Origin of the sequence: Rhizobium freirei PRF 81 (assembly GCF_000359745.1) — a bacterium.
Taxonomy (GTDB): Bacteria; Pseudomonadota; Alphaproteobacteria; order Rhizobiales; family Rhizobiaceae; genus Rhizobium; species Rhizobium freirei.
This window is the reverse complement of sequence record NZ_AQHN01000089.1, coordinates 355001-411851: the sequence shown is the minus strand read 5'-3', so window position 1 is coordinate 411851 and position 56851 is coordinate 355001. Positions and strand designations below refer to the sequence as shown.

Genomic DNA, 56851 nt, shown 5'->3' with positions numbered 1-56851 from the left:
GCCATCCTGCTGCAGGCGGAAATCCTTGACCTCAAGGCCAATCCGAACCGCACGGCGGAAGGCACCGTCATCGAAGCCCAGCTCGATCGCGGTCGTGGCGCCGTCGCCACCGTCCTCGTTCAGAAGGGCACGCTGCGTCCCGGTCAGATCGTCGTTGCCGGCGATCAGTGGGGCCGTGTGCGCGCGCTGATCAACGACAAGGGCGAGCATGTGAAGGAAGCGACACCGGCGACGCCGGTCGAGGTTCTCGGTCTTTCGGGCACGCCGGCGGCAGGCGACAAGTTCGCCGTCGTCGAAAACGAGAGCCGCGCTCGCGAGATTTCCGAATATCGTCAGCGTCTGGCCCGCGACAAGGCCGCTGCCCGCCAGTCCGGCCAGCGCGGTTCGCTCGAACAGATGATGACCCAGCTGCAGACCGTCGGCGTGAAGGAATTCCCGCTGGTGGTCAAGGGCGACGTGCAGGGCTCGATCGAAGCCATTGCCGGCGCGCTCGACAAGCTCGGCACCGACGAAGTCCGCGCCCGCATCGTCCATTCGGGCGCAGGCGGCATCACAGAGTCGGATATTTCGCTTGCCGAAGCCTCGAACGCGGCCATCATCGGCTTCAACGTTCGCGCCAATGCCCAGGCACGTCAGTTCGCAGAGCGTGAAGGCATCGAAATCCGCTACTACAACATCATCTACGATCTGGTGGATGACGTGAAGGCAGCGATGTCGGGCCTGCTCTCTCCGGAGCGCCGCGAAACCTTCCTCGGCAACGCCGAAATCCTCGAGGTGTTCAACATCACGAAGGTCGGCAAGGTCGCGGGTTGCCGCGTTACCGAAGGCAAGGTCGAGCGCGGCGTCGGCGTCCGTCTGGTGCGCGACAACGTCGTTATCCACGAAGGCAAGCTCAAGACGCTCAAGCGCTTCAAGGACGAAGTCTCGGAAGTCAACATGGGTCAGGAATGCGGCATGGCCTTCGAAAACTACGAGGACATCCGTGCCGGCGACACGATCGAATGCTTCCGCGTCGAGCATATCACCCGCACGCTGTAAGCAGTCCTTCGATTTACCAGATATCGAAACCGCCGGCCAAGACCGGCGGTTTTTTATTGGATCCGACCGAGCGAGGATGAACCGAAGCTATGACCAATGGGTCTGAAGACCACGATTCAGTCATCGTTTCCTTCCAGCGCCAGCCCGACGAACATGTTGCGGTGATGCTGCGGGCGGGCCGACGCCTAGCAGGCCGCAGCCCGCAGAAAGCCCAGAACGAGGTCGGATGGTTCTTCATATCGGCGATTGCCGTCGGCGCGGGCCTGCCGGTTCTTTTCTATTTGCTAAGACGCTATGTCTACATCCCCGTCTTCGGACTATCGCCTTCCATCCACGAAGCCGACATTGCCATTATATGGCTTGTGCCTTCGCTGATGATCTATGCGCTCATTCTGGTTTACGCCCGATGGGCGATGCGGCGACGACTGGTAGTAATGCGTTCACGCATTCGCCCGAACGTCGCCATCACCGTGACCGCCAATACAGAAGGCGCCTCCTGGGCATCGACCAATACAACGATCTGGCTCGGCTGGAGCGAAGTCATCAATATTCGCCGCGTCGACCGGAGGATCGAGTTCGATCTCGAATCCTTTGTCACCTATATTCCTGCCTCCGCATTTTCCGATCAGAGGGAGCAGGATGCCGCATTCGCAAGGATTCTCGGCTTCTGGCGGGCTGCGAACCCTGTCCAGCCTTGACCTTTGCGCCGGATCGAGTCATTTGACCCCCTTTATCGCGTCCAAGGGACGCTGCTAACGGAACAACCATGACCAGACCAACTTCTTCCGCGCCTTCGCAGCGCATGCTTCGCGTCGGCGAGCAGGTGCGCTCAGCGATCACGCAGGTTCTGCAGCGCGGCGAAGTGCGCGACGACCTGATCGAGCGCACCGTGATTTCCATTTCCGAGGTACGCATGTCGCCGGATCTGAAAATCGCCACCGCCTTCGTGACGCCGCTCGGCGTTGCCGACCACGGCGCCGTCATCGAGGCGCTGAACCGCCATGCGAAATATATTCGCGGCCGTCTCGGCCCGCAGCTCCGGCAGATGAAATACATGCCGGAAGTGCGCTTCCGCGACGATACGAGCTTCGACAACTATCAGAAGATCGACGCATTGCTGCGCTCGCCCGAGGTCAGCCGCGACCTCGAAGACGACAACGACCAAGATCAATAACAGAGACAGAGAATGTCCAAGCCACGCAAGCCCAAGGGCCGCCCGATTTCGGGCTGGCTCATCCTCGACAAGCCGGTCGATTTCGGCTCGACCGAAGCCGTTTCCAAGATCAAGTGGCTGTTCAAGGCCCAGAAGGCCGGCCACGCCGGTACGCTCGATCCGCTCGCATCCGGCATGCTGCCGATCGCGCTCGGCGATGCCACCAAGACGGTTCCCTACGTCATGGACGGTCGCAAGATTTACGAATTCACCGTGACCTGGGGTGAAGAGCGCGCTTCCGACGACCTCGAAGGCGAAATCACCGCCACCTCGGACACGCGGCCGAGCGAAGAGGACATCCGCGCGCTGCTGCCGAAATATACCGGCGTCATCCAGCAGGTTCCGCCGCAGTTTTCCGCCATCAAGATATCAGGCGAGCGCGCCTACGATCTTGCCCGCGAGGGCGAGACGGTCGAGATCCCATCGCGCGAAGTCGAAATCTTCCGCCTGACGCTGCTCGCCTGCCCCGACGCCGATACGGCGCATTTCGAGGTGGAATGCGGCAAGGGCACCTATGTGCGGGCGCTTGCCCGCGATTTCGGCCGCGAACTCGGCTGCTACGGCCATATTTCCGGCTTGCGCCGCAGCTTTGTCGCCCCCTTCGCCGAAGAGACGATGGTGCCACTTGCCGATCTGGTGGCGCTGGAAGAGATCGAGGATGCCGACGAGCGGCTCGCCGCTCTCGACGCGCTGCTGATCGATACGGCCGAGGCTCTGTCTTCGCTGCCGCATCTCGTCATCAACGACGACCAGGCGCACCGCCTGAAGATGGGCAACCCCATTCTCGTGCGCGGCCGCGATGCGCCGATCGCCGAAACCGAGGCCTATGCAACGGCGCGCGGCAAGCTGATCGCAATCGGCGAGATCGGCCAGGGTGAATTCCGCCCCAAGCGCGTGTTCGTCTAGGCGTCACCGCCCCTGAAAAAGGGGGGAGGAATCGCAGCTCTTCCCTTTGCACCGCAAATGGTCTATAGGCAGCGCCAGCATCAGGCATGCCTGATTGCATTCGCGGCCAATGCTGGACGACATCCCGGCGTTTGGCGACTTTAATTTCCTCTCATAGAAAGGACCATCCGATGTCGATCACTGCTGAGCGCAAGGCTGCGCTGATCAAGGAATATGCGACCGCAGAAGGCGACACCGGTTCTCCGGAAGTCCAGGTTGCGATCCTGACCGAGCGCATCAACAACCTCACGGACCACTTCAAGGACCACAAGAAGGACAACCACTCCCGTCGTGGCCTTCTGACGATGGTTTCCAGCCGGCGCTCGCTTCTTGACTACCTCAAGAAGAAGGACGAAGGCCGTTATACCAAGCTGATCACCAGCCTCGGTATCCGCCGCTAATAGAATTTCCGGCGGGCGTTCACCTGGACGCCCGCCGGATGCTTATGAAGGGTATGAACCCTTGAGACCAGTTTCCCTCGCGCCTTATGCCGGTGCGAAGCGAAACCGAAGGCAGGCCGGATGGGCCGGTGCTGCCAACAACAACCGTTGACCTGTCATGGGGCAGGATTGCCGGATGCTTTCAGCCGAAGCTTTGCGCTTCGGCCCATCTTCGAAAGCCTCTCGTTGTCTTGCCCGTGATGCGTCACATTTCGTGCGGTTGAAGATGCGCCTTGCCGAAATCGTCGGCCACGGCGCCTTTTCCCGCACAGTGCAAGGACAAGATATGTTCGATATCCATACCGTCGAAATCGAGTGGGCAGGCCGCCCGCTGAAGCTCGAAACCGGCAAGATCGCCCGTCAGGCCGACGGCGCCGTCATTGCCACCTATGGCGAGACCGTGGTGCTTGCGACCGTCGTTTCGGCCAAGGCTCCGAAGCCCGGCCAGGATTTCTTCCCGCTTACCGTCAACTACCAGGAAAAGACCTATGCAGCCGGCAAGATCCCCGGCGGCTACTTCAAGCGCGAAGGACGTCCGAGCGAAAACGAAACTCTCGTTTCCCGCCTGATCGACCGCCCGATCCGCCCGCTCTTCCCGGAAGGCTACAAGAACGACACGCAGGTCGTCGTCACCGTCATCCAGCATGACCTCGAAAACAATCCCGACATCCTGTCGATGGTTGCCACTTCCGCAGCGCTCACGCTCTCCGGCGTTCCGTTCATGGGCCCGGTCGGCGGCGCTCGCGTCGGCTACATCAATGGTGAATACGTGCTCAACCCGCATCTCGACGAGATGGATGAATCGAGCCTCGACCTCGTCGTTGCCGGCACGCAGGACGCCGTTCTGATGGTTGAGTCGGAAGCCAAGGAATTGCCCGAGGACGTCATGCTCGGCGCCGTCATGTTCGGCCATCGCGGCTTCCAGCCGGTCATCGACGCGATCATCAAGCTCGCCGAAGTGGCCGCCAAGGAGCCGCGCGACTTCCAGCCGGAAGATTATTCCGAGCTTGAAAAGGAAATGCTTGGTCTTGCCGAAGCCGAACTGCGCGACGCCTACAAGATCACCCAGAAGGCTGACCGTTACGCCGCCGTCGACGCCGTCAAGGCGAAGGTGAAGGCACACTTCCTGCCGGCCGAAGGCGAAGCCAAGTATACGGCCGAAGAAGTCGGCGCCATCTTCAAGCACCTGCAGGCCAAGATCGTCCGCTGGAACATCCTCGACACCTCAAGCCGTATCGACGGCCGCGACCTGTCGACCGTTCGCCCGATCGTTTCGGAAGTCGGCCTTTTGCCGCGCACGCACGGCTCGGCTCTCTTCACCCGCGGTGAAACGCAGGCAATCGTCGTCGCCACGCTCGGCACCGGCGAAGACGAGCAGTATGTCGACAGCCTGACCGGCATGTACAAAGAAAACTTCATGCTGCACTACAACTTCCCGCCCTACTCGGTCGGCGAAACCGGTCGCATGGGTTCTCCGGGCCGCCGCGAAATCGGCCATGGCAAGCTCGCATGGCGCGCTATCCGCCCGATGCTGCCGACGGCTGAACAGTTCCCTTATACGCTGCGCGTCGTCTCCGAGATCACCGAGTCCAACGGCTCGTCCTCGATGGCAACGGTTTGCGGCACCTCGCTCGCTCTGATGGACGCCGGCGTTCCGCTGGCCAAGCCGGTTGCCGGCATCGCCATGGGTCTGATCCTGGAAGGCGACCGCTTCGCCGTTCTCTCCGACATCCTCGGTGACGAAGACCACCTCGGCGACATGGACTTCAAGGTCGCCGGCACTGCCGACGGCATCACCTCGCTGCAGATGGACATCAAGATCGCCGGCATCACCGAAGAGATCATGAAGGTCGCTCTCGGCCAGGCACAGGGCGGCCGCACCCACATCCTCGGCGAAATGTCCAAGGCAATTACCGAGAGCCGTGGCCAGCTCGGCGAATTCGCGCCGCGCATCGAAGTCATGAACATCCCGGTCGACAAGATCCGTGAAGTCATCGGCTCCGGCGGCAAGGTCATCCGCGAAATCGTCGAAAAGACCGGCGCCAAGATCAACATCGAAGACGACGGCACCGTCAAGATCGCCTCCTCCTCCGGCAAGGAAATCGAAGCGGCCCGCAAGTGGATCCACTCGATCGTCGCCGAGCCGGAAGTCGGCCAGATCTACGAAGGTACGGTTGTCAAGACCGCCGACTTCGGCGCCTTCGTCAACTTCTTCGGCGCCCGTGACGGCCTCGTCCACATCTCGCAGCTTGCTTCCGAGCGCGTTGCGAAGACGCAGGACGTCGTCAAGGAAGGCGACAAGGTCTGGGTCAAGCTGCTCGGCTTCGACGAACGCGGTAAGGTTCGCCTGTCCATGAAGGTCGTCGACCAGGCCACCGGCCAGGAAATCGCCGCCGACAAGAAGAAGGACGACGCGGCCGAATAAGCTGCGCCTTCATCCACGTTCCGGGGCGCGGGATATTTTCCGCGCCCTTTTTATATTGATGCCGACGGCCGCCCTTGCTGAAACTGCGTGCCCGACCCCTCACCCTAGCCCTCTCCCCGCACATGCGGGGAGAGGGGATCGCGATCGTGCTCGATAACTACCTCCTCACCAAGGGGCATGTCTTCCTGCTCCGTCGTCCCCTCTCCCCGTTCCAACGGGGAGAGGGCTAGGGTGAGGGGCAAGCACGAGATACGATAAGGCCACGGATATCCGACGATCCAAATCCACTTTCACGACGAGACCACACCCATGAGCCGCGACGCCCTGAAGACCCTGTTTCATCCCTTTGCCTCCGGCACTGTCGACGCGCCCGGCGAGGGCCAGCGGCTCCTGTTTCTCGGCGCCGAGGCCGGTTTCGCGCTGCCGGGCGACTTTGCCGCCGAGCTTTCCGCCGTCCAGGGCTTCCGTCCCTTCTATCGTCAGCTGCAGGCGCAGCGGATCAATGTGACGCCGGAGATCGAAGGCGAAGGCTATGACGGCGCGCTGGTGCTGTGCGGCAAGCACAAGGGCGAAAACGAGGGCTATATTGCGGAAGCGCTTTCGCGGGTGAAGGAAGGCGGCCTCATCGTCATCGCCGGCGGCAAGGAAGATGGTATTCAGCCGCTGCGCAAGCGCCTCGAAGGCTTCGGCCTCTCAATCGAGCATATGCCGAAGTATCACGGCGTCGCCTTGTGGTTTGCACGCCCCGCCGACATAAAGGCTCTGACCACGCAGCTGACGAAGCCGGCAACACGCGTCGAGGGTCGCTTTACCACGGCGCCCGGCATGTTCTCGCACGACCGGATCGACGACGGCTCGGAGCTACTGGCTTCGCGCCTGCCGACCGACTTTGCCGGCGATGCCGCCGATTTCGGTGCCGGCTGGGGCTATCTCTCCGTCGAACTTGCGACAAAGTCGCCCAGGATCGAGCGTATCGACCTCTACGAGGCCCATTACGGCGCTCTGGAGGCGGCCCGCGCCAATCTGCTGGCAAATTGCCCGAAGGTCGCCCAGCGCTTCTTCTGGCACGATCTGGCGAGCGAGCCGGTCAAGGACAAGTATGACCTGATCATCATGAACCCGCCCTTTCACGAGGGCCATGCCGCCGAGCCCTCGCTCGGCCAGTCGATGATCAAAACCGCTGCCTCGGCGCTGCGCAGCGGTGGTCGCCTGATGCTGGTCGCCAATCGCGGCCTGCCCTACGAGCCGGTGCTTTCGGAAAACTTCAGGGAGCATGGCGAAACTTGCCGCAATGCCCGCTTCAAGGTGCTCTGGGCAAAGAAGTAATCGATAAAGGCGGCCGGCCGGCCGCCTTTTTTATGCGCGAAACTCAGCCGGCCCGGCTCCGCGCCCTTGCGGCCCATTCTCGACTCAGCACGGCATAGACATATTCATCGCCCCAGACGCCGTTGAAGCGATCGTTTTCGATAAGGTGCGCCTCGCGGCGCAGGCCAAGCCGTTCCACGACACCGACGGAGCCGGCGTTCTTCGCATCCAACCGCGCAAAAACCCGGTGAAAGCCGAACCTTTCGAAGCCGAGAGTGATGAAGGCCTCAGCCGCCTCGGTCGCGTAGCCCTTGCCGGCATAGGCCGGATTGAAAATATAGCCAAGCTCGGCTTGCAAAGCAGCCTTGCTGGCAAGCTTCAGACTGACCTGGCCCAGAAGGGTATCATCCTCGCGGCGAATAACGGCGCAGCGGACAACGTCGCCGTTTTCCGACAAGCGCGTATTGAAGCTGGCGTCGAAACGCTCTCGCATTTCCTCTTCCGACGGCGGGTCGCTGTAGAGATAACGATAGATCTCCGGCAAAGAACGGTAAGCGCTATAGGCTTCGAAATCCTCCGGCACAAAGCGGCGGAGGATGAGACGTTCGGTCGATGTTAAAGGTTCTGCGTCGTTGGACGTCATCGGGAATCCTCTGAAAGGATATCCGGAAATTTGGTCCTCCCGGCCAAAGGCCGAGAGGACAAATCATATTAGCAACGTTTACTCGGTATCCGCGCTCGACAGCGTTTCGAGCGTCGGCATCGAGGTGATGTTGTAGCCGGCATCGACGAAGTGGATTTCGCCCGTCACGCCAGCCGCCAGATCCGACAGCAGGTAGAGCGAAGAGGAGCCGACCTGATCGATGGTCACGGTCTTGCGCAGCGGTGCATTGCGCTGGTTCCACGACAGGATGGCGCGGGCATCGGAAATGCCGGCGCCGGCCAGCGTGCGGATCGGGCCGGCGGACACGGCGTTGACACGAATGCCGCGCGGGCCGTAGTCGGCGGCGAGATAGCGAACGGACGCCTCGAGTGCCGCCTTGGCGACGCCCATGACGTTGTAGTTCGGGATCACGCGCGTCGAACCATTATAGGTCAGCGTCAGCATGCTGCCGCCTTCCGTCATCAGATCGGCGGCGCGCTTGGCGATCTCGGTGAAGGAGAAGCAGGAAATCACCATGGTGCGGGTGAAATTCTCCCGCGAGGTGTTGGCATAGAGCCCCTTCAGCTCGTTCTTGTCGGAAAAGCCGATGGCATGGACGATGAAGTCCAGCTTGCCCCAGCGCTCCCTGATCGCGTCGAAGACGGCATCGACGGAAGCCAGATCCTCGACGTCGCAGGGCAGAAGGAAATCCGAGCCGACTTCGGCTGCGAGCGGCTTGACGCGCTTGCCGAGCGCTTCGCCCTGAAACGTGAAAGCCAGCTCCGCGCCTTCGGCTGCCAGCGCCTTCGAAATACCCCAGGCAATCGAATGATTGTTTGCGACGCCCATGATGAGGCCGCGCTTACCCTGCATGATTCCCGTCATTGACTTATCCGTTGTAGCGCTGGAATACGAGCGTAGCGTTGGTGCCGCCGAAGCCGAAGGAATTCGACAGAGCGATATCGAACTTGGCGTTGTCGATGCGCTTGCGCACGACCGGCACGCCATCGAACTCCGGATCGAGTTCGGAGATATGGGCGCTTTCGCCGATGAAGCGCTCCTGCATCATCAGGATCGAGTAGATCGATTCCTGCACGCCTGCTGCACCGAGAGAATGGCCCGTCAGCGACTTGGTCGACTGGATCGGCGGGATCCTGTCGCCAAAGACTTCGCGGATCGCGCCGATTTCCTTGCTGTCGCCCACCGGCGTCGACGTGCCGTGGGTGTTGATGTAGTCGATATCGCCCTTCACGGTGGCGAGTGCCTGGCGCATGCAGCGCACCGCGCCTTCGCCCGACGGCGCGACCATATCGTAGCCGTCCGAAGTGGCGCCGTAGCCGACGATCTCGGCATAGATCTTGGCGCCGCGGGCCTTGGCATGCTCCAGCTCTTCCAGAACCAGCACGCCGGCGCCGCCGGCGATGACGAAGCCGTCACGATTGGCGTCATAGGCGCGCGAGGCGGTTTCCGGATGATTCTCGTTGAAGTTCGAGGACATGGCGCCCATGGCGTCGAAGAGGTTCGACATGGTCCAATCGAGATCCTCATGGCCGCCGGCGAACATGACGTCCTGCTTGCCCCACTGGATCATCTCTGCGGCATTGCCGATGCAGTGCGCCGAGGTCGAGCAGGCGGACGAGATCGAGTAGTTGACGCCGTGGATCTTGAACCAGGTCGCAAGCGTCGCCGACGCCGTCGACGACATCGACTTCGGCACGGCGAAGGGGCCGATGCGCTTCGGGCTGTTGTTCTTGCGGGTAATGTCGGCCGCCTCAATCAGCGTGCGGGTCGACGGGCCGCCGGAGCCCATGATGATGCCGGTACGCTCGTTGGTGATATCACCTTCTTCGAGGCCGCTATCGGCGATCGCCTGCTTCATGGCGACATGGTTCCAGGCGCCGCCCTGCGACAGGAAGCGCATGGCGCGGCGGTCCACCAGCTCGGTCGTATCGATCTTCGGCGAGCCCCAGACCTGGCATTTGAAGCCATGCTCGGCAAAATCGGGGGAGAAAGAAATGCCGGATTTGGCGTCGCGCAGCGAGGCGGTCACTTCTTGAGCGTCGTTCCCAATCGAAGAGACAATACCCAGACCCGTTACAACTACCCGTCTCATATCGATGACCTTTTCTAAAACGTCTGTCTTTTTGTAGGCGGCGGCGCCGCAGTTCAGGCGACCTTGTCCTTCGACAGGCCCACACGCAGGTCCGTCGCCTGATAGATGGTTTCACCGTCGGCCTTCAACCAGCCGTCGGCAGTGCCGAGGACCAGGCGGCCACGCATCACGCGCTTGAAGTCGATACCGTATTCGAGAAGCTTCGTGTCCGGACGGACCATGCCCTTGAACTTCACTTCGCCTGTCGAAAGCGCCATGCCGCGGCCGGGCTCGCCGAGCCAGCCGAGGAAGAAGCCGGTCAGCTGCCACATGCCGTCCAGGCCGAGGCAGCCCGGCATGATGGGGTTGCCCGCAAAATGGCAGGGGAAGTACCAGTCGTCGGGGCGCACATCGTATTCAGCGCGGATAAAGCCCTTGTCGAAGGCGCCGCCGGTCTCGGAAATTTCAGTAATGCGATGGACCATCAGCATCGGCGGCAGGGGAAGCTGCGCGTTGCCCGGGCCGAACAATTCGCCGCGGCCGCAAGCCAGAATTTCCTCGTAATTGAAGCTGGATTGTCTCGTCGTCATAAAATTCCGTTTCCCCCGCATGAATGCCGCTGGATGTGAAGCTTTAGTGCAAGATGGACAGAAAATGAAGCGCAAGCATTGGACTCTCATTTATCTGTTCGATCAACGGCACTAGCCATTATGTGGTGGTCGCATACAGGAACGCCAGAGCCGCTACCAGAGCCAAATGCGTCAAACGCCGGTTTTTTGCGGCTTTTGAGCACCTTCCGACCCCATTGAAACTATTGAAAGCAATCAAGGCAAAAGTTATATGGCTTAGTAAAGAATTATAGAGCTCAGGAATCCGGAGTCCCTGAATGGCGGAATATGCCGAAATCGCGATCGAAACCAGGCTGCGCAATGTCGGCCTGAGGCCGACCCGACAGCGGATCGCACTGGGGGACCTCCTCTTCGCCAAGGGCGACCGCCACCTGACCGTGGAAGAACTTCACGAAGAGGCCGTCGCCGCCGGCGTGCCGGTTTCGCTCGCAACCATCTACAACACGCTGCATCAGTTCACCGAAGCCGGCCTGATCCGCGTGCTGGCCGTCGAAAGCACGAAGACCTATTTCGACACCAACGTCTCCGATCACCATCACTTTTTCGTGGAAGGCCACAACGAGGTGCTGGATATCCCGGTCAGCAATCTGGCGATCGGCAACCTGCCGGAGCCGCCTCAAGGCATGGAAATCGCCCATGTCGACGTGGTGATCCGCCTGCGGCGCAAGCAGCGATAAGAGGCGGTAGGCACCGGAATTGTTTCCCAGCCGCCTGCTATTGCCTGCTGCCGCCATCTCACATCACATCATCCGGATGCCGGCCCGGCTTATGGTGATAGGTCGGAAAGGTCCAGCCGAACCAGAGCGCGCCGCCACGTACCGCGAAGGCGGCCGCCACGCCGAGCCCTGCCGATATATAGAGCGGCAGCATCGTCGTATTGGCGGCGGTGAAGACGCCAGCGCCGACGATGGCGGCCGTCACATAGATTTCCGGGCGTAACAGCACAGAAGGCTCATTCGCCAGAAGATCGCGCAGGATGCCGCCGAATGTCGCCGTCAGCGCGCCGGTAACGATGGCGACGGTCGGCGAGCCTGTCGCGGCCATGCCCTTGGCGGCCCCCATGACGCAATAGGCTGACAGCCCCACCGCATCGAGCCAGATCAGCAGGCGATAGCGCGATTCGAACAGATGCGCGGTGAAGAAGAACAGTACCCCGACAATGGCGCAGATGATGACGTAGGTCGGGTTGACCACCCAGAAGACCGGCACGCGGCCTAGGATAATATCCCGAAGCGTGCCGCCGCCAATGCCGGTGACCGCTGCGAAAAACAGAAAGCCGATCAAATCGAGCTGCTTGCGCGAGGCCGAAAGCGCGCCCGTGGCGGCGAAGAGAGCGACGCCGGCATAATCCAGAAACGAGAGAAGCGACATCGAGAACTCCACGGGCGCAGGCGGCGATTTTCCCGAAGTGAATCATGACCGCAAGGGCCGCGCAAGCAGGCACGCGTAAAGATGCCGAGCGGTTGCGGCGACCCACAAGGCCGCGACGGCGCTTGGAAAAGGAATCCCCCGTGAAATCCCTGCTGATCGTCATCCTCAACCTCGTCGCACTCGTGATCATGCCGACCGTGGCCATGGCGCAGCAATCGATCCTGCAGGACCCTGTGGCTTTCGAGAAAGAGCACTTCACCAAGAGCTGCGACGGGCAGGTGAGTTTCGGCGACAAGTTCGCGACCCAGCAGGACATCAACAACGACAAGCTGATGGATATCGTCATCAACGAGGGCGAGATCACCTGCAAGGGCGAAAAGCAGGCTTATTGCACGGACGAAGGCTGCCCCTACAACTTCTATGTCCAGGTCGCCGAAGGCGGGTATCTGCTCGTCGCCACGGCAAAGATCTACAGCTACGATTTCATCCTGCGCTTCGGCAACATGGTGCTGGTCATGAAGATGCATCCGCGCTTCTGCGACCGCAAGGATGGCGAGGCCTTTTGCGAAATCACCGTCAGGGTGCGCGGCACGAAATTCGTCACCATATCCCAGAAATAGGCCATACGGCGCGGACACGCAGTTATTACGGTCCGGACGCGTGGTTACGGTCCGGGATAAAACGCCGAGGTGCGCCCGACGGCATAGTAGCCCACCAGGCCGACCCATTCGCGCAGGCCGGTCGCCAAGAGCTGCGCATTGCGCGAAGGCTGGGTGAAATCGAAGCCGGGCGTTTCCTTGCCGGTGCTGCGATAATCGACCGGCCACGGCACCACATCGATGCCCTGCTTGCGGAAAATGCCCATCGAGCGCGGCATATGGAAGCCCGAGGTGATGAGCAGGCAATTCGAGAGCCCGTTCTGTGCCAGCAGCTCCTTCGTATTGACCGCATTCTCGAAGGTGGTGCGCGAGGTCTTGTCCTCGACCATGCGGCTCGTCGAAATCCCGAGGGCCGTGAAGAAGCGCTCGGAGATGACGGCATCGCCCTCATAGGTGCCGCCGATCGAACCATCGCCGCCTGAAATGACGATGCGTGCCTGCGGATATTTCTGCGCCAGCCGCAGCGCCTCGATGAGGCGATCGCCGGCCGAATCGAGCTCATAGCCGCCGCGCTCCGTCGTCACCTCATTCTGGGTGGCACCGCCGAGGACGATCATGCATTTGATATCCGCCGGGTCGGCTGCCGGCCGCGGAAAGCGATCTTCCAGCCCCTGGACGAGGTAGGCGCCCGCCGTCGTGTAGAGCGTGATGAACAGGACGACGGTGGAAAGGAGCGAGGTGGTGAGCATGGTGGCTCGCCAGCGCAGCAGCCCGCAGACGAAGGCCAGCAGACCAAGCAGGAATGCCAGCGACAGCGGCTGACCGAAAATCCAGACAAGTTTCGAAAAAACGAACACGGCACATCCTTACGCTTGTCGGTAGAAAACGATTCGCTTTCTCCCTAGCAGATTTTGTGCGCCGCAATGTGGCTATTTCGATCGTCGCGCCAGCGGAGCCGATGCCACGAAGTGCTGATTGAAGCGGCGCTGCAGCGGGCGGGGGATGAAAAGCGTCGACAGCGCCAGGACGAGCGCGACCATCGAAACCAGCCAGAGCGCATGTGCCCCAAAGGTGCGCGCGAGAAGCGCGCCGATGATGGCGCCTGATATCATGCCGCTCCAGGGCACGATCTGTACGGTCCAGGCAAAATTCCGCTCGCCCAGCAGGAAGCGGCCGATGCCGCGGCCGAATCGCGACAGCGCCCCGGTGACGTAGGTCAGCCCGATCGGCAGGCCTTCAATATGTTCGACCGTGGCATTGACCAGGCCCATGGCGAGCACCACGAGAAAGAATTGCACCAGAACCAGCGACGGCTCTGCAAAGCCGGCGGCCACAGCCAGAAGGATGCTGACGCAGGCAAGCACGACGAAAGCCCGCCGGTCGGCCGCATGGGCGATGACGATCCCAAGCGCATTGCCGGCAATGAATGTCAGAATGGCGGAAAACAGCACCACCGCATGACCGAAATCCCCCGTTCCAAGCGCAATCGCCGCCCGCGTCGTATTGCCGGTCATGAACGACACGAAATTGCCCGTCAGCATCAGACCGACGGCATCGGTCATGCCGGCGAGAAATGCAATCGAGGCGACGAGCACCAACCCCGTCACCGTACGGCGGGTCTTAATGAGGCGACGGCGGCGCTGTCTGGTCATGGGGCGAATCGGGGTGAGTTGCGGGAGATCGGAGGCTAGCATGAAGTTGGGGGGATGCGGAATGTTATGGCGTCGATTCGAAGCGACCCGCCGAGGCACGGCGCAATTACAATCTCTTCTTCGCAAAGGCACGTCCCGATCCGGATTTGAGATATTTTTCGAACTCGAGCGCCTGCGTCTCGTCCGAGAAGGCAATGTAGGTTTTGACCGACCATGGCGCATATTTCGATGTGTGAGGCACTTCTCTGGCATTGTGCTTTGCCAAACGAGCTTTCAGGTCTGCAGTCACACCAACGTAGTGACGGTCGGGAAAATCGCAGCTTTTAAGGATGTAGACGTACTTCATGCACAGCATGATAGCGGATGCCAGCAGCGGCACAACCAGTGCGCTATCGACCAATTGTCCGAAAGAACATCTTCAAATTTAATTCATCGAGCTTGCTTGGAGAAAGTCCGCTTTCGTTACTGCGTAACTTCAGCGCGACAGCCTTCGTCTGCTGGCTTGCCGAGCCGAAGCTCGGAGAGCGAAGGCTGGTGGAGCTAAGCGGGATCGAACCGCTGACCTCTTGCATGCCATGCAAGCGCTCTCCCAGCTGAGCTATAGCCCCATCAAGATGGTGCCGTTTGACCGGCCCTGGGTCCCTTCCGAGCGCTTCGCCCGTCGGGGTGGCGGCTTATTACTTCTGGTTTTTGCAGATAGCAAGCCGAAAAATTCGGCCCGGGAAATTTTTCTTTGTTACCGGGCCGATTGTCGTCAGATCAAACGTCGTCGTCGTCGCCGGTGACGCCGATGATGTCGCTCATATCGTCATCATCTTCGTCTTCGTCGGCTTCGAGGAAGGTGTCGTCGTCATCGTCGCCGATTTCGACATCGTCGTCGCCGATATCCGGAATATCGTCGCCGGCTGCAGCCTCATCGGCGTCCTCGAGCGAAACCAGTTCGACTTCCGTGTTTTCGGTATCGACTTCGGCGACTTCCTCTTCTTCCGGAACTTCCTTCGCTGCGGAGGTTTCCTCGAAGAAGGACAAGGGCCAGGACTTGCCGGTATAGGGCGAGATCACCGGATCCCGGTTCAGGTCATAGAACTTCTTGCCGGTATCCGGGTCGGTACGTTTTGTTCCAAGTTCCGCTTTCGCCACTGTCAAAGCCTCATGAATGGCCGAAGGAAAATTCGGCAATGCCGGGGAAGCCGGCGTTTTAAGGGAAATATCAGCCGGTCCCCTTAATCGTTGCGGCCGTTTCTGTCAAAGCTAAAGTTCATGCCGCTTTGCACGCGGTTTTCGTGCATTGCGCGATGAGGGGTTAGCCGGCCTTCAGCAGCGGGCCGGTGCAACCCCTCGAACCTCCCGTGCAAGAGCATTGCAGCCGGCCGCGACGAGCCCCGGCCTGCACGACATAGCCACGATGTTTTCCCGATTTTTTGCTATCATGACAAGATTGAACGCGACGATCCAAGCCAATGGCTGGTAGACCGCGCGGATGGCCGTTCGAAGCCTTGTGCACGAGGTTTCCGAGAACGGCGCGACAAACGGACGGAAGCCATGTATCAGCCTCCACATCATCGCGAAGACGATCTTAGCACGCAGCACCAGCTGATCCGCGCCCATCCGCTGGGACTGCTTATCACGGCGGGCGACGGCGGACTGATCGCCAATCCCGTGCCATTTCATCTGAATACGGCGCTTTCGCCCAAAGGCACCCTTCAGGCCCACGTCGCAAGGGCAAACGGCCAGTGGCGCGAAATCGCTGACGGCGCCCCCGTCCTCGTCGTCTTCCAGGGAGCCGATACCTACATCACGCCATCCTGGTATGCGACGAAGCGGGAAACCGGCAAGGTCGTGCCGACCTGGAACTATGCAATCGTGCAGGTTCGCGGGAGCGCGCGCATCATCGACGATCCCGCCTGGCTGCGCACGCAGATCGGCGCGCTGACGGGCGAGAACGAGAGCGACCGCGCTGAGCCCTGGGCGGTGGAGGATGCGCCGCCGGAATTCATCGCCGCCCAAATGAAGGGCATCATCGGCATCGAAATCGACATCGAGACGATTGACGGCAAATGGAAGGTGAGCCAGAACCGGCCGCTGGCTGACCGACAGGGCGTGGCCGAGGGCCTCGGGGCAATCGATCGAACAGAGGCTGCCGAAATGGCCGATCTGGTGCGTCGCTACAGCAAATAACGGGATATGGTGTAGGGACGAAAAAGACATGATCATCGCCATCGACGGGCCTGCGGCCGCCGGCAAGGGAACTCTGGCGCGCCGGATCGCTGAAACCTATGGCTTTCATCATCTCGACACCGGCCTCACCTACCGCGCCACCGCCAAGGCGCTCCTCGATGCCGGACTGCCGCTAGACGACGAAGCCGTGGCCGAGAACATGGCGCTGAAGGTTGATCTGGCCGGACTCGACAGGGCAGTTCTGTCCCAACACGAGATCGGCGAAGCCGCGTCGAAGATCGCCGTCATGCCGGCCGTGCGCCGGGCTCTGGTCGAAGCACAGCGCCGTTTTGCCGAGAAGACGCCAGGCGCCGTGCTCGACGGCCGCGACATCGGCACCGTCGTCTGCCCCGGCGCACCGGTAAAGCTCTATGTGACGGCGTCAGTCGAAGTCCGGGCAAAGCGGCGCTACGAGGAGATCGTCGAGGCTGGCGGTAACGCCGATTACGATGCCATCTTCGAGGATGTGAAGCGGCGCGACGAGCGCGACATGGGCCGCACCGACAGCCCTTTGAAACCAGCTGAAGACGCGTACTTGCTAGATACCTCAGAAATGAGTATAGAAGCGGCGTTTCAGAAGGCTAAATCGATCGTCGACGCCGCTCTGAGCCGAAATGCCTGAAAATATGAGCGGCTTTCGCGCGCCCAGCGCCGGAAACTGCCGATTTCAAGTAGCCTGACATTCCGTCCAAGCGCCGGATAGCTTTCCATCAAAGGAAGGCGGACTGGGGTCAGGCCCGTTTAACGCGAACCACCGGCGCACCAGTGTCCAAATTGCACAATCCAAGTTGCATAATAAGGACACGCCAGGAGATTTTATGTCTGTAACTTCCCCCTCTCGCGAAGATTTCGCAGCTCTTCTCGAAGAATCCTTTGCCAAGAACGACCTGGCTGAAGGCTATGTCACCAAGGGTATCGTCACCGCCATCGAGAAGGACGTTGCCGTTGTCGACGTCGGCCTCAAGGTCGAAGGCCGTATCGCGCTGAAGGAATTCGGTGCACGCGCCAAGGACGGCACGCTCAAGGTTGGCGATGAAGTCGAAGTCTATGTCGAGCGCATCGAAAACGCGCTTGGCGAAGCCGTTCTGTCGCGCGAAAAGGCTCGCCGCGAAGAAAGCTGGATCAAGCTCGAAGCCAAGTTCGAAGCTGGCGAGCGCGTTGAAGGCGTGATCTTCAACCAGGTCAAGGGCGGCTTCACCGTCGATCTCGACGGCGCTATCGCCTTCCTGCCGCGTTCGCAGGTCGATATCCGTCCGATCCGCGACGTTACCCCGCTGATGCACAACCCGCAGCCCTTCGAAATCCTCAAGATGGACAAGCGCCGCGGCAACATCGTCGTTTCGCGCCGTACGGTTCTGGAAGAGTCCCGTGCCGAGCAGCGTTCTGAAATCGTTCAGAACCTCGAAGAAGGCCAGGTTGTTGACGGCGTCGTCAAGAACATCACCGATTACGGTGCGTTCGTTGACCTCGGCGGCATCGACGGCCTGCTGCACGTCACCGACATGGCATGGCGCCGTGTGAACCATCCGTCGGAAATCCTGTCCATCGGCCAGCAGGTCAAGGTACAGATCATCCGCATCAACCAGGAAACCCACCGCATCTCGCTCGGCATGAAGCAGCTCGAGAGCGATCCGTGGGATGGCATCCAGGCCAAGTATCCGGAAGGCAAGAAGATCTCCGGTACGGTCACGAACATCACCGACTACGGTGCGTTCGTCGAGCTGGAGCCGGGCATCGAAGGCCTCATCCACATCTCGGAAATGTCCTGGACCAAGAAGAACGTTCACCCCGGCAAGATCCTGTCCACGAGCCAGGAAGTCGAAGTCGTCGTTCTCGAAGTCGATCCGACCAAGCGTCGTATCTCGCTCGGCCTGAAGCAGACGCTGGAAAACCCGTGGGCAGCATTCGCCCGCAACCATCCGGCTGGCACCGAAGTCGAAGGCGAAGTCAAGAACAAGACCGAATTCGGCCTGTTCATCGGCCTCGACGGCGATGTGGACGGCATGGTTCACCTCTCCGACCTCGACTGGAACCGTCCGGGCGAGCAGGTCATCGAAGAGTACAACAAGGGTGACGTCGTCAAGGCTGTCGTTCTCGACGTCGACGTCGAGAAGGAACGCATCTCGCTCGGCATCAAGCAGCTTGGCAAGGACGCAGTCGGCGAAGCTGCTGCTTCCGGCGACCTGCGCAAGAATGCAGTCGTTTCCTGCGAAGTCATCGCAGTCAACGACGGCGGCATCGAAGTGAAGCTCGTCAACCACGAAGACATCACCTCGTTCATCCGCCGCGCCGATCTGTCGCGTGACCGTGACGAACAGCGTCCGGAGCGTTTCTCTGTTGGTCAGGTTGTCGACGCTCGCGTCACCAACTTCTCCAAGAAGGACCGCAAGATCATGCTGTCGATCAAGGCTCTGGAAATCGCAGAAGAGAAGGAAGCCGTCGCTCAGTTCGGTTCTTCCGACTCGGGCGCTTCGCTCGGCGACATCCTGGGTGCGGCTCTGAAGAACCGCAACGCCGAATAATCTTCGGTCGAAACCTGGAAATAAAAGACCCGCCGGAGCGATCCGGCGGGTTTTTCTTTGTCCGTCGTGCCGAGCTTGGGCCGGCTATTTCATTCCCGATGCGTCTATTCCCAGGCCACCATGCGCCGATAGAAATCGAAGGCGTGGTCTTGCTGGCGATCGCTTAGCGAAGGCGACGGCAAGGCAGCCATCTCCGGCGGAACGGCCTCAATCCGGGAGGAGACCGGCTCCGTTTCCACATCATCGACGACTTCTTCGGCCATCTGCGCCGGCGGCTCCTCCGCGCGCGGTTCGTCCTGATCCTGATGCTGCGCCGTTTCTTCGTCCTCGGGGCGTTCGCCTTCCTCATCGTCGACGGGATCGACGCGGTCGACCCGCTTCTGTTCGCCTGCTTTGGTAGGCGAGGCAGCCGGCAGATAATTGGCGACCACGAAGGGGACACCGAGCGGCACGGAGACCGGCATTCCCGCCTGCTCCGCCGTATCGTAAACGGCCATGGCGGCGGCCGAGGCGGCCAGCACCTGCGGCTTGCCGGACGATGCGGCAGCGGAAGCGGCGGTTTCCGGCTCATCCGCCGGTGACGCAGGCATCGCGACGGCCGGGATGAGGCGGCTCCTGCTGCTCTCGTCGACAGCCGGTTGCGGCGGCGTTTGCCCTGCGGCATTGGCAGTCAACGCCTGCGCTATGATCTTCTCTACAGAGGCCGTCGGATTGTTGATGATCTGCTGGAGATCAGAGCTGACGGCCATGACGGGCGGCTTGATGACGACCTGCAACCCCTCTCTGATAGCGGCCTGGATTTGCTGAATGTCACGCGGCACCGGCGGGAGTGTCAGCGGTGACCTGATCAATTCGATTTCGATCGGGAGCTTGGCCTCCGTGGCAATCGCCGCCAGCAACGGCGCAGCGGCCAGATCCTCTGCGAGAGATGCAACGAGCTGTGAAGGCGGGACTGCACTCATGCCGGAGCTGGCGAGCACAGCTTGCGGCGTCGGAGCTGCTCCGTTTTGGGCCAGCACTTGCGTGGGCGTCGCTGTGGCGGCACTCACAGGCGCGGGAACTGGTTGCGGTGCAATACCGGATTGAGGTGCTCCCGGTGGCACGGCCGAAGGCTGGGCGCCGGCAGATTGGGTGGTTGCGGCAGCGACTGCTTCCTTCGGGGGAGACGTTAAGCTTGCCACCTCTGCGGCGATATCGACCGTTTTCTGCAGCGGCGCCGACGCTGACAACTGAGCTGCCGCCGGCTTCGTTTCTCCGGCATTCTGCCCGTATGAATTGACGACCGCCTTCAGCACTGCATCGGGTTCGGCGGCCGCTGCCTGTTCCAGGCTGAAGGCCAGCTGAACCGCTTGCGGGCTTTCGGGATCCGCCAAGGCGGCGGCGAGCAACGGCAATGGCACGGGCGCGCTCATCTGCGCGTCCAACTGCCGTTGTGCGGCAACAAGCTGCTGCGGCGTCAGGTTGGTGATTGCGTCGGCGACGCGCTGCGCATAGGCGGCGTTGCTCTCGCCCGGTTCGCGCGAAACATTCAACACCCGCGCCGCTACGTCGATTGCCGACAGCAAGCTGTCGAGCATCCGCTCGCGCGCCGCCACCAGCAGCATGTTCAGCTTGCCCTCGACGGTAGCATTGACCGCACTCGACAAGACCGCCAACGGTGTTGCGGCGGTCTGGAGCCCGGAGGTCTCCGCCGTTGCGACGACAGGTTTCTCAACAGATACGCTTACAGCGGACACGGCACCAACGGCGGGAAGCAACATGACATGCTCCTTTGTCTGGCAAGGCGACGATGGAAGCGGGAGGCAGGTTCAATCAAGGTCCGCTCATGCGGCCCGGTGGATTTCCTAGCGCCATATGACCGAAGTGGCGAGACGCGAACGCGCAGAGCCGGAAATCATCCTCAAAATAGCAGCCTATTCCTTAACAGATCGCTAAATGAAACGGCCGATGCCACTTGTGCGGCACCGGCCTGTCGATTTCGTCCTGTACGCGAAGCGTCAGCTGTGCGCGAAAATATCGGCCTCTTCCCAGCCAAGAAGGTCGAGCTTGGCGCGGGTCGGGAGGAAAGCGAAGCAATCGTCGGCATAGTCCATACGCCCATCGCGCAGAAGCCGCTGCGTCAGCTTCTCGCGCAGCGCATGGAGATAGAGCACGTCGGAAGCTGCATATTCGAGCTGCGCCTGCGACAGCGGTTCGGCCGCCCAGTCGGAGGATTGCTGCGCCTTGGAAATATCGACGTCCAGCATCTCCTTGAGATTGTCCTTCAGGCCATGGCGGTCGGTATAGGTACGGCAGAGACGCGAGGCGATCTTGGTGCAGAAGACCGGAGTCGTCGTGACGCCGAAGGTGTGGAACAGCACAGCGATGTCGAAGCGGCCATAGTGAAAGATCTTCTGACGCGCAGGGTCGGCAAGCATGGCGACGAGATTGGGCGCCTGTTTCTGACCGGCGGCGATGCGGATGATATCGGCCGTGCCGTCGCCGGGCGAAAGCTGCACGACGCAAAGCCGGTCGCGGCGTGGGATAAGGCCGAGGGTTTCGGTGTCGATGGCTATGGCGCCGGTGTAGCGGGCGGCATCGGCGGCGGAAATATCGCCCTCGTGATAGCGGATAGTGGCAGCCATGAAACTCTCCCGGCTCGGTCTTTCTGAATTCGCTTTTCGTCCGTTCTATAGAACAGACCGGGTGATAACGATACCGGATAACGATACCGGCACAGTTCAAAATGTCGGCGGCGTGTTGATCCAGAGCAAGATGGTTTCGCCGTCGTGGCGGTTGCGCCAGGAATGATAGCGGCGGCTTTCGAAATAAAGCGAATCGCCGGGCAGGAGATCGAAGAACTGGTCGCTGTCGAGCACCAGTTCCAGGCGCCCGGCCAGGACATGGATGAACTCCTCGCCCTCGTGGCGATAGGCGCCCTCGCTTGCGGCCCCCGGCGCCAGCACGAAGCGATGGCAATCCATCATCGTTCTTCCCTCGGCGAGCAACTGGACGGTGACGCCAGGCGTCGTCGCCGGCCAGGCGCGCCATTCGCCGGATCGGATCAGTGCGGGAACATCCTCGCGCTCCTCGCCCGACAGACGCGAGACGGTCGTGCCGTAGTAATCCGCAAGGTCGTGAAGGGTTTTGAAGCTGACGCCCTGCGAGGTGCGCTCCAGGGTCGACAGCGTCGAAGAGGTCATGCCCATGTCGGCGGCAACCTGCTCCAGCGTCTTTCCGGCAGCATGGCGCAGCGACCGGAACCTGCGACCGATGTCGGAGGATGCGGATTGCTCGCCATTCTCCAGGCCGTTCGCGCCCGCATCCTCCGTCTCGAGCGCCTCGCGAATCGCAGCCGGATTGAGGCCGCGCTCGGCGCGGAACCAGGAGATGCGCTTCAGCCGCGCCACGTCCTCGGCACTATACTGCCGGTGCCCGGTTTCCGAGCGGGTGGGCACGACCAATCCCTGGCTTTCCCATAACCGCAAGGTGGAGGCCGATACGCCGGTCAGACGTGCCGCTTCCGCCACCTTGTAGCGTACTGGATAGCGCTCGGGTTCGATGCTGCTCATTTGCCAATGATTCCCGATCTCCAGAGCATTTCCGCTTTTCTTCTTCTCGCGAAAACGCCCTATCCTCTTGTTTCTTCATGCATTCCCAGGAAAATCGCTGCGCACTTTTCCTGGGAATGCTCCAGTCTTTCGGCCTGTTTAGCACGAATGAAGCGCCAGCAGCACATTTCCCTAAATCGATTTAAGAAATTGCGCAGCTTTTCAAGGCGCTAGGGCATGCCCGGCGCGCCTTGCGAGACCACGCAGCGTAGCATCGGAGCCTCCAACGCATTCTTGTCACCCACACAAAATCCCGCTTGAAATCTTGCAGGAAAAATGTAGGACTTTTCTAAAGAACTTGCAGAACTTCTGCAAGATAATTCGAAACTGCCTTCTTGGAGCCACCGCAATGACCTTGACCGAACGGAAGAACGCCGCCATTTCCCGCGGTGTCGGCATGACGACGCAGATCTATGCCGATCGCGCCGAAAATTCCGAGATCTGGGACAAGGAAGGCCGCCGCTATATCGATTTTGCCTCCGGCATCGCCGTGGTGAATACCGGCCATCGCCATCCCCGCGTCATCGCCGCCGTCAAGGAACAGCTGGATCGCTTCACGCATACCTGCCATCAGGTCGTGCCTTATGAGAGCTATGTGCATCTCGCCGAACGGCTGAACGCGATCGTCCCTGGCGATTTCGTCAAGAAGACGATCTTCGTGACGACGGGCGCCGAAGCGGTCGAAAACGCCGTCAAGATCGCCCGCGCCGCCACCGGCCGCTCCGCCATTGTCGCTTTCGGTGGCGGCTTCCATGGCCGTACCTTCATGGGCATGGCGCTGACCGGCAAGGTGGCACCCTACAAGATCGGCTTCGGGCCGATGCCGGGCGACGTCTTCCATGCGCCCTTTCCCGTGCCGCTGCATGGCGTCAGCGTCGAGCAATCGCTGGCAACGCTGAGGAAGCTCTTTGCCGCCGATGTCGATCCTCAGCGCGTCGCTGCAATCATCCTCGAACCTGTCCAGGGCGAAGGCGGCTTCTATCCGGCGCCTGCGGCTTTCATGAAGGCGCTGCGCGAGATCTGCGATCAGCACGACATCCTCTTGATTGCCGACGAAGTGCAGACCGGCTTTGCGCGTACTGGCAAGATGTTCGCGATGGACCACCATGAGGTGGCCGCCGATCTCGTCACCATGGCGAAAAGCCTTGCCGGCGGCTTCCCGCTCGCCGCCGTCACCGGCCGCGCCGAAATCATGGATGCGCCTGGTCCGGGCGGTCTTGGCGGCACCTATGGCGGCAATCCGCTCGGCATCGCGGCTGCCCATGCCGTGCTCGACGTTATCGCCGAAGAAGGCCTGTGCGACCGCGCCAACCAACTCGGCTCGCGCCTGAAGCAGCGGCTTGAATCGCTGCGCGACAAGGTGCCTGAAATCGTCGACATTCGCGGCCCCGGCTTCATGAATGCGGTCGAATTCAACGATGCGACAACGAAGCTGCCGAGCGCAGATTTCGCCAACAAGGTGCGGCTGATCGCGCTTGACAAGGGACTGATCCTGCTGATCTGCGGCGTCTACGGCAATGTCATACGCTTCCTGTCGCCGATCACCATTCAGGATGGCGTCTTCAGCGAGGCGCTCGATATTCTCGAGGCATCGCTGCTCGAGGCGAGCGCCTCTCGCTAATCGCCGCCATTCGCATCTTCTTGATTATCCGCCCGTGCGGCCTGCCGGACGAAACCTGTCGGAGTGCATAGCATGTCCTTTACAACAGCAATGACCAAGCATGTCCCCTTCTCCTCGCGCTTCCTGCGCGCCGCCGGCTATATCAACGGCGCCTGGACGGCAGGTGGCGCAACCAAGACCTTCGATGTCATCAATCCCGCGACCGGCGAAGTGCTCGCCAGCCTCCCCGACATGGGAGCCGCCGAGACGACGGCTGCGATCGATGCCGCCTATGCCGCCCAGGCTGCCTGGGCCGCCCGGCCAGCCAAGGAGCGCGCCGTTATCCTGCGCAAGTGGTTCGATCTGATGGTTGCCAATGCCGATGAGCTGGCCAACATCCTGACGGCCGAAATGGGCAAGCCGCTGCCGGAAGCGAGGGGCGAAATCCTCTATGCCGCCTCCTATGTCGAATGGTATGCGGAAGAGGCCAAGCGCATCTACGGCGAAACCATCCCCGCGCCTTCCAACGACAAGCGCATGGTCGTCATCAAGCAGCCGGTCGGCGTCGTCGGCACGATCACGCCCTGGAACTTCCCGGCGGCCATGATCGCCCGCAAGATCGCGCCGGCGCTGGCCGTTGGCTGCACTGTCGTCTCGAAGCCGGCGGAACAGACGCCGCTGACGGCGATTGCGCTTGCCGTCCTTGCCGAAGAGGCCGGGATTCCGGCCGGCGTTCTCAACATCATCGTCGGCCTTGACGGCCCGGCGATCGGCCGCGAGCTCTGCGGCAATCCGAAGGTGCGCAAGATCAGCTTCACCGGCTCGACCGAGGTCGGCCGCATCCTGATGCGCCAGTGCGCCGACCAGATCAAGAAAGTCAGCCTCGAGCTTGGCGGCAACGCGCCCTTCATCGTCTTCGACGATGCCGATCTCGATGCCGCCGTCGAAGGGGCTCTGGCTTCGAAATACCGCAATGCCGGCCAGACCTGCGTCTGCGCCAACCGCATCTATGTCCAGTCCAACGTCTATGATGCCTTCGCCGCCAAGCTTGCCGTCAAGGTCTCGGCGCTTTCGGTCGGCGACGGCTTCAAGCCGGGCGTGACCATCGGGCCGCTGATCGACGAACAAGGGGTCGCCAAGGCGGAAGACCATGTTCGGGACGCAGTATCGAAGGGCGCTCGGATCCTGCTCGGCGGCAAGCGCATCGAAGGTGCCGGCACCTTCTTCGCGCCGACCATTCTGACCGGCATCGACCGGACCATGAAGGTCGCCCGCGAAGAGACCTTCGGCCCGGTCGCACCGCTCTTCCGCTTCGAAACCGTTGAGGATGTCATCGCTCAGGCGAACGACACCGAATTCGGCCTTGCCGCCTATTTCTTCGCCGGCGATCTCAAGAAGGTCTGGCGGGTGGCCGAGGCGCTGGAATACGGCATGGTCGGCATCAATACCGGCATAATGTCGTCGGAGACGGCGCCGTTCGGCGGCATCAAGCAATCCGGCCTGGGCCGCGAAGGCTCGCGCCACGGCGCCGACGACTATCTGGAAATGAAGTATCTCTGCATGGGCAATCTATAGCCGGCAAATCAAGTCGAGGTAATGTGAACGCGGCCCTGCCACAGGCGGGCCGCGCTCAATCGACCGGTGTGAAAAGCGCCGGTATCGAGATTGAGCCTGAGACCGCTGACTTTGGCCTGCCGGATGGGCGTATGGCCGTGCACGATCAGCTTCGGCAGCGGCTGCGCGCTGTCATAGAAACGAGAGCGGATGTAGACCAGGTCGTCGTCCTGCTGATCGGCGATCGAGCGATCGGGATCGATGCCGGCATGGACGAACAAGGCCTGCGGCGTATCGAGCAGAATCGGCAACCCGCGCAGGAAATTGATGTGATCGTCCGGAAGCCAGGTTCGGATGAATGTGTCGAGCTTTCTGGAGTTGGGATATTGCTGCTGCAGCGTGGAGATATCCACGCCATAGGAAGCAAGCGTCGCGTCGCCGCCGAGCGCCGCCCAATCGTCCAGCGATATCTCGCCATCGACATAGGCGAGCATGGCCATTTCGTGATTGCCGGTCAGGCAAATGCGATCGAAACCCTTCGGCGGCCTCGCCATGAGACGGCCGACGACCTGTGCGGAAGCCGGGCCGCGATCGATGTAGTCTCCCAGCATGATAATGAGTTTTCGGCCGGGAAGCCCTGCGGCATCGGCGACGATCTTGCGCTCCAGCGCGCTCAGGAGATCGTAGCGGCCATGCACGTCGCCGATGACATAAGTGGGCACATCGAGATGCTCGAGCCGCTCGCGAAGCCGACGATGGCCGAAACCCTGAGCCATCTTCTCGTGTATCCTGACTGCCGACATAAAATTCCCTTTCGAGCATACATCCCGAAATGCCTCAACGATCTCTGTAAAAGGACTCAAAAGCGACGATTCTTTGCCGAACGACGGAAATCGACGCTCGTGACTGGTGCCGCAATCGGCCAAACCCTGTGACACCGGATTGCCTTGCGGCAAAGCGCCTCGAACGGCGCCTTTATGCATGGAGAAAGTTGACAGGGCGTATCCGCAATTCTATCGCGCTTGACAAGCTCGCGGGAGAATCTTTGATCAACGGGAGCCTGGGCCGAGCCCGGCATTGCTGTTCTCTCGGGCTTTCGGTGGCGTCGAGACCGCTTCGTGCGCTTGCCCGGTCGGAACGGACCAAACCTTAATCGGGAGCTTCACCTTTATGACCGCCGTAACTTTATCGTGAAGCCTTGATGGAATCGACATCAGCGCTCGAACTCTGCCGCTTTCTTCATGACGCATCGCTGATGCTGCTGTGGGGTGCCTGCGCCTATCTTACCTTTCTGGTGCCCAGGTCGATCGCGGATATCGTCTGGCGCATGTCTGCGATGGCATTTTTCCTGATCACGGTGATTGCCGCCTTGACGATGCTGATATCGCTTCCGGCGGCCACGGCCACCATCGGCAATGGCTGGAGCGATGCGCTCGATTTCGGGACATTGCATGATGTCCTATTCAATACAACGGTCGGTCAGGCCTGGCAGGTACAGGCGGTTGCAGCGGCAATGATGGTCTGTGCTTTCCTGCTGCCGGAAAGCCGCCGCCGCCTCGGGCTGGCATTGGGTTCCGGCTTCGGGCTCGCAGCACTCTCGCTGACCGGCCACGCCTCCATGCTGGAAGGCTCACTGCGCCAGGCGCACCGCGCCAACGATATCTTCCATGTGCTGACGGGCGGCGGGTGGCTGGGGGCGCTGGTGCCGCTGATCCCCATTCTGCGGCTTCTGAGCCGGCCGGAGTGCCGGACGGATGCGGGGCTGGCGCTGCGCCGCTTCTCGAAAGTCGGGCACTGGGCCGTTGCGTTCGTCATTCTCTCCGGCATCGTCAATACGATGCTGATCCTGAAACGTCTGCCGACGGACTGGTCTTCGCCTTACCAAAAGCTGCTTGCCATCAAGATCGCATTGGTCGCCGGCATGGCGCTTCTGGCCGTCCTCAATCGCTATGTCTTCGTACCCTGGATCGGCCGCAATCCGAGCCGCGCCCTGCAGGCGCTTCGGCTCGGAAGCATCGCCGAGATCATCATCGGCATTGCCGTAATCGGGCTGGTTGCCGTCTTCGGCACGCTGGAACCGGTTTAGCTTGCGAGCCGCCTTCCCAAGAGACTAGCCACCGAGCGACTTGATCACATCGCGAACGGCAGCGGCGTCACTGGTCGCCGGCCGGTATTCCAAGCCTACCCTGCCGCGATAGCCTTGGTCAAACAGCCAATCGAGCCGTTCCCTGAGATCAATATGGCCGGTGCCGGGATCGCCGCGGCCGGGATGATCGGCGACATGGAGATGCACGATCCGGTCGAGCCGATCGCCGGCCACCTGCTGCGTGTTTTCGCCCATGACGGCCGAATGATAGAGATCGTAGACGATGCCGATTTCCGGACGGCCGACCTCATCGATGATATCCAGGCCTTCCGCCGTCGAAGACAGATAATAGCCGACATGATCGATCTTGGTGTTCAATGGTTCGAGGCCGAGCCGAACGCCGGATCCCTTAAGAATATCCGCGCCGGCGCTGAGGGTTGCAACCAGGGATGCCCGCTGCTCGGCACGCGAAAACTCCGGCAGATCATCGCCGGCCTGCGCAATCAAAACCGACGCGCCAAGGCGCTGCGCCACGCCGACGGACTCACGCAGACCCTTCAGCCAAGCCTCTTTGTTTGCCGGATTCGTCAGCGCGATCATCGGCTCTGCGACGAAGCCGGACACTGCAATGCCGGTCTCGGCGACCGCGGCGGCAATCGCATCGAGATCCTTGTTTCTCCAATGCCAGAACTCGACCGCATCCAACCCTGCCTCATGCGCCCGCCGAACACGATCTGCAAAAGCGTCGCCGTCGTGCGCGAACAACCACTCGATACAAGCCGAAAACCGACGCATTGAAATCTCCTCCCAAATTGTCATCAGCAATGCTTGGGATCTGCAGCGACCGCAAGGGGTCTCAGCGTTGAATCTGCGGAGGACGCCTGATGGACGATTCGAGGGCTTCCACATTCATTGCGGAAAGCACGCGCATGTCGCGACGGAAATCGGAAGGCGTCATGCCTGCGATGTGGCGGAAGGATTTGTTGAAGGCGCTGATCGAGCCGAAACCGCTGTCCATGGCGACCTGAAGCACGTTGGCCTCGTCCCGTATCAGCATCGCCTGGGCACGCGAAAGGCGCAGTAGATTCACATATTTGGCCAGCGTCATGCCCGTCGATTTTTTGAAGAGGTTCATGGCGTATTTCGGATGAAGATGTGCTGCCTTGGCGATATCGACCGTATCAATATCGTCGAGAAAATTTTCGGCAATGAAATCGCACATCCTCGCCAGGCTGCGCGAGGATTGCGGATGAGCCTGCTCGTTCGCAAGGCTGCCCTGCTTTTCCGGCACCATGCGATAGGGCTCGAAGGCGATCCGCTCCAGGCGAAGGAGGAGTTCGGCGACGGCATGTTCGGCCTTGGCGCCATCATCAGACATGACATAACGGTGCCAGCGGGCGAAATTCTCGTCATCGGCGGCATCCGTTGCCGAGCTTATCAGGGTCTGCCCGCGAATGAGGCGGCCGGAAATATCGAGCGGCAGCCGCAGTCGGAAGAAATGCACGAGCGGCAGATGCGCGCCGGCATAGATCGCGTCATCGGAGAGTTCGTCCAGCTGGTGCGGCTGGCCACCCCAGAAGAGGCAGATCTGGCCGGCCTTCAGATGCAGCTCATGATCGCCTATTTGATAATGCACGCTGCCGCGCACGATGTAGTTCACTTCCACCTGCGCATGCCAATGTGGCTTCGCCATCGGCAGCGGATGGGAATAGAACATCTGCAGGATTGTCGGGAGCCCCTCGACGCTGCTTGCGCCTGGCTGATAAACCGCCCGTTCACCTACCTTACTTTTCGCCAAGTCGATGTTCCCTTTTTAGGAGACAGAAGCGTACCGGGAGCTAATTTAAACGCGTTCGCTAGCGGACGGCAATTGAAAAGGGAGGATTTTCAATGCGTTTAAAACTTGCTGGGGCGACGGCGCTTGCTGCCTTACTCGCTTCCGGTTCTGCCTTTGCAGAACAAACTACCATTACAGTCTGGAGCTGGAACATCGCCGCTTCTGCACTGAAATCGACGGTCGAAGGCTTCAATAAAAAATACCCCGACATCAAGGTCGATGTGCAGGACATCGGCAACCCGCAGGTCTTCGACAAAATGCTGGCCGCTTGCGCTGCCGGCGGCGACGGTCTGCCCGACGTCATGTCGATCGAAAACCACAAAGCATCGATCTTCTGGAACCGCTTTCCGGACTGCCTGACCGACCTGACGAAACTCGGCTACAACGACAGCCTCAAGAAGCAATTCCCGGACTTCAAGCGCGCGGAACTCGAAGTTGGCGCCGCAGCCTATGCGATGCCGTGGGATTCCGGCCCGGTCACCATGTTCTATCGCCGCGATCTCTATGAAAAGGCAGGCGTCGATCCGGCAACGATCAAGACCTGGGACGATTTCATCGCCGCCGGCAAGAAGATCTCCGCCGCCAATCCCGGTGTCGTCATGACGCAGGCCGATCTCAACGGCGACACAGAATGGTTCCGCATGCTCGCCAACGAACAAGGCTGCGGCTATTTTTCGAGTGACAGCCAGAGCATCACCGTCAACCAGCCCGGCTGCGTCAAAGCGCTGGACAAGGTGAAGGGGATCAAGGACGCGGGCCTGATGACCGCGGCAAACTGGAACGAGAAAATCCAGGCGAACACTGCAAGCAAGGTGGCATCGCAGCTCTATGGCGGCTGGTATGAAGGCACAGTCCGCTCCACCTCGCCGGATCTCGCCGGCAAATGGGGCGTCTATCCGATGCCGAGCATGACGGCCGACGGCCCACACGCAGCCAATCTCGGCGGTTCGTCGCTCGCAATCGCCAGCGGCTCCAAGCACAAGGAAGCCGCCTGGAAGTACCTCGAATACACGCTTGGCACCAATGAGGGCCAGGTGACCATGCTGAAGTCCTTCGGGCTCGTGCCGTCGCTTCTGACTGCGGTCCAAGATCCCTTCGTCAACCAGCCGCAGCCCTATTGGGGTGGGCAAAAGGTCTGGGCCGATATCCTCGCCACCCTGCCGAAAATCCACCCGAGCCCTGGGACCCAGTATTTCAGTGACGCCGATGAGGTCATAAAGGCCGTCCAGACGAAATACCTTGCCGGCGGCTATCCAAACGGCAAGGCAGCGCTCGACGACGCGGCCCAGCAGATCGCCTCGGCGACAGGCCTGCCACTCGCGAAATGAGTGACACTGCCGGGCGCGCATCCCAAGCCGCGCTCGGCATCCCCGCCGCCCTAGAGCCGGATGATTTTAGGTCTGTTCGACCTAAAATCTGAATCCGCTCTAGAATCAAAGAAGTAGAGCGTGACGTCGTCCGAAAACCGCCTACACTTTTCGGCGTCACGCTCTAGGGGCGGCGGGGATGCGATGTCACGCATCATTTCACTGCGCATAAAGTGAGGAGGCTTTCATGCGGTTGCGAAACCGGAGCGCCTATGCGTTCCTTGCACCCTATCTTCTGGTGTTCGCCGCTTTCTGGGTCTGGCCGATCATTGATTCGTTCCTGATTTCGTTCCAGAACACCCGGGTTAATCCGTGGGTCTACAATCTGTCGCTCAATTGGGGGCGCCTGTTTGGCGACCCGGCCTTCTACAACGCGCTGCAAAACACGCTGATCATCCTGATCGTCCAGGTCCCCGTCATGATCACGCTCGCCACGGTCATGGCGGTGCTGCTGAATTCACCGCTGTTGAAGGCCCGTGGCATTTTCCGCTTCGCTTTCTTCGCACCTGTCGTCGTTGGCGAGGTGGCCTATGCCGCTGTCTTCCGCCTGATGTTCAACGTCGATTTCGGCATCGTCAACAAGCTGCTCGGTACGGTCGGCTTCGCACCGGTGTCGTGGTTCGCGGAATCGCATGCCGCCATGGTGCTCATCATCATCGCCGTCACCTGGCGCTGGGCGGGTTATAACGCCATCATCATCCTGTCCGGGCTGCAATCGATCCCCGAGGATGTCTATGAGGCCGCGACTCTCGACCGCGTCAACCGCTTCCAGCAGTTCATTCATATCACGCTGCCGCTGTTGAAGCCGATCATTCTCTTCTGCGTCGTGCTGTCCGTCATCGGCACCATGCAGCTCTTCACCGAACCATATCTGATCACAAACAGAGGTGGCCCCGGCGGCGGGACGGAGACGCTCGGCCTGCTGCTCTATCGCCAGGCCTTCCAGTCGACCAACTTCGGCTATGCCTCGGCGGTCGCCTACACGATGGCGGCGCTCGCGGTAGCCATCTCTCTCCTCAATCTCTGGGTGGGGCGCGAACCGAAATGAAATCGAAGTCCAAATCCACTCTGATCCGCTCGATCGCGCTGCACGGCCTGCTGGTGCCGCTCGCCATCATCTGGCTGTTTCCGCTTTGGATGATGTTCGTCTTCTCGACCATGCCCGATTACGGCATTTTCAGCCCTGGCATCATCCTGACACCGTCGACAGGTTTCATGGACAACGTCCGGAACCTGCAGGCCGACACCAACTTCATCGGTGCTATGACGATCTCCATCGTCGTTGCCGTCGTCTACACCTTCCTGTCGGTGCTATTGACCTCAATGGCCGGATGGGCTCTGGCGCGCTACCAGTTCGCCGGCCGTTCGGGCGTCATCGGCATCATCCTCGGCACGATCACGCTACCCTACTCCGTCGTCGTCATCCCGCAATTCATCATGGTGGCGCGAGATTTCGGGCTGGCCAATTCATGGGTCGCGCTGATCGTACCGCCACTATTCAACTCACTCGGCGTGCTGTTCATGCGCCAGGCCTTCTCGATGATGCCCGGCGAGCTCTTTGACGCCGCTCGCGTCGAGGGCGTCAAGGAATGGCAGATCTTCCTGCGCATCGCCCTGCCGCTGGCAAGGCCGACGATGGCGGCTCTCGCCATCATCCTGTTCCTGGCATCCTGGAACAACTACCTCTGGCCGTTGCTCATCAACTCCCGTCCGGGAATGATGACCGCGCCCGTGGCGCTCGGGACGCTGATCGGCCTCACCAGGGTCTCCTGGGGCGGCATCATGGCCGGCGCCGTGATGCTGACAGCGCCGATCCTCGTCGTCTTCGTTCTCCTGCAACGCCACTTCATCGCCGGCATCGCCGCCGGCGCAGTCAAATAATTCCGGGGACCCGTATGGCTGAACTATCCCTTACCAATATCGTCAAACGCTACGGTTCGCTGGAAATCATTCACGGCGCCAATCTCGAGGTGAAGGACGGCGAATTCGTCGTCTTCGTCGGGCCGTCCGGATGCGGCAAGTCCACACTGCTGCGCATGATCGCCGGACTGGAAGATATTTCCGGCGGCGAACTCAAGATCGGCGGCCGCGTCGTCAACGACGCTGAGCCCGCCGATCGCGGTATCGCCATGGTCTTCCAGTCCTATGCCCTTTATCCGCACCTGACGGTCGAGCAGAACCTTAACTTCGGCCTGCGCATGAATGGCAATCCGAAAGCCGACACCGATCGCCGCGTGAAGCAGGCGGCCGAGATCCTGCAGATCACCGAGCTGATGCAGCGCCGGCCGAAGCAGCTCTCCGGCGGTCAGCGCCAGCGCGTCGCCATCGGCCGCGCCATCGTGCGCGAACCGCAGATCTTCCTGTTCGACGAGCCGCTGTCCAACCTCGATGCGGAACTGCGCGTCCAGATGCGCGTCGAAATCTCGCGGCTTCACAAGAAGCTCGGCACGACGATGATCTATGTTACGCACGATCAGACGGAAGCGATGACGCTTGCCGACAAGATCGTGGTGCTGCGCAGCGGCAACATCGAGCAGGTGGGAGCGCCGCTTGATCTTTATGACGACCCGGCCAACCAGTTCGTCGCCGGCTTCGTCGGCTCGCCGAAGATGAATTTCCTGCAGGCCGAAGTCGTCGACGTTCAGCCCGGCCGCGCCATCATCGTCATGAAAAGCCAACGCAATGTTCGTCTGACGCTCGCCGTCACCTCCGCGAAAATAGAGATCGGCCAGCAGGTGACGATCGGCGTGCGCCCGGAACATTTCCTCGACGCCGGACGCGGCGATGCCGACCTGACCGTCGATGTCGATGTCGCGGAGCATCTCGGCAATACCAGCTACATCTACGCCAACATCGCCGCCAACGAGCAGATCGTGATCGAACGCGAGGAGTCCCGCACCACAGGCAACAGCGACAAGCTCACCGTGGCGCTGTCGGCGGCGAAAACATTCCTGTTCGACAGCGCCGGCAACCGATTGCGGTAGGCGCTGCTTTCTACCCCTCCCAAGACAGCATGCAGATTTAGGAAAGGACCGTTTCATGACTACCGATACATCCATCCGCTGGGGCATCATCGGCCCCGGCCGGATCGCGCAGACTTTTGCCGATGGCATTGCCCATTCCCGCAGCGGCAAGCTGGTGGCCATCGCCAGCCGCAACCCCGGCAAGCCGGGCCTTGGCGACAATTTTCCCGGCGCGCGCATCGTCAATGGCTATGAAGCCCTGCTCGCCGACAAGGACATCGACGCCGTCTATATCGCCACGCCGCATACCGGCCATGCCGAATGGGCGATCAAGGCAATCCGCGCCGGCAAGCATGTGCTCGTCGAAAAGCCGATCGCGCTCTCTGCCTTCGATGCCGAGGCCATCTATTATGCAGCGAAGAAAGCCGGTGTCTTCGCCGGCGAAGCCTTCATGTATCGCGTCCATACGCAGACGGCGAAGCTGATCGAGCTCATCAAGAGCGGTGTGATCGGCGAGCTGCGCATCATCCGCTCCTCCTTCGGCTTCAATATGGGCAAAGTAAATCCGGAACACCGGCTATTTGCCAATGACATGGCCGGCGGCGGCATCCTCGATGTCGGCGGCTATCCGGTCTCCATGGCACGCCTGATCGCTGGTGCGGCCGCCGGCAAGCCGTTTCTCGATCCCGACAAGGTGTCGGGCGTCGGCCATCTCGGCCAGACCGGCGTCGACGAATGGGCTTCCGCCGTCCTGAAATTCCCGAACGAGATCATCGCCGAAGTGTCCTGCTCGATCATGGCGAACCAGGACAACACACTGCGCATCATCGGCTCCGAAGGCCGCATCGAAGTCGCAGACTTCTGGTTCGCCTCCGGCCACAAGGGTGGCGTCGGCAAGATCGAAGTGATCAAGGGCGGCGAGACGAAGACAATCGAAGTCAAGGAAGAGCGCTGGCTCTATTCCTTCGAAGTCGATGCTGCGGGCGATGCCATTCGCGCCGGCAGACAAGAATTCGCCTATCCCGGCATCGGCTGGGCGGATTCGATCGGCAATCTCAGGGTCCTCGACCAATGGCGCGCCTCTATCGGCCTCGAATATAGTGTCGAGAAGGCGGCGCACCGCACGAAGAACATCGCCGGCGCGACCGTGACCAAGGGCAACGGCATCCCGAAGCGCAGCATTCCGGGCATCGCCAAGCCAGCATCGCTCGTCACGCTCGGCTTCGAGTTCTTCCCGAATTTCGCAGCCGCCTCGCTGACGCTCGACGCCTTCTATGAAGCCGGCGGCAATGCCTTCGACACCGCCTATGTCTATGGCGGCGGAAAGACGGAGAGCATCTTCGGTGATTGGCACACCAGCCGCAACGTGCCGCGCGAGGAGATCGTACTGATCGGCAAGGGCGCGCATTCGCCACTGTGCTATCCGGACATGATCGCCAAGCAACTCGACCAGTCGCTCAACCGCCTGAAGACCGACTATGTCGACATCTACTTCATGCACCGCGACAATACCGACGTTCCGGTCGGCGAGTTCGTCGATGCCATGGATGCTGAGGTGAAGGCCGGCCGCATCCGCGGCATCTTCGGCGGCTCGAACTGGACGCGCGCTCGTTTCGACGAAGCGATCGACTATGCCGAGAAGAACGGCAAGAAGGCGCCAGCGGCACTTTCCAACAACTTCTCGCTGGCGGAAATGCTCGACCCGATCTGGGCCGGATGCGTGGCCGCCTCCGACGACGACTGGAAGGCCTGGCTCAATGCCAAGCAGATCCCGAACTTCGCCTGGTCGAGCCAGGGCCGCGGCTTCTTCACCGACCGCGCCGGCCGCGACAAGCGCGATGACGAGGAACTGGTCCGCGTCTGGTATTCCGACCGCAATTTCGGCCGCCGCGACAGGGCGATCGAACTGGCGCAGAAGCTCGGCCGCAGCCCGATCCACATCGCGCTCGCCTATGTCGTCGCCCAGCCCTTCCCCGTCATCCCGCTGATCGGCCCGCGCACGGTCGCGGAGCTGGAAGACAGCCTTTCGGCGCTCGACATCAAGCTGACGCCGGAACAGGTGAAGTGGCTCGAAGGCTGAGATAGGCCCGCCGATTTAAGGCAGCACCAAAATGAAAGGCCCATCTGCTTCTCCAGATGGGCCTTTTGCATGTTGCGCGGTCAATGATCGCCGAGAGGTCAGGCGGCGAAATCGAATGTCTTCGTATCGGCCCCTTCGAGCCGCAGCAGATAGGCCTTGCGCTCGAGACCGCCGGCAAATCCCCTGAGATCACCGGCCGATCCCACCACACGATGGCAGGGGGCGATGATCGAGATCGGGTTACGGCCATTGGCGGCACCGACCGCGCGGATCGCCTTCGCCGCGCCGATCTCCGTTGCGATCTGGCGGTAGCTCCGTGTCTGGCCGAAGGGGATGGCGAGCAGCGCCTGCCACACCTTCCGTTGGAACTCCGTCCCGGCAAAGTCCAGCGGCAGATCGAAGACTTGACGTTTGCCGGCAAAATATTCCAGGAGCTGCCGTTCGGCCTCCAACAGGATTGGATGATTTTCGTCTTCAGCGACGATCGGCAGCGGCACGCGGCCCGGCCGATCATTGTCCCAGAGGATTGCGGCAAGTCTATCATCGCTGCCGACGAGCTTCAAGGCGCCAACCGGCGAGTTGATGATCCGATAGATATAGTGCTTTCCGTCATATCTCGGAGCTTTGGTCATGCCGATATCCTTTCCTTGAAATGCGCTCATGGCATCGGGCGAGATCACCGCTGACGGAACGCTTATGCTCGCATTGGACCTCAAATGATGGCCTCCAGCCACCCGAAAAGAGATTTTGGACGGTGAAATCCAGCAGTTTCGACTCCGTACGCGTCGGTTCAAGCTAAGCGGAGACGGCATGGTCACACTTGGGAAATAGGCTGGAATTGTGTAGAACCAAGGCAGGACAGATCATCAGCATGCGGAGCCTGAGATGACAGTTCGACCGCCGCGCAATTTCAACTCATCCCGGATGAACGAGGCCGGCCTCGGGATTCTCGAATATGAGATGATGTCGGAAAGGGCGAGCTCGCTCGGACGGCACGGCATGAAGGTCGAGGAGGCACTCGCCGCCCTGCAGGAGGGCGAGGCAAAGGGTAGGCAAGGCGCAGAACACGAACGGCTGGTCGACACCGCTGCGGAAGCCGTCTGGGCGATGTTCATTCATCGCGAGATCTGCGGCCTGCGCAACGGCCGCGACGTCATTCAGCGTTACGGCATTCCGAACCAGGTGCTTGCTAGGCTCGGCGCCAGCCCGCGCCATCCCAAGAAAGCATAAGCGCTCCGCAGAAGCGTCAAGCCTTTTTAGGTCATCGTTCCGACGCGATTCCGGACGGAAAACCGCTGCACGCTTTCCTGCAATCGCTCCAGATTTCACGACTTCAATATCGCCGAGAAACGCGGATCGAAAGCATGGCCGATCGGCTCGGCGGCAGCACCGCGTGCGACCGCCCAGGGGTCGGTCATACCGAGCTGCAGGCGCGGAAGCACCCGGCCGGCGTGATCGGCATTGGATGGCAGGAGCGGCTGCATGGCTTCGATCAGCCGCGTTGCCAGGGCCGCCGGCGCTCCGCCGCACAGGATCACCGTCTGCGGGTCGAAGACCGTTTCGATGAGATGCACACTCCAGCGCAGATCGACTGCCGCCTTTTCGATCCAGGCAAGAATATCAGGATCATTCGCTGCGGCACGCTCGTCTATCAGCGCATAAATATCGGGCGCCATCGGGTCGACGCCCAGATGCTCGTAGAGCGAAGCCAGGGACGCGCTATGTTCCACGGTCTTTCCGCCGCCGGCCGACAATAGCGCCATGCCGATTTCGCCGGCATTGCTGCGCGCGCCGCGATAGAGCTCGCCACCAAGTATGAGCCCTGCGCCGATGCCATAACCAACATAAAGGCAGACGGCGTGATCGAGCCCATGCGCCGCGCCGACCATGCGCTCCGCCGTGGCGCAGGCGGCGGCATCATTCTGCAGGGTGACATTGAGGCCGGTGCCCGCGGATAGCGTTTCCAGCAGCGGGAAGCGCTGCCAGGGGCCCATCATCCAGGGATTTTCGGCATCGTCCTGGTCGATACCGAACGGGCCTGGCATTGCAACGCCGAGGCCGACGAGGCGCTTTTCCGCCTGGGCCACGCGCTGCTTCAGCTCGGCGCGCACATCCTCCACGAGCTGCAGGACGACGGGCGTGCCGGTGACGGGCCCGCCGGCCGGCAGGTTCGCTTCCTTGCGGATGAGGACATTGCCGACAAGATCGACCGCGATGGCGCGGGTGATGTGACGGTCGATCTGCAGGCCGATGGCAAAGGCACCTTCCGGCACCAAGCCGTAGGGCGTTGAGGGCTGGCCGCGGCCGCGGCGCACTGTCTCCCTTGATGTGACGAGCCCGTCGTTTTCCAGCTCCTCCATGATGTTGGAGACCGTCTGCTTCGTCAGGCGGGTGGCTCGGGCGAGATCGGCACGCGAGAGCGCGCCGTTCAGCCGCAGCGCGTCGATGATCACCCGCCGGTTATGGGCGCTGGTGCCTTCATGGTTCGTTCCGCTCGTAGCCCTGATCGGGCGCTTATCGTTCATCTCTATTTGCCTCTTGACACCACTACAATATTGAAGAACAAATTAGTCAAGACAATTGACTTAAAAGAAACCACAGAGTTTCGTTGGGGAAGATAAGGAGCGCTGGAGCTCCGAAGACGCTCGGACCAATGCCCGGCAGCAGGCTTTGGCCAATTGCCTGTCCACCAATTGATGGCGACATCGCCGCCGCCATCCCGAAAATCGCGTGACTGTCAAAAACTGGAGGATGGAATGTTGAAATCATTGAACAAGACATTGCTCGGCGCGGCGCTGATCGGCGCATCCTTCGCCTCGCACGCCTTTGCCGAGACGACCATCAATGCCCTCTTCATGGCGCAGGCCGCCTATAGCGAAGCCGATGTCCGCGCCATGACGGATGCCTTCACCAAGGCCAATCCGGACATCAAGGTCAATCTAGAATTCGTTCCTTACGAAGGCCTGCACGACAAGACCGTGCTGGCGCAGGGCTCCGGCGGCGGTTACGACGTCGTGCTGTTCGACGTGATCTGGCCTGCCGAATACGCGACCAACAAGGTTCTGGTCGACGTGTCCTCGCGCATCTCCGACGACACGAAGAAGAGCGTACTCCCCGGCGCCTGGACGACGGTCCAGTATGACGGCAAATATTTCGGCATGCCGTGGATCCTCGACACCAAGTACCTGTTCTACAACAAGGAAATCCTGGAAAAGGCCGGCATCAAGACGCCGCCGAAGACCTGGGACGAGCTGAACGAGCAGGCGAAGACCATCAAGGACAAGGGCCTTCTCGCCACCCCGATCGCCTGGAGCTGGTCGCAGGCCGAAGCCGCGATCTGCGACTACGCCACGCTCGTCAGCGCCTATAAGGGCGACTTCATCAAGGACGGCAAGCCGAATTTCCAGACCGGCGGCGGCCTCGATGCCCTGAAATACATGGTCACCAGCTACAAGTCCGGCCTCACCAATCCGAACTCCAAGGAATTCCTCGAAGAGGACGTCCGCAAGGTCTTCGAAAACGGCGATGCCGCCTTCGCGCTGAACTGGACCTACATGTACAACATGGCCAACGACCCGAAGGACAGCAAGGTCGCGGGTAAGGTCGGCGTCGTGCCGGCGCCGGGCGTTGCCGGCAAGAGCGAGGCTTCAGCCGTCAACGGCTCGATGGGCCTCGGCATCACCTCGGCCAGCAAGCATCCGGACGAAGCCTGGAAATATATCAGCTACATGACCTCGCAGGCGACGCAGAACCAGTATGCCAAGCTCAGCCTGCCGATCTGGGCATCCTCCTATGGTGACCCGGCCGTGACGAAGGGCCAGGAAGAACTGATCGCGGCCGCAAAGGTCGGCCTCGCCGCCATGTATCCGCGTCCGACGACGCCGAAATATCAGGAACTTTCGACAGCGCTTCAGCAGGCGATCCAGGAATCGCTGCTCGGCCAGTCTTCGCCGGAAGACGCGCTGAAGTCGGCTGCCTCCAACAGCGGTCTCTGATAGTCTTATCGGGCGGTGCTAGAGCGGATGATTTTTGGTCTGTTCGACCGAAAGCCGATCATGCTCTAGTTGCCGTCCGCCTCTTGATCCCCATGAAGAATGAAAGAAGGGGCCCGCCATGTCCGGCACCTCGATGACAACTCGCGCCTGGCTTTTGATGCTGCCGCTGCTTGTGGTGATGATCGCGGTCATCGGCTGGCCTCTCGTCGACACGGTCGGCCTTTCTTTCACCGACGCGAAGCTTGTGGGAACCGGCGGCAATTTCGTCGGCATCGACAATTACGCAAAGATGCTGGCGAACCCCAGCTTCCAGCGCACGCTGATCACCACGGCCTGGTTCGCCATCGTCTCCGTCGCCGCCGAGATGGTCCTCGGCGTGCTGGCCGCCCTGCTGCTCAACCAGGATTTCAAGGGCCGCGGCGTGCTGCGCGCGCTGATGATCCTGCCCTGGGCGCTGCCGACGGTGGTCAACGCAACGCTCTGGCGGCTGATCTATAATCCCGAATATGGCGCGCTGAACGCTGCCCTTACCCAGCTTGGCCTGCTTGACGCCTATCGCTCCTGGCTTGGCGAACCGGGCACGGCGCTGACGGCGCTCATCGTCGCCGACTGCTGGAAGAATTTCCCGTTGGTGGCGCTGATCGCGCTAGCAGCACTCCAGGCCGTGCCGCGCGATATCACCGCCGCATCGCTGGTCGATGGCGCGGGACCGTTCACCCGTTTCCGCTTCGTCATCCTTCCCTATCTGGCGGGGCCGCTGATGGTGGCGCTGGTATTGCGTACCATCGAGGCCTTCAAGGTCTTCGACATCATCTGGGTGATGACCCGTGGTGGCCCGGCAAACAGCACGCGCACGCTCTCCATCCTCGTCTATCAGGAAGCCTTCTCCTTCCAGCGAGCGGGGTCGGGCGCATCGCTCGCCCTCATCGTCACGCTATTGGTGACGGTACTTGCCGCCACCTACGCTGCCCTTGTCCGCAAAACCGCGGAGAGTGCCACCTGATGGAACGCAAGAGCCCGCTCTTTACCTGCTTCATCTATGTCTGCGCCATCCTGCTCGCCGTCATCATCCTGGCGCCGATCGCCTGGCTTTTCATCATGAGCATTTCGCCGGCTGCCGATCTTGCCGCCAAGCCGCTGCGCTGGTGGCCGCAGACGGCGGATTTCTCGCGCTACAAGGTGCTGCTGTCGACGCTGGCAAACAGCGAGGGCGCCGCCTTCACCTCATCGCTGCGCAACAGCATCGAAGTGGCCGGCATGGCGACCATCGCCGCCATCGCGCTCGCCATCCCCGCCGGCTGGGCCGTGTCGCGCACGCCGTCCGTCGGATGGTCGCTTTCCATGGTCATCGCCACCTACATGCTGCCGCCGGTGGCGCTCGCCGTGCCGCTCTATATGGGCCTTGCCCATGTCGGCATGCTGAACAACGTCTTCGGCCTGGCGCTCGTCTATCTGACGATCCTGGCGCCGTTCACGACCTGGCTGATGAAATCCGGCTTCGATTCCATTCCAAAGGAGATCGAGGCTGCGGCGATGATCGACGGCGCCGGGCTGTTCCAGACGCTGAAGATCATCACGCTGCCGCTTGCGATGCCCGTGATGGCGACTTCGGCGCTCTTCGCCTTCCTGCTTGCCTGGGATGAATTCTTCTATGCGCTGCTCTTTACCTCAGACCAGCGCGCAAAAACCCTCACCGTCGCCATCGCGGATCTCGCCGGCGGCCGTGTCTCGGATTACGGACTGATCGCCACCGCTGGCGTGCTCGCCGCCCTGCCCCCGGTGCTGATCGGCCTTGTCATGCAACGCGCCCTGATCTCGGGCCTGACCAATGGCGGCGTCAAGGGATGACCATGACCAAAGAGAAAACACTCCCCGCCGGCCTTGCCGCCATCGACCGCGAAATGGCCCGCCAACATGCCGATGCGCTTGCCTCGTTCGAAGCATCCGCCGATATGGCCGCTAGGGCCGCCGCCTCGCTGAAGCGCACGGGCAAGTTGTTATTGCTCGGCATGGGCGGCTCCCATGCCGTGAACCGCGCCGTCGAGCCGCTCTATCGCGCAGCAGGCATCGATGCGATCGCGCTGCCGCTCTCCGAACAGCTCGGCCAGCCGCTGCCGCTGGAGGGGCGCACGATTTTCATGACCTCGCAATCCGGCGAGAGCGCCGAGGTCGTACGCTGGTTCAACGAAACGGGCGGCACCGCCGAGACCTTTGGCCTGACGCTGGAGGGCAGCTCCTTCCTTGCCAAGGCCGCGCCCTCGCTCGTCGGCGCCGGCGGTACAGAGCTTGCCTTTGCGGCAACCCGCAGCCTCACCGTCAGCTTTGCGCTGCATCTGGCGATCTTCGCTGCCCTCGGGCAGGATTCGGCGCATGCTTTGGCGGTGCTGCAGGCTCCTGAGGTGCCCGATATCGAGCCCGCTCTCAGGGCTCTCGCCAATGTCGCGACGGTTGTCACCTCCGGCCGCCGCCTGCAGGGCGTCGCCGAAGCGTTAGCGCTCGGCCTCACCGAACTTTCCCGCCGCCCCTGCTTCTCGCTTGAAGGCGGCCAGTTGCGTCATGGCCCGATGGAGATGCTCGGCCCCTCGATCGGCGTCGTGCTGTTCCGCGGCAACGATGCGACGGCGAGCCTCGTGACGGCCATGGCCGTTTCCGCCGTCGAGACGGGTGCGCCTGTGATCGTCTTCGATGGTTCCGAAGAGGAAGCGGTTCCCGGTTGCGTCACACTGCGCTTCAAGCCGGAAACCGGCCTTGCTGCCATCTTCCAGATGCTGCCCGTCGCCCAGTTGCTGATGATCGCCTTTGCCGACGAGCGGGTGGAGAATGCCGGTACGCCGGTGCGCACCACCAAGATCACGCGGAGCGAGTGAATGAAGCCGCTTGCAGTCATCGGCAATGTCAACATCGACCTGATCCTAGGGCCGGCGACACCATGGCCGAAGGCCGGGACCGAGATCATCGTCGATCATGACGAGCTGCGCGTCGGCGGCCAGGCGGGCAATAGCGCGCTCGCCTGGGAGGGCCTCGGCGTCGATTACGAAATCTCGGCCAATGTCGGCAGCGACCAGTTCGGACGCTGGCTCAGCGAAGCCTTCGGCACGCGCAGCAGCAAATGGCCCGTGAGGCCGGAGGGCACGACGCTCTCCGTCGGCATCACCCATCCCGATGGCGAGCGCACCTTTTTTACCACGCGCGGCCATCTGCCGCGATTCAGCTTCGCCGACGTTCTGGCCGTTCTCGATGGCGACAGGCTCTCCGGCGGCTATGCGTTGCTCTGCGGCGCCTTCCTCACAGACGACCTTACACGCAGCTACGACGCCCTGTTCGACTGGGCCGACGAGCACCGGATTACGATAGCGCTCGACACGGGCTGGCCGCTCGACGGCTGGACTAAGGAGAATTGCGATGCCGCGCGGCGCTGGCTTTGCCGTTGCGGCGTCGCGCTGATGAACGAAGTCGAGACGACGACGCTTGCCGCCATGGACGACCCGGCCCAGGCGGCACGCGCGCTGCACGCGCTGATGCCCGACGGCGCCGTCTTCGTCGTCAAGCGCGGCCCTGATGGTGCGCTTGCCATCGATGCCGGCGGTGATCTCGTTTCGGCCACAGCGCGGCAGGTCACCGTCGTCGACACCATCGGCGCCGGCGATGTCTTCAATGCCGGCTTCCTGGCGGCCGTTGCCCGCAGCGAGCCGATTGCGGCCTGCCTTGCGGCGGGGACCGCGGTCGCTTCCCGCGCCATTTCCACCCTGCCGCGCAGCTACGGCACGGCCAACGCATCCGAGGAGGACGTTCGATGAGCGCGCTCGAAATCCAGAACATCCGCAAGAGCTATGGCGCGCTGGAGACGCTGAAAGGTATCGATATTTCGCTTGAAAGCGGCGAGTTCCTCGTGCTGCTCGGCTCCTCGGGCTGCGGCAAGTCCACGCTTCTGAACATCATCGCCGGGCTTGCCGAGGCGACCAGCGGCGATATCCGCATCGGCGATCGCTCGGTGCTCGGCGTGCATCCGAAGGACCGTGACATCGCCATGGTGTTCCAGTCCTATGCGCTCTATCCGAATCTCTCGGTCCACCGCAACATCGGCTTCGGCCTGGAAATGCGCAAGGTGCCTGCCGCCGAACGTGACAAGGCGGTGCGCGAGGCGGCGAAGCTCTTGCAGATCGAGGCGCTTCTGGAGCGCAAGCCGAGCCAGCTTTCCGGCGGCCAGCGCCAGCGCGTGGCGATCGGCCGGGCGCTGGTGCGCAAGCCGGAGGTCTTCCTGTTCGACGAGCCGCTCTCCAATCTCGATGCCAAGCTGCGCATGGAAATGCGCACCGAGCTGAAGCGCCTGCACCAGATGCTGAAGACCACCGTCGTCTACGTGACGCACGACCAGATCGAGGCCATGACGCTCGCAACCCGTATCGCCGTGATGCGGGACGGCCGCATCGAGCAGCTCGGCAGGCCGGATGAAATCTATAATCATCCGGCAACGCTCTATGTCGCGACCTTCGTCGGCGCACCACCGATGAACCTTTTGAATGCGACCGCCGACCAAGGGTCACTACGCATCGACGGAACCTCGATCACGCTGCCAATGCCGACGGCGAAGGCTGAGATCAAACAAGGGCAGGAGCTGGTGGTTGGTATCCGGCCGGAAACGCTTTACCTCGACGAGCAGGGCCAGCTTGAGGCCGTTTGCGAGGTGGCGGAACTGACAGGCCCGGAACTGATCGTGACGGCGCATACGGGTTCGCAGCGGCTGATGGCCTGCCTGCCGCCGCGCACGACCATTGCCGAGGGACAGACGCTGAAACTCGGCTTCGACGCCAGTGCGCTGCATCTCTTCGACCGCGCCACCGGCCGGCGTTGCCAATGAGCCTACGGCGCTTCAGGGATGGTCGTCCATTCAGAGGCTCAAAGCATCGGACTGGCAACGCGGTGTGCCGTTTGCAATCCGGCGTTCGCGCATCTCGCTCGGCCAACTCGGCGCACGCGTTATCCGGTAGACCGAAGCCGGCGGCAGGTTGAAGAAGGTTCCTCCTATTCTCTCCGACTGCAGGCCGAGGAAATTCAGGACACTTTTCGACACCGGACAACGAGGGCCATAGGTGAATTGATAGAATGCGCCCGTCGGCCCGAGGCAGCGAAATGCGCCTTGCATGATCTTCACGACCACGCCCGTCGGCATGGACAGCACGCCGAGGCCGCTCAGGACGGCGCCGGCGCTGTCCTCCCGCATGTCGGCCGAGGTGGAAAGATCGGCGGCGTTTATCTGCAGCACGCGGGCCGAGGGAAAGCGGTGCTTCAGCAGCACGGCAAAGTCCGGATTGAGCTCGACCAGGGTGAGATTGTGTTCCGCCACGCCGCGGTTGCGCAATGCATTGGTGAAGACGCCCGTGCCGGGGCCGAGCTCGATCACCGATCCGGTCGCAGGCGTAATCTCGCAGGTCATGAGTCTGGCAAGAGCACGGCCCGAGGGCGCGACCGCGGCGGTACGAAGTGGGGCCATGGCCCATTGGCGCAGGAAAAGCAGACTGTCTTTCATGATTACGGTTCATCCCTTGTCGGTTGATTGTTTCCCACAAGGGTCTGGGCGGATCGTCTGACGCCTGCATTGCTTCGAAACGTCATGTTGTCGCAATGTGGCGCGGGCAGGAAGCGCTCCGGAACACACGGCGAAGGGACATGATCGATGCGGCTCCTTGTGGTGGAAGACGAGCCGGAAATGGCGGAGGCCCTGCAGTCGGCGCTGCGCCGGCACGACATGATCGCCGATCACGCCGATGGGCTGGCGGTTGCCATGGAAATGATCCTTGCCGGCTCCTACGATGCGATCATCCTTGACCGCGGCCTTCCCGATGGCGACGGCCTGTCGCTGATCCCGAAGATAAGGCAACACAGGGCGAACATTCCCGTGATCGTATTGACGGCGCGAGGGCGGCTTGCCGAGCGCGTCACCGGTCTCGACAGCGGCGCCGACGACTACCTGGCCAAGCCATTCGCTTTCGAGGAGCTGCTGGCGCGGCTGCGCGCCGTAATGCGCCGGCCCGATCATATCAGCCCGATGTCCGTCAAGCTCGGCCGCCTCTCTCTCGATCTGGATCATCGCGAGGCAAGGGTGGAAGACATGCGCTTCGATCTGCCGAGGCGCGAGCTTCTCGTGCTCGAAGCGCTGATGCGGCGCGCCGGCCGGATGGTGCCGCGTGAGATCCTGATGGAATCGGTCTTTGGCATGAGCGACGAGGTTCAGTCCAATACGCTCGACAGCCATATCTCGCGGCTGCGGCGCAAACTTGCCGATGCGGATGCGGGCGTCACCATCAACGGCGTGCGCGGCGTCGGCTACATGCTGATGGAGCAGATATGAAGGAGGCGACCGGCCGCTCGCTCAAATGGCAACTGATCCGGCGACTGCTCATTCTCCAGAGCCTGATCCTCTTTCTCGTTCTCGGAATCATGTTTTTCAGAGGCGATCTCTTCGCCTTCCGTTCGATGGATCGAACCATAGAAGCCCTCCGGCACGCCGTGCAGCGCGATGCCGCCGGTACATTGCAGCTTCGCGACACGCCGGAGCTGATGGCGCTGAGATCAGCCGAACCCGCCCTCTGGTTCATCATACGCGATACCCAGGGGATGCAGATCTCCGAAGGACCTGTGCCCGCGATCTTCAATCGCATCAGCGAAGTGCTGCCCGGCATCGGCCAGGCCCGCTTCGGATCGACGGTCGACCGCGCCGCCATGGACCGGCCGGAGGCCCGCATGCGGACGGTCTACACTCCGGCGGGCGAGATGCAGATCCTGACGGGAACGGAAGGCAGGGCACCGCTGACGATGGTGGCGCTCGGCCTTCTGCTCGTCTTCCTCAAGATCGGTCTGCCGATCATGATCGTCATCGTCCTCGGCATCCTGGTCGCGACACCCCTCGTCGTGCGCGGCGCGGTGGCCGGGATCGCGAAAGCGGAGGAGCAGGCGGCCCTCATCGATATCGGCCAGCGCGGCGTCCGTCTGGAAACCGAGGGCACGCCGCCTGAGATCGCATCGCTCATTCGCGCCGTCAACGAAGCCCTTAGTCGGCTTGATGACGGCTGCGAACGGCATCAGCGATTCCTGGCGGATGCCGCGCATGAGCTTAGGACTCCGATCGCCATTCTCGGCATCCGTATCGCCGCGCTACCGCCGACGCCGGAGCGACTGCAGCTGATTGCCGACGTTGCGCGGCTGACGACCCTGACCGAGCAATTGCTGGATATCGAGCGGCTCGGTCGGGATATTGCCGATTTCAAACCCGTGTCGCTGCTGGAGCTCGGCAAGCGCGTGGTGAGCGACATGGCGCCGCTGGCCTTTCCGGCCGGCTATGCGCTTGACCTGATCCATCAAGGGCCTGACAGCCTTGTTCAAGGCGACGAAGCGGCACTCGGGCGAGCGCTGGCAAGCCTCATCCAGAACGCCATCGATCACGGCGGCGGCCGCGGGACGATCAATGTTCACATCGCGCCAGGCATCATGGAAGTGTGCGACGACGGGCCTGGCATCCCGCCATTGGAGCGTGACCGCATCTTCGAACCCTTCTACCGGTTGAAGCCGCGCTCGCGCGGAACCGGCTTGGGACTTCATCTCGTCAGGCAGATCGCCGAGCTGCATGGCGGCAATGTCAGAGCCGGCGCCAGCCGGACGGGCGGTGCGCGATTGACCATAAATCTGACTTCGGCCGGCCTTACGATTTCGTCGGCAAAGGCGGGTTAGGGCGCATATCTCCAACCCCTTCCGCAATCTGCGGTTATCCCGGATAATTTTGGTGTCCGTAATGTTACCGCAAGGCAGCACACCGAACCTGACGATCGAAACGATCATCGGGAAAGAACCGTGCTTCAACGACTTCAACGCAATGCGCGATGGCCCTTCCTCGGGCTGCAGCTCAGCAACGTGGCTCTCAATTTCAGCCATGCCTTCGCGGCCGTGCTTTATCCCTGGATCATGTACGACCTGACCGGCAGCGTGGTGTTCATGGCGCTGACGGTGTTCATCAACGGCATCGTGCTTCTGGTCGGCATGGTCTTCGGCGGCTATGTGGCCGAGCTGCTCGGCGTCCGCTATACGGCGCTCATCTCCGCCAAGGTCGGAGCGCTGACGTCATTGCTGATTGCCGCACTCTATACCGCCGATTTCCTCAGCCCGGGTATGCTCATCCTTTTTGGCCTTCTGAGCGTCATCCTCGATGGCCCGGCGACGGTTGCCACCGAGGCGAAAGTTCCGGAAATCGCCCGGCTTTCGGGGCTGTCGCTTACGGATGCCAATTCCGTCGACGATACGATCGACGGTTTTGTCCTTCTTACGGCGTCGGCGGGCAGCGCCTTCATCATTGCGGCCATAGGCTCGAAGGACGCTGCCTGGTGGATCGCGATCTGCAACTTCGCCGCCATGACGCTTTTGTCCCTAAGCCTGCCGAAATTCCGGCTGCGGCCGGCACCGCGCTTCCGGGACATCATCGTTGCGGTCAGGCAGTTTCGCGGTTCGGCCGTGTCGCTGCCGCTTGCCCTCTGCGCCAGCGCAGCACTCGGCTATTTCATGACGCTGCAGATTTTCCTGGTGCCGGCCGCCTTGCGGCTGCAGGGCGTATCCGTGGCCTGGCTCGGCATTTTTCTCGCAGCATCGGCGACGGGCACGATCATGATGAACCTGTATCTGGCCTCGCGGCAGAGCACGCCCATGCCTTCCTCTATCGCCGCCGGAGCTTTTCTCGGGCTGGCGCTGGCAACGGCGCTGATGTGGGTCGAGGTCTCGCCATTGACCATGATGCTCGCCGGTCTTGTTGCAGGGTTGGCGAATGGCTGGCTCTCGCCCGCCTTCGCCGCGGTCCTTCAAGTCAAGACGTCTCGCGGCAACCGGCCCTATGTCATGGGGCTCTCCTATTCCGTCGTTCTGTTGTTTCTGCCGCTCGAATATATGCTGACCGGTGCCTCGATCGGCCTCACCTCATTCCGCACGACCTGCACCCTTCTGGTGTTCCTGCTATCGCTGGCGGCTGCGGTCAGCTCCGCATGGCTGGAAGCCATCGAGAACGATTAGCCAGGACGGAGGCGAATACAGCCGACGATGCGAGAGACACCCATTGCGCGCAATGATGCCATCCAGCATTTGCGGTCGACCGGGGCAACAGCGTCATCCTTAAAATATGGTTAAAAAATTCTGTTCAACTGTATAAAAATACTCGATAATTTTTCAATATTTTCAAATTCCGCAATGTAGCCGCAACTCTCGCAGGCAAAATGATCTCCATCTCCTGACACCGATCCGCTCCCAAGACGGACGGCCCCGGAGAGCAGCAGGAACCGGTTTCCGGTTCTCCAACGCAAACAGAGACCTTATGGGCGCCGGGGGATGGTGCATGGGTTTCGTATGGAGTTTACCAATGTCGCTCAGTGCAAAATCGATTGTCTTCGCGGCTCTGGCCGCTACAGCCGCGACCACCGCATCCGCCGCCGATTACACGAACTATCAGGCTCCGGACAACAGCTACGAACGGCCGCCGGCCTTCCAATGGAGTGGCGCATATTTCGGCGCGCATGGGGGCATCGCCTCGCCGAAGCTGAACCCGTTTTCCAGCGGCAAAGGCTTCGCCGCCGGTGTCCAGGCCGGTTACAATTTTCAGGTCGGCCCTGGCATCGTCGGCGCGGAACTGGAAGGTTCCTACCTCGGCAACAACGAAGTACGCGTGCCGAACGGCCGTCTGGAAGAGCGCTTCCGCGGTGCCGCCAAGGCCAAGGCCGGCCTGACTTTCGACCGCACCTTCGTTTACGGGACGGCGGGTCTGACGATGACCAAATTCGAAGGCGGAAAGGGCATTTCCGGCCCGAGCGGCTGGAAGCAGGGCTATCTGCTCGGCGCCGGCGTCGAACAAGGCTTCGGCGGCGGCCTGTCTGCCAAGATCGAATACAACTACGTCACGACCAACGATGTGACGACGTATTCGGCAGGCGGCAAATCGAAGACCGATGTTCATGACCATGTGATCAAGGCCGGCCTGAACTATCGCTTCTGACCGGACGAATTTCGCAAACGTCGGCGCGCCTTTCAAGCAAGAACGCGCCAGACGGGGAGCGGCGACAGCTGGCTGATCACACCCCGAGTCAGCCCTCTCGCCGCTCTCACTCTCGAGACGACAGCATAGTGATGGATGCCATGACGAGCCGTGTCACGAAAATAACGATCGTCCTGGCGCTGATTGCGCTGGGCGTTGCAGGCGTCTTGATCACGTCCGCCGGCCGTGACGCCGCGCAAAGAGAACAGGCGCCCACAGCCAAGACGATTGAAGTCGCGGCCATGGAGGTGACGAAAGTTCGCCGGCAAACCTACAAGCGGGATATTCGCATCAACGGTTTCATTCAGCCTGCCCGGCGTGTGACGCTGACGGCGAGATTGTCCGGCACGCTGGCCGGCGTCGAGGCCGATGTCGGAACAAACGTTCGCGCCGGTGTTGTCATCGCGCGCTTCAACACGGAAACCCTGACGCTTTCCCTGAACAAGCTGGTGGCGAACACCGAAGCCAAGGCCGCGACGCTCTTGCGGGCACAGAAGGATCTGGAGCGCACGCGCAGCCTCGCCGCCACCGGCGGTGTCGCGCAGGCGAAGCTCATCGAGGCCGAGACCGACGTCGCCGTGCAGAAAGCCGAATTGCGCGCCCTGCAGGCCGAGGAGGCAGAGGCGCGGCGCGCGCTTGACGACGCGGCCGTGACCGCCCCCTTCGACGGCATCGTCAACTCCCGAAAGGTCAATCCCGGCCAGGCCGTATCGATCAATACCGAACTATTCGAGATTGTCGATATCGCGCAGCTGGACCTGGTCGCCCTCATTCCGCCGCAGGAAAGCGCCGGGCTCTCCATCGGGCAGACGACCTCCGTCGAGATCGAGGGATTACCGAACAAGCCTCTCTCGGCCCGGCTCGACAGAATCAGCCCGGCAACCCTCGACACCTCGCGTTCGCTGCAGGTCTATCTCAGGCTCGATCACCCTGTGCCCGGCCTTCGTGGCGGCATGTTCGGCCACGGCTCCCTGCAGATCAAGAAGCGCGAGAATATTCTCGCCGTTCCCGCCGGCGCGATCGCCAGGGACGCGGGAGAAAGCTTCGTCCGAACAATCGTCGATGGCGCCGTCCGGCGGCAGCCGGTGGTTCTCGGCACTTCCGAAGTCGGAGAGGATCTCGTCGAGATCCGCGACGGGCTGAGCGAAGGCGATATCGTCATAACCGTGCCGCTCAAGAACGTTTCCAACGGCTCCCCGGTGAAAATCGCGGAGCGCTGAAGGTCGCACATGCTTCTAGCCCGTATTTCCATTCAGCAGCCCGTTTTTGCCACGATGGTCATGGTTGCCATCGTCGTGCTGGGCATCACAGCCTGGTCGCGCCTGCCCGTGGACCTGCTCCCCTCGATAGATTTGCCGACTGTGGTTGTCTCCACCAACTTCGACGGCGCGTCGGCGCTTGCCGTCGAGCAGCAGGTGAGCCGCCCCATCGAGGAAAGCATAGGCGCGATCGCCGGCGTTAAGAAAGTCACCTCACGATCGTCGACGGGCAATTCGCTTGTTATCGCGGAATTCACGCTCGAAACGCCATCGAGAGCAGCGGCGGACGAGGTGCGCGACCGCATATCGCGGCTGCAGGACGCGCTTCCAGACGGCGCGGATCGTCCGGTCGTCACGCGCTTCAATCCGCAGGATGCGCCGATCATGTCGCTCGCCGCCTTCTCCGCGGATGCGCCTCTCAGCCGGATGACGAAGATCGCCGACACAACCATCGTGCCGCGGCTGCGCCGCGTGCCCGGCGTCGGCCAGGTGACGCTGGTCGGCGGCAGTGAGGATCAGGTACGAATTCAGCCCGATCCTGCCAGACTCCAATCCTTCGGCATCGCGGTCCCAACCGTGATCGAGGCCATCGAGCGGGCTACGCGCGACAGCGCCATCGGCTCCATCATCTCATCGGCGCGCGAGCGCAGCGTCACCGTCAGCGTCCAGCCGGGCAAGGTCGGGGACTTTGCCGACATCGTCCTCGCCCGCGATAGTGCCGGCCGCACCATCCGGCTCTCGGAAGTCGCCGAGGTGATAGAGGCGGGCGCAGATCCGAAGAGCCGCGCCTGGTTCAACGGCAAGCCTGCGCTCGGCCTCGACATCAACAAGCTGGAGGGTGCAAACACCGTCGAGGTCGCAAAGGGCATCGAGCGGGAACTGACGCGCCTCAGAAAAGACGACGCGCTGAAGGACATCGGCATCGTCGTATCGCAGGATAGTTCGCGAACGATCGTCGGGCAGATCGGCGACGTGCAGAGAACGATCATCGAGGGCGGTGCGCTGACGATCGTCATCGTTCTGCTGTTTCTGAATTCCTGGCGCTCGACCGTCATTACGGCGCTCACATTGCCGGTCGCGGTCATCGGCACCTTTGCCGCCATGGCCGTCATGGGCTTCAGCCTCAATCTTATGACCATGCTGGCGCTGTCGATCTGCATCGGCATCCTGATCGACGACGCAATCGTCGTGCGCGAAAACATCAGCCGTCATGCGGCCATGGGCAAGGATCGCAGGCTTGCGGCCCTGGATGGCACGTCGGAGATCGGTCTTGCGGTGCTCGCCACCACACTTTCCATCGTTGCCGTCTTCCTCCCCGTGGCATTCATGGGCGGCATTATCGGCCGATTCTTCCTTCAGTTCGGCCTTACTGTGTCCGTGGCCGTGCTGATTTCGCTTTTCGTTTCCTTCACGCTCGATCCGATGCTTTCAAGCGTCTGGGCGGATCGACCGGCGTCGGGAAGAAGAGGACGCCTTCAAGCGATGCTCGACCGTTTCGACCATGGCTTCGAGAGAATCGCGCAGCGCTATGGCCGGATGGTCGGCTGGTGCCTTGCTCATCGTGCCGTCACGTTCTTCTGCGTTCTGGCACTGTTTGCCGGAAGTCTTTGTCTTATCCCGAGGATCGACACGGAATTCGTGCCGAAATCGGATCAGGGCATGGTCTCCGTGAGCCTCACTCTCCCGGAGGGATCATCGGTCGAATATACCGCCGCCAAGATCAGGCAGGCCGAAGCTATCCTGCGGCAGTTTCCGGATATCCAGGACCTGTACTCGACCGTGAACAGCGGTGATGCCGCCAATACCAATGAGGCAAGAATCACCGCCTCCATGGTGCCGTCGGACAAGAGAACAATGAGTTCCGTCACGATCGCGCCGAAGCTGCGCGAAGCGTTGAGCCCTGTCGCAGCGGTCAAGGTGGAGGTCGGACAACCCGGAGACGGCACAGGCTCAGGGTCGAAAACGATCCAGATATCGATCCAGGGCGGCGATCTGAACGTCCTCGAGCGCCTGTCGCAAGACATGAAGGCCAGACTCGGCACGATCGGCGGGCTCATAGACCTCGAATCCTCCGCAGACAAGAAACGTCCCATGCTGATGATCCGGCTTCGCGCCGTGGAGGCGGCCGATCTTGGGATTTCGACCGCAACGATCGAGAACAATCTTCGCCCGCTGATCGCAGGGGAAAAACTGACGAGCTGGGCCTATGGCGGCGCCGAATCCCGCTACGTCGCCATTCGATTGCCAGAAGCGGGCCGCCAGACGATCGACGATCTCGAACAAATCCCTATTCCTGTCGAGCGAGCCGGCGCAACCGGCCCCGCAGCGACGGTGCCGCTGGCGCAGGTGGCTGACATCACCGAGACCCTGGCGCCGCAGACGATCATCCGCCGCGACGGCGACCGCGAGGTTCGCCTTTCCGCCAATCTGAACGGCCAGCCCCTTGGCGTCGTCGTCCGCGATATCCAGACGGTGATCGGCTCCATGAATTTGCCGGCTGGCTATCGCATCGCCATCGGCGGCGAGGCGGACGACATGATGGAAAGCTTCGGCTACGCGGTGCAAGCCCTGATGCTGGCCATCGTCTTCATCTACCTCATCCTTGCCTCGCAATTCGGCTCCTTCGTTCAGCCGGTCGCCATCATGACCAGCCTGCCCCTCTCGGTCAGCGGCGTGCTGGCCGGTCTTCTTTTGACCGGCTCGACGATCAACATCTTCTCGGTGATCGGCTTCATCATGCTGATGGGCCTGGTGACGAAGAACGCCATCCTGCTCGTGGATCACGCCAACAAGCGCCGCAAGGAGGGCGCCAGCATGAAGCAGAGCCTGATCGACGCCGGCACCGTCCGGTTCCGCCCGATCGTCATGACCACCTCGGCGATGATCATCGGCATGATACCGCTGGCGCTCGGGCTTGGCGAAGGCGGAGAGGAACGCGCATCGATGGCCCATGCTGTGATCGGCGGCCTGCTCTCCTCAACGGCGCTGACGCTCGTCTTCGTGCCGGTCGCCTTGTCGTTGATCGAAAGCTGCCGGACAATGCTGAGAAAGCAACAGGACCAACCGACAGCCGATCAGATAAAGGACGCGGCGGAATGACGAAACAAGTACCGTGGTTCCGCGTCAAAACCTATGGCTACGGAGCCGGTCTGCCTTGTCACTGGCAAGGCTGGGCCGCCGTTGCGATCTATGCACTCGCGCTGGCCGCAGCCATCAGCGTCGTCGCACCCTTTGCCGACAGTCATCCCTTCGCCTATGCGCTGGCAATCGGCATTCCGACGGCCCTTTTGATTTTCGTTGTCTGGTGGAAAAGCGATGCCCCATGGCGGTGGCGATGGGGCGAAACCGATGACAAGGAGCAGGGCTGACGTTCCGGTGGAAATCGGAGTACCCTTGCGATCAGAAGCGTGTCGAGCCTGGAAAGCAAGTCCTTGAAGAGGGCATCGCATGTCCTTCGGCCGGCCGAGCCCGGTATATTCCGCTCTTCGCCGGCGAGGCGCGCAAACACGATCCTGCGATCTCCCTTGACCGCCCAGCCGACGAACCAGCCATACATCCTGTTACGATCGCGGCGTGCCCCGGCTTTCGATGCCGGCATGGCGCCGGTCTTGCCAAAGATATGAGCCTGACGGCTACACTCCTTAGTCGGCTATCTTCGTCGTCATATCATAGGCGTGTTCACTGACATCAAACTCCCGGCGGACCAGCTTTCGCAGGAAAGCGAGCTGCTCGACCGGCGAGATCTTCAGCGATGAGCCTGGCTAGGTATACGCCAGGCCATCATGCCTGCCGGGATTGCCGGAGACGTCGCGATTGCCGTAATTGAATTGCCGGACATAGGCCTGGAATTTCGCGGCGCCCGGCGCCTCCGTGAAACGCTGAGAATACCAGACGATGGTTTTCTCCATCCAGAGGCGCGGCATCGCCTTGTCCTCCCATATCGTCGCCCAATCGGAATAACCTTTGACATAGGGCCGATCCATTCATCTCGCCACCAGATAGGAGACGGCGACACGCGTGGTGATGACATTCATGCCTGATACGATCGGCACTCCGCCATTTGTGCTCGCCGAGCGCAACCTGGCCTCGGTGGAAGCATAGGGAAACACGGTCGCGGCAGGCTGGTCTTCGATCGCGATGATCGGCCCGAGTCTGAGGCCCGAAGCCTGTGCGACGGAGCGGGCGCTCTTCCCTGCCGCGGTAACGGCGATCTTGCGCGCCTCGTCGACTGCACCGGCCACATCATCGACCATGAATTCCACCGAGCCGCCCTCGTTGACGCCGCTTTTCAAGGCGACGTCGAGGACATTGCCGACCTCCGACACCTTGCGGATGCGCACCATCAGCGTATTGCGGGCATCATAGCCGGTAATGGCGGAGGATGGGGGAGTCCCATCCGGCTTCGCCGTGAAGTCGAAGCGCGGCGAGATCTGAAAATCCGCGCTTTGCATGTCGTCCCTGGCGATACCCGAGGACACAAGCGAGGCGATGAGGTTGCGGGTCGCCTCCGTAGACGTCGCAACCGCCTCGCTCGCTTCTGCCGCCTGGCGCAATACCGTCAAGCGGAGGACAGCAAGGTCCGGACTGCGAAGCACCTGCCCTTCGCCGACGACCCGGATAAGGCCTGCACCCTCTGCTATTTTCTGCTCGGCTCGCACCGAAGCGGCCAGCGTCACGGAAAGGGTCGCGATGGCGACCGCGATCATGGAAATACGTTTCATGTCCGAAAGTCCTGTCGCTGGAGGGATAGAGGGTTCCGCCTATTCGCATTCGAGCGACGGTTGCCGGAAGCTGGTCACGTACCAATCTGAACCGGAACCCCGGGTATAGAAGGTGTAGAAGCACTCCGTGTGCTCGACATAGCCCGGCGTCTCCGTCATCTCATAGCGGCTGCCCCGGCGCGTTTCCTTGACTACGCCGCTGGTTTGGCCGGGCACCACCTGTGTTTTCTGCTTGCGCCATTGATAGGCACGCTCGCCGGGACGCAGATCGTAGACGTTATCGGGCGGGCCATAGTCGAGCATGACACTGCTGATCGGCGCTCCGATATAGCTTTTCATAACTTGCGAGGCACAGGCCGAGACTATCAGCAGTATCGTCAGAACAGCAGCGCCGACCGGGAGCCGCTTCATGCTAATGGCAGACATCAAGAACGTCCTTCTGCAACTGGAGGGAGATCACAGGCAGGGGGTACGTTGCCAGGATTACGGCAGCATTGCGCATCGCGGCATCAGCCGCTTTTTGTCGAGCGGCCGAGAATCTGGCGAATGCCATCCTTTCTGAAGGGCTGTGCAAGCTGGCCCAGGAAGCTCTTCGCGATCTGGCCGCGAATGCCGATGTCGGTCGAAGATGGGCGGCCGGGATTGAAA

Annotated in this window: 56 protein-coding genes and 1 tRNA gene (2 of these 57 cut by a window edge); 34 read left to right on the top strand and 23 right to left on the bottom strand. The window is 61.5% G+C overall.

Annotation, left to right across the window (positions count from 1 at the left end):
• The 7 genes from infB to RHSP_RS29630 all read left to right on the top strand — a co-directional run.
• On the top strand, positions 1–1038 hold the 3' portion of the coding sequence (gene infB / locus RHSP_RS29660) for a translation initiation factor IF-2 (protein ID WP_004127758.1). Its footprint begins 1689 nt before the window's first position; the window shows 1038 of its 2727 coding nt (coding positions 1690–2727); its start codon lies beyond the left edge, outside the window; the stop codon is at positions 1036–1038.
• An 89-nt stretch (positions 1039–1127) separates the two neighbouring features.
• A complete protein-coding gene (locus tag RHSP_RS29655; RefSeq protein WP_004127756.1) occupies positions 1128–1736 on the top strand; it encodes a hypothetical protein in 609 nt (202 codons plus the stop codon).
• A gap of 68 nt (positions 1737–1804) precedes the next feature.
• Positions 1805–2212 (top strand): 30S ribosome-binding factor RbfA, encoded by a 408-nt coding sequence (gene rbfA, locus RHSP_RS29650; protein WP_004127754.1) that lies wholly within the window; start codon positions 1805–1807, stop codon positions 2210–2212.
• Positions 2213–2224: 12 nt separating this feature from the next.
• Positions 2225–3157, top strand: a complete 933-nt coding sequence (truB, locus tag RHSP_RS29645; RefSeq protein ID WP_004127742.1) for a tRNA pseudouridine(55) synthase TruB — start codon at positions 2225–2227, stop codon at positions 3155–3157.
• Positions 3158–3327: 170 nt separating this feature from the next.
• The gene (rpsO, locus tag RHSP_RS29640) at positions 3328–3597 is read left to right on the top strand and encodes a 30S ribosomal protein S15 (RefSeq protein ID WP_004127740.1); all 270 of its coding nucleotides are present in this window, start codon (positions 3328–3330) and stop codon (positions 3595–3597) included.
• A gap of 325 nt (positions 3598–3922) precedes the next feature.
• Positions 3923–6061: a polyribonucleotide nucleotidyltransferase gene (pnp, locus tag RHSP_RS29635; protein WP_037155514.1), complete on the top strand. Its 2139-nt coding sequence runs from the start codon at positions 3923–3925 to the stop codon at positions 6059–6061.
• Between the two features lie 309 nt (positions 6062–6370).
• Entirely contained in the window at positions 6371–7387 is a 1017-nt protein-coding gene (locus RHSP_RS29630) for a class I SAM-dependent methyltransferase (protein ID WP_004127736.1), read from the top strand.
• 43 nt (positions 7388–7430) lie between these two features.
• On the opposite strand, the gene RHSP_RS29625 is transcribed toward RHSP_RS29630, so the two are convergent.
• The 4 genes from RHSP_RS29625 to fabA all read right to left on the bottom strand — a co-directional run bounded on the left by RHSP_RS29625 (position 7431) and on the right by fabA (position 10691).
• On the bottom strand, positions 7431–8009 hold the full coding sequence (locus RHSP_RS29625) for a GNAT family N-acetyltransferase (RefSeq protein ID WP_004127735.1): 579 nt from the start codon (positions 8007–8009) through the stop codon (positions 7431–7433).
• Positions 8010–8087: 78 nt separating this feature from the next.
• Positions 8088–8894, bottom strand: coding sequence for an enoyl-ACP reductase FabI (fabI, locus tag RHSP_RS29620; protein ID WP_004127733.1), 807 nt, complete (start codon positions 8892–8894; stop codon positions 8088–8090).
• 4 nt (positions 8895–8898) lie between these two features.
• Positions 8899–10122 (bottom strand): beta-ketoacyl-ACP synthase I, encoded by a 1224-nt coding sequence (gene fabB / locus RHSP_RS29615; protein ID WP_037155243.1) that lies wholly within the window; start codon positions 10120–10122, stop codon positions 8899–8901.
• 53 nt (positions 10123–10175) lie between these two features.
• Positions 10176–10691 carry a 3-hydroxyacyl-[acyl-carrier-protein] dehydratase FabA gene (fabA, locus tag RHSP_RS29610; protein ID WP_004127724.1) on the bottom strand — a complete coding sequence of 172 codons (516 nt, stop codon included), beginning with the start codon at positions 10689–10691 and terminating at the stop codon, positions 10176–10178.
• Between the two features lie 296 nt (positions 10692–10987).
• Here fabA and irrA point away from each other — a divergent pair, with 296 nt between their 5' ends.
• Entirely contained in the window at positions 10988–11407 is a 420-nt protein-coding gene (gene irrA, locus RHSP_RS29605; protein ID WP_004127721.1) for an iron response transcriptional regulator IrrA, read from the top strand.
• Between the two features lie 58 nt (positions 11408–11465).
• Here irrA and RHSP_RS29600 read toward each other — a convergent pair whose 3' ends face one another.
• Entirely contained in the window at positions 11466–12101 is a 636-nt protein-coding gene (locus RHSP_RS29600; RefSeq protein WP_037155240.1) for a trimeric intracellular cation channel family protein, read from the bottom strand.
• Positions 12102–12241: 140 nt separating this feature from the next.
• Here RHSP_RS29600 and RHSP_RS29595 point away from each other — a divergent pair, with 140 nt between their 5' ends.
• On the top strand, positions 12242–12721 hold the full coding sequence (locus tag RHSP_RS29595) for a hypothetical protein (RefSeq protein WP_037155236.1): 480 nt from the start codon (positions 12242–12244) through the stop codon (positions 12719–12721).
• Between the two features lie 44 nt (positions 12722–12765).
• Here RHSP_RS29595 and RHSP_RS29590 read toward each other — a convergent pair whose 3' ends face one another.
• From RHSP_RS29590 to RHSP_RS29570, 5 genes are all read right to left on the bottom strand, one after another.
• The gene (locus RHSP_RS29590; RefSeq protein ID WP_004127715.1) at positions 12766–13557 is read right to left on the bottom strand and encodes a YdcF family protein; all 792 of its coding nucleotides are present in this window, start codon (positions 13555–13557) and stop codon (positions 12766–12768) included.
• Positions 13558–13629: 72 nt separating this feature from the next.
• Positions 13630–14352 carry a YoaK family protein gene (locus tag RHSP_RS29585; RefSeq protein WP_037155233.1) on the bottom strand — a complete coding sequence of 241 codons (723 nt, stop codon included), beginning with the start codon at positions 14350–14352 and terminating at the stop codon, positions 13630–13632.
• A gap of 106 nt (positions 14353–14458) precedes the next feature.
• On the bottom strand, positions 14459–14698 hold the full coding sequence (locus RHSP_RS29580; protein WP_037155511.1) for a GIY-YIG nuclease family protein: 240 nt from the start codon (positions 14696–14698) through the stop codon (positions 14459–14461).
• A gap of 186 nt (positions 14699–14884) precedes the next feature.
• Positions 14885–14960, bottom strand: a tRNA-Ala gene (locus tag RHSP_RS29575).
• 151 nt (positions 14961–15111) lie between these two features.
• On the bottom strand, positions 15112–15492 hold the full coding sequence (locus tag RHSP_RS29570) for a TIGR02300 family protein (RefSeq protein WP_004127699.1): 381 nt from the start codon (positions 15490–15492) through the stop codon (positions 15112–15114).
• A gap of 402 nt (positions 15493–15894) precedes the next feature.
• Between RHSP_RS29570 and RHSP_RS29565 the strand changes: the two genes are divergently transcribed.
• The 3 genes from RHSP_RS29565 to rpsA all read left to right on the top strand — a co-directional run bounded on the left by RHSP_RS29565 (position 15895) and on the right by rpsA (position 19091).
• Complete coding sequence (locus tag RHSP_RS29565; protein ID WP_004127696.1) at positions 15895–16530, top strand: FMN-binding negative transcriptional regulator; 636 nt, start codon at positions 15895–15897, stop codon at positions 16528–16530.
• A gap of 28 nt (positions 16531–16558) precedes the next feature.
• Positions 16559–17191, top strand: coding sequence for a (d)CMP kinase (gene cmk, locus RHSP_RS29560; protein ID WP_004127693.1), 633 nt, complete (start codon positions 16559–16561; stop codon positions 17189–17191).
• Between the two features lie 196 nt (positions 17192–17387).
• Positions 17388–19091: a 30S ribosomal protein S1 gene (gene rpsA, locus RHSP_RS29555; RefSeq protein ID WP_004127690.1), complete on the top strand. Its 1704-nt coding sequence runs from the start codon at positions 17388–17390 to the stop codon at positions 19089–19091.
• Between the two features lie 104 nt (positions 19092–19195).
• Here rpsA and RHSP_RS29550 read toward each other — a convergent pair whose 3' ends face one another.
• The 3 genes from RHSP_RS29550 to RHSP_RS29540 all read right to left on the bottom strand — a co-directional run bounded on the left by RHSP_RS29550 (position 19196) and on the right by RHSP_RS29540 (position 22642).
• Complete coding sequence (locus RHSP_RS29550) at positions 19196–20851, bottom strand: hypothetical protein (protein WP_004127688.1); 1656 nt, start codon at positions 20849–20851, stop codon at positions 19196–19198.
• 237 nt (positions 20852–21088) lie between these two features.
• The gene (locus RHSP_RS29545) at positions 21089–21715 is read right to left on the bottom strand and encodes a ribonuclease D (RefSeq protein WP_037155229.1); all 627 of its coding nucleotides are present in this window, start codon (positions 21713–21715) and stop codon (positions 21089–21091) included.
• Positions 21716–21811: 96 nt separating this feature from the next.
• A complete protein-coding gene (locus RHSP_RS29540) occupies positions 21812–22642 on the bottom strand; it encodes a MerR family transcriptional regulator (protein WP_037155226.1) in 831 nt (276 codons plus the stop codon).
• A 388-nt stretch (positions 22643–23030) separates the two neighbouring features.
• Between RHSP_RS29540 and RHSP_RS29535 the strand changes: the two genes are divergently transcribed.
• Positions 23031–24302: a 4-aminobutyrate--2-oxoglutarate transaminase gene (locus RHSP_RS29535; RefSeq protein WP_037155223.1), complete on the top strand. Its 1272-nt coding sequence runs from the start codon at positions 23031–23033 to the stop codon at positions 24300–24302.
• Positions 24303–24374: 72 nt separating this feature from the next.
• The gene (locus RHSP_RS29530) at positions 24375–25856 is read left to right on the top strand and encodes an NAD-dependent succinate-semialdehyde dehydrogenase (protein ID WP_037155220.1); all 1482 of its coding nucleotides are present in this window, start codon (positions 24375–24377) and stop codon (positions 25854–25856) included.
• Positions 25857–25864: 8 nt separating this feature from the next.
• Here the strand turns inward: RHSP_RS29530 and RHSP_RS29525 are convergent, their stop codons facing one another.
• Entirely contained in the window at positions 25865–26611 is a 747-nt protein-coding gene (locus RHSP_RS29525; protein WP_037155217.1) for a metallophosphoesterase, read from the bottom strand.
• 425 nt (positions 26612–27036) lie between these two features.
• On the opposite strand from RHSP_RS29525, the gene copD reads away from it, so the two are divergent.
• Positions 27037–27921 carry a copper homeostasis membrane protein CopD gene (gene copD, locus RHSP_RS29520; protein ID WP_004127674.1) on the top strand — a complete coding sequence of 295 codons (885 nt, stop codon included), beginning with the start codon at positions 27037–27039 and terminating at the stop codon, positions 27919–27921.
• 24 nt (positions 27922–27945) lie between these two features.
• On the opposite strand, the gene RHSP_RS29515 is transcribed toward copD, so the two are convergent.
• The gene (locus tag RHSP_RS29515) at positions 27946–28716 is read right to left on the bottom strand and encodes a TIM barrel protein (protein ID WP_004127670.1); all 771 of its coding nucleotides are present in this window, start codon (positions 28714–28716) and stop codon (positions 27946–27948) included.
• 61 nt (positions 28717–28777) lie between these two features.
• The gene (locus RHSP_RS29510) at positions 28778–29725 is read right to left on the bottom strand and encodes a helix-turn-helix domain-containing protein (protein WP_037155212.1); all 948 of its coding nucleotides are present in this window, start codon (positions 29723–29725) and stop codon (positions 28778–28780) included.
• 86 nt (positions 29726–29811) lie between these two features.
• Between RHSP_RS29510 and RHSP_RS29505 the strand changes: the two genes are divergently transcribed.
• The 5 genes from RHSP_RS29505 (at position 29812) to RHSP_RS29485 (ending at position 36168) form a co-directional block, all read left to right on the top strand.
• Entirely contained in the window at positions 29812–31086 is a 1275-nt protein-coding gene (locus RHSP_RS29505) for an ABC transporter substrate-binding protein (RefSeq protein ID WP_037155209.1), read from the top strand.
• Positions 31087–31312: 226 nt separating this feature from the next.
• Positions 31313–32173 (top strand): carbohydrate ABC transporter permease, encoded by an 861-nt coding sequence (locus RHSP_RS29500; RefSeq protein ID WP_004127663.1) that lies wholly within the window; start codon positions 31313–31315, stop codon positions 32171–32173.
• On the top strand, positions 32170–33006 hold the full coding sequence (locus RHSP_RS29495) for a carbohydrate ABC transporter permease (protein ID WP_004127661.1): 837 nt from the start codon (positions 32170–32172) through the stop codon (positions 33004–33006). Before RHSP_RS29500 ends, RHSP_RS29495 begins: the two co-directional genes overlap by 4 nt.
• 14 nt (positions 33007–33020) lie before the next feature.
• Entirely contained in the window at positions 33021–34109 is a 1089-nt protein-coding gene (locus tag RHSP_RS29490) for an ABC transporter ATP-binding protein (protein ID WP_004127659.1), read from the top strand.
• 55 nt (positions 34110–34164) lie between these two features.
• The gene (locus tag RHSP_RS29485) at positions 34165–36168 is read left to right on the top strand and encodes an aldo/keto reductase (RefSeq protein WP_004127656.1); all 2004 of its coding nucleotides are present in this window, start codon (positions 34165–34167) and stop codon (positions 36166–36168) included.
• Between the two features lie 98 nt (positions 36169–36266).
• Here the strand turns inward: RHSP_RS29485 and RHSP_RS29480 are convergent, their stop codons facing one another.
• Entirely contained in the window at positions 36267–36800 is a 534-nt protein-coding gene (locus RHSP_RS29480) for a methylated-DNA--[protein]-cysteine S-methyltransferase (RefSeq protein WP_004127654.1), read from the bottom strand.
• A 253-nt stretch (positions 36801–37053) separates the two neighbouring features.
• Between RHSP_RS29480 and RHSP_RS29475 the strand changes: the two genes are divergently transcribed.
• Positions 37054–37398 carry a DUF6665 family protein gene (locus tag RHSP_RS29475; RefSeq protein WP_004127652.1) on the top strand — a complete coding sequence of 115 codons (345 nt, stop codon included), beginning with the start codon at positions 37054–37056 and terminating at the stop codon, positions 37396–37398.
• 95 nt (positions 37399–37493) lie between these two features.
• On the opposite strand, the gene RHSP_RS29470 is transcribed toward RHSP_RS29475, so the two are convergent.
• Complete coding sequence (locus RHSP_RS29470; RefSeq protein ID WP_004127650.1) at positions 37494–38693, bottom strand: ROK family transcriptional regulator; 1200 nt, start codon at positions 38691–38693, stop codon at positions 37494–37496.
• Positions 38694–38924: 231 nt separating this feature from the next.
• On the opposite strand from RHSP_RS29470, the gene RHSP_RS29465 reads away from it, so the two are divergent.
• From RHSP_RS29465 to RHSP_RS29440, 6 genes are all read left to right on the top strand, one after another.
• A complete protein-coding gene (locus RHSP_RS29465; protein WP_037155204.1) occupies positions 38925–40163 on the top strand; it encodes an extracellular solute-binding protein in 1239 nt (412 codons plus the stop codon).
• Positions 40164–40281: 118 nt separating this feature from the next.
• A complete protein-coding gene (locus RHSP_RS29460) occupies positions 40282–41166 on the top strand; it encodes a carbohydrate ABC transporter permease (RefSeq protein ID WP_004127647.1) in 885 nt (294 codons plus the stop codon).
• On the top strand, positions 41166–42011 hold the full coding sequence (locus RHSP_RS29455) for a carbohydrate ABC transporter permease (RefSeq protein WP_004127645.1): 846 nt from the start codon (positions 41166–41168) through the stop codon (positions 42009–42011). The genes RHSP_RS29460 and RHSP_RS29455 overlap by 1 nt, the downstream gene beginning before the upstream one ends.
• Positions 42008–43030: an SIS domain-containing protein gene (locus RHSP_RS29450; RefSeq protein WP_037155199.1), complete on the top strand. Its 1023-nt coding sequence runs from the start codon at positions 42008–42010 to the stop codon at positions 43028–43030. The genes RHSP_RS29455 and RHSP_RS29450 overlap by 4 nt, the downstream gene beginning before the upstream one ends.
• Entirely contained in the window at positions 43031–43960 is a 930-nt protein-coding gene (locus tag RHSP_RS29445; RefSeq protein WP_004127638.1) for a PfkB family carbohydrate kinase, read from the top strand.
• A complete protein-coding gene (locus RHSP_RS29440) occupies positions 43957–45021 on the top strand; it encodes an ABC transporter ATP-binding protein (RefSeq protein WP_004127637.1) in 1065 nt (354 codons plus the stop codon). Before RHSP_RS29445 ends, RHSP_RS29440 begins: the two co-directional genes overlap by 4 nt.
• A 30-nt stretch (positions 45022–45051) precedes the next feature.
• Here RHSP_RS29440 and RHSP_RS29435 read toward each other — a convergent pair whose 3' ends face one another.
• Positions 45052–45690 (bottom strand): class I SAM-dependent methyltransferase, encoded by a 639-nt coding sequence (locus RHSP_RS29435; RefSeq protein ID WP_004127635.1) that lies wholly within the window; start codon positions 45688–45690, stop codon positions 45052–45054.
• 147 nt (positions 45691–45837) lie between these two features.
• Between RHSP_RS29435 and RHSP_RS29430 the strand changes: the two genes are divergently transcribed.
• The 7 genes from RHSP_RS29430 (at position 45838) to RHSP_RS29400 (ending at position 54850) form a co-directional block, all read left to right on the top strand.
• On the top strand, positions 45838–46512 hold the full coding sequence (locus RHSP_RS29430) for a response regulator transcription factor (protein WP_004127633.1): 675 nt from the start codon (positions 45838–45840) through the stop codon (positions 46510–46512).
• Positions 46509–47888: a sensor histidine kinase gene (locus RHSP_RS29425; protein ID WP_004127630.1), complete on the top strand. Its 1380-nt coding sequence runs from the start codon at positions 46509–46511 to the stop codon at positions 47886–47888. The genes RHSP_RS29430 and RHSP_RS29425 overlap by 4 nt, the downstream gene beginning before the upstream one ends.
• A gap of 120 nt (positions 47889–48008) precedes the next feature.
• On the top strand, positions 48009–49211 hold the full coding sequence (locus tag RHSP_RS29420) for an MFS transporter (protein ID WP_037155196.1): 1203 nt from the start codon (positions 48009–48011) through the stop codon (positions 49209–49211).
• 343 nt (positions 49212–49554) lie between these two features.
• Positions 49555–50184 carry an outer membrane protein gene (locus tag RHSP_RS29415; protein WP_004127625.1) on the top strand — a complete coding sequence of 210 codons (630 nt, stop codon included), beginning with the start codon at positions 49555–49557 and terminating at the stop codon, positions 50182–50184.
• A 140-nt stretch (positions 50185–50324) separates the two neighbouring features.
• The gene (locus tag RHSP_RS29410; protein ID WP_157385464.1) at positions 50325–51443 is read left to right on the top strand and encodes an efflux RND transporter periplasmic adaptor subunit; all 1119 of its coding nucleotides are present in this window, start codon (positions 50325–50327) and stop codon (positions 51441–51443) included.
• 9 nt (positions 51444–51452) lie between these two features.
• Positions 51453–54581 carry an efflux RND transporter permease subunit gene (locus RHSP_RS29405; RefSeq protein WP_004127618.1) on the top strand — a complete coding sequence of 1043 codons (3129 nt, stop codon included), beginning with the start codon at positions 51453–51455 and terminating at the stop codon, positions 54579–54581.
• Positions 54578–54850: a hypothetical protein gene (locus RHSP_RS29400; RefSeq protein ID WP_004127616.1), complete on the top strand. Its 273-nt coding sequence runs from the start codon at positions 54578–54580 to the stop codon at positions 54848–54850. Before RHSP_RS29405 ends, RHSP_RS29400 begins: the two co-directional genes overlap by 4 nt.
• A 393-nt stretch (positions 54851–55243) precedes the next feature.
• Here the strand turns inward: RHSP_RS29400 and RHSP_RS33225 are convergent, their stop codons facing one another.
• The 4 genes from RHSP_RS33225 to olsE form a co-directional block, all read right to left on the bottom strand.
• Positions 55244–55465 carry a penicillin-binding transpeptidase domain-containing protein gene (locus RHSP_RS33225; protein WP_004127614.1) on the bottom strand — a complete coding sequence of 74 codons (222 nt, stop codon included), beginning with the start codon at positions 55463–55465 and terminating at the stop codon, positions 55244–55246.
• Positions 55466–56203, bottom strand: coding sequence for an SIMPL domain-containing protein (locus RHSP_RS29390; protein ID WP_004127612.1), 738 nt, complete (start codon positions 56201–56203; stop codon positions 55466–55468).
• Between the two features lie 39 nt (positions 56204–56242).
• Entirely contained in the window at positions 56243–56629 is a 387-nt protein-coding gene (locus RHSP_RS29385) for a hypothetical protein (protein WP_004127610.1), read from the bottom strand.
• A gap of 83 nt (positions 56630–56712) precedes the next feature.
• On the bottom strand, positions 56713–56851 hold the 3' portion of the coding sequence (olsE, locus tag RHSP_RS29380) for an ornithine lipid hydroxylase OlsE (RefSeq protein ID WP_004127607.1). It continues 758 nt past the right edge of the window; only the last 139 of its 897 coding nucleotides appear in the window; its start codon lies off the right edge, out of view; the stop codon is at positions 56713–56715.

Coding starts and splice junctions, on each gene's coding strand:
- RHSP_RS29450 (WP_037155199.1), top strand. CDS start 42,008: ATGACCATGACCAAAGAGAAAACACTCCCCGCCGGCCTTGCCGCCATC.
- RHSP_RS29435 (WP_004127635.1), bottom strand. CDS start 45,690: ATGAAAGACAGTCTGCTTTTCCTGCGCCAATGGGCCATGGCCCCACTT.
- irrA (WP_004127721.1), top strand. CDS start 10,988: ATGGCGGAATATGCCGAAATCGCGATCGAAACCAGGCTGCGCAATGTC.
- RHSP_RS29580 (WP_037155511.1), bottom strand. CDS start 14,698: ATGAAGTACGTCTACATCCTTAAAAGCTGCGATTTTCCCGACCGTCAC.
- RHSP_RS29480 (WP_004127654.1), bottom strand. CDS start 36,800: ATGACCAAAGCTCCGAGATATGACGGAAAGCACTATATCTATCGGATC.
- RHSP_RS29600 (WP_037155240.1), bottom strand. CDS start 12,101: ATGTCGCTTCTCTCGTTTCTGGATTATGCCGGCGTCGCTCTCTTCGCC.
- RHSP_RS29545 (WP_037155229.1), bottom strand. CDS start 21,715: ATGGCTGCCACTATCCGCTATCACGAGGGCGATATTTCCGCCGCCGAT.
- RHSP_RS29505 (WP_037155209.1), top strand. CDS start 29,812: ATGCGTTTAAAACTTGCTGGGGCGACGGCGCTTGCTGCCTTACTCGCT.
- rbfA (WP_004127754.1), top strand. CDS start 1,805: ATGACCAGACCAACTTCTTCCGCGCCTTCGCAGCGCATGCTTCGCGTC.
- RHSP_RS29495 (WP_004127661.1), top strand. CDS start 32,170: ATGAAATCGAAGTCCAAATCCACTCTGATCCGCTCGATCGCGCTGCAC.
- RHSP_RS29390 (WP_004127612.1), bottom strand. CDS start 56,203: ATGAAACGTATTTCCATGATCGCGGTCGCCATCGCGACCCTTTCCGTG.
- RHSP_RS29430 (WP_004127633.1), top strand. CDS start 45,838: ATGCGGCTCCTTGTGGTGGAAGACGAGCCGGAAATGGCGGAGGCCCTG.
- RHSP_RS29410 (WP_157385464.1), top strand. CDS start 50,325: ATGACGAGCCGTGTCACGAAAATAACGATCGTCCTGGCGCTGATTGCG.
- truB (WP_004127742.1), top strand. CDS start 2,225: ATGTCCAAGCCACGCAAGCCCAAGGGCCGCCCGATTTCGGGCTGGCTC.
- rpsO (WP_004127740.1), top strand. CDS start 3,328: ATGTCGATCACTGCTGAGCGCAAGGCTGCGCTGATCAAGGAATATGCG.
- pnp (WP_037155514.1), top strand. CDS start 3,923: ATGTTCGATATCCATACCGTCGAAATCGAGTGGGCAGGCCGCCCGCTG.
- RHSP_RS29550 (WP_004127688.1), bottom strand. CDS start 20,851: ATGTTGCTTCCCGCCGTTGGTGCCGTGTCCGCTGTAAGCGTATCTGTT.
- RHSP_RS29460 (WP_004127647.1), top strand. CDS start 40,282: ATGTCCGGCACCTCGATGACAACTCGCGCCTGGCTTTTGATGCTGCCG.
- RHSP_RS29530 (WP_037155220.1), top strand. CDS start 24,375: ATGTCCTTTACAACAGCAATGACCAAGCATGTCCCCTTCTCCTCGCGC.
- RHSP_RS29540 (WP_037155226.1), bottom strand. CDS start 22,642: ATGAGCAGCATCGAACCCGAGCGCTATCCAGTACGCTACAAGGTGGCG.
- RHSP_RS29630 (WP_004127736.1), top strand. CDS start 6,371: ATGAGCCGCGACGCCCTGAAGACCCTGTTTCATCCCTTTGCCTCCGGC.
- rpsA (WP_004127690.1), top strand. CDS start 17,388: ATGTCTGTAACTTCCCCCTCTCGCGAAGATTTCGCAGCTCTTCTCGAA.
- RHSP_RS29585 (WP_037155233.1), bottom strand. CDS start 14,352: ATGACCAGACAGCGCCGCCGTCGCCTCATTAAGACCCGCCGTACGGTG.
- fabA (WP_004127724.1), bottom strand. CDS start 10,691: ATGACGACGAGACAATCCAGCTTCAATTACGAGGAAATTCTGGCTTGC.
- RHSP_RS29425 (WP_004127630.1), top strand. CDS start 46,509: ATGAAGGAGGCGACCGGCCGCTCGCTCAAATGGCAACTGATCCGGCGA.
- fabI (WP_004127733.1), bottom strand. CDS start 8,894: ATGACGGGAATCATGCAGGGTAAGCGCGGCCTCATCATGGGCGTCGCA.
- RHSP_RS29440 (WP_004127637.1), top strand. CDS start 43,957: ATGAGCGCGCTCGAAATCCAGAACATCCGCAAGAGCTATGGCGCGCTG.
- RHSP_RS29535 (WP_037155223.1), top strand. CDS start 23,031: ATGACCTTGACCGAACGGAAGAACGCCGCCATTTCCCGCGGTGTCGGC.
- RHSP_RS29475 (WP_004127652.1), top strand. CDS start 37,054: ATGACAGTTCGACCGCCGCGCAATTTCAACTCATCCCGGATGAACGAG.
- RHSP_RS29470 (WP_004127650.1), bottom strand. CDS start 38,693: ATGAACGATAAGCGCCCGATCAGGGCTACGAGCGGAACGAACCATGAA.
- RHSP_RS29455 (WP_004127645.1), top strand. CDS start 41,166: ATGGAACGCAAGAGCCCGCTCTTTACCTGCTTCATCTATGTCTGCGCC.
- RHSP_RS29565 (WP_004127696.1), top strand. CDS start 15,895: ATGTATCAGCCTCCACATCATCGCGAAGACGATCTTAGCACGCAGCAC.
- RHSP_RS29445 (WP_004127638.1), top strand. CDS start 43,031: ATGAAGCCGCTTGCAGTCATCGGCAATGTCAACATCGACCTGATCCTA.
- RHSP_RS29490 (WP_004127659.1), top strand. CDS start 33,021: ATGGCTGAACTATCCCTTACCAATATCGTCAAACGCTACGGTTCGCTG.
- RHSP_RS29625 (WP_004127735.1), bottom strand. CDS start 8,009: ATGACGTCCAACGACGCAGAACCTTTAACATCGACCGAACGTCTCATC.
- RHSP_RS29500 (WP_004127663.1), top strand. CDS start 31,313: ATGCGGTTGCGAAACCGGAGCGCCTATGCGTTCCTTGCACCCTATCTT.
- fabB (WP_037155243.1), bottom strand. CDS start 10,122: ATGAGACGGGTAGTTGTAACGGGTCTGGGTATTGTCTCTTCGATTGGG.
- RHSP_RS29485 (WP_004127656.1), top strand. CDS start 34,165: ATGACTACCGATACATCCATCCGCTGGGGCATCATCGGCCCCGGCCGG.
- RHSP_RS29400 (WP_004127616.1), top strand. CDS start 54,578: ATGACGAAACAAGTACCGTGGTTCCGCGTCAAAACCTATGGCTACGGA.
- RHSP_RS33225 (WP_004127614.1), bottom strand. CDS start 55,465: ATGGATCGGCCCTATGTCAAAGGTTATTCCGATTGGGCGACGATATGG.
- RHSP_RS29385 (WP_004127610.1), bottom strand. CDS start 56,629: ATGTCTGCCATTAGCATGAAGCGGCTCCCGGTCGGCGCTGCTGTTCTG.
- cmk (WP_004127693.1), top strand. CDS start 16,559: ATGATCATCGCCATCGACGGGCCTGCGGCCGCCGGCAAGGGAACTCTG.
- RHSP_RS29405 (WP_004127618.1), top strand. CDS start 51,453: ATGCTTCTAGCCCGTATTTCCATTCAGCAGCCCGTTTTTGCCACGATG.
- RHSP_RS29515 (WP_004127670.1), bottom strand. CDS start 28,716: ATGCGTCGGTTTTCGGCTTGTATCGAGTGGTTGTTCGCGCACGACGGC.
- RHSP_RS29465 (WP_037155204.1), top strand. CDS start 38,925: ATGTTGAAATCATTGAACAAGACATTGCTCGGCGCGGCGCTGATCGGC.
- copD (WP_004127674.1), top strand. CDS start 27,037: ATGGAATCGACATCAGCGCTCGAACTCTGCCGCTTTCTTCATGACGCA.
- RHSP_RS29525 (WP_037155217.1), bottom strand. CDS start 26,611: ATGGCTCAGGGTTTCGGCCATCGTCGGCTTCGCGAGCGGCTCGAGCAT.
- RHSP_RS29415 (WP_004127625.1), top strand. CDS start 49,555: ATGTCGCTCAGTGCAAAATCGATTGTCTTCGCGGCTCTGGCCGCTACA.
- RHSP_RS29655 (WP_004127756.1), top strand. CDS start 1,128: ATGACCAATGGGTCTGAAGACCACGATTCAGTCATCGTTTCCTTCCAG.